We start from the raw sequence: 53,553 nt of genomic DNA on the forward strand, positions 1-53,553 counted from the left end.
GATTGCTCAGCTACGAACAGCCACAGGTCGCCGGCCAGGCGGCGCTGGAAGGCGCGGGCGGCAACCGCTTCGGCGCGCTGCCGAAGTGGCGCGGCATCACCTCGCTGGGCGTGAACCGCGGCGACTGGAACGCGCAGCTGTCGTGGCGCTACATCGGCGGCTATGCCCAGCAGGTGGTGGACGCGCGCAGCAACCCAGGCCTGCGCGGCAAGGTCGACGACAGCCACACCTTCGATCTGTACCTGGCTTACCAAGGCCTGCGCGACAGCACGCTGTACCTGTCGGTGCAGAACCTGACCGACCGCGATCCGCCGTTCGATCCGGCCGGCGGCGCGCTGCCCTACGACATCACCCAGTACGACGGGCTGGGCCGGTTCGTGACGGTGGGCTTCAAGCACCGGTTCTGAGGCGGCCGATGCAGGACCGGCGCTTGCGAGCCCGCGCTTCGCGGCGCGGGTCGGCAGCGGCTGCGATGCCTCGTTGCTAGCATGGGCCGGCGTCGCGCGTACCCGCCGGGGTGCGCGCGACGGACCGGTTTCCAGTCCGCGTGGACAGGAAACCCCACGGCAGTACCGACAAGGAGCAGGTCATGGCAGACCCGGTTGGCGGCATCATCCTCACCATCTTTCTTTCCGTTACCCACGTAGGCGAGAACCAGGGCTTTCCGCATACGCCGGACGCGGCTTACGTCTGCGGTTTCGACCGCGCCAGTTACGAGATCGACCAGGCCGGCACCATCGACGTGGTGTTCGTGCCCAGCACGGCGGCGCGCTTCAAAATGCGCTCGGTGCGCATCAGCAACGACAACAGGGCGGCGCCGGAGTACGCGACCCTGCGGATCCAGAACCGCTCGCTGCAGCTAGAGGCCCAGAACAAGACCGCGCAGGCGATCTACTTCGGCGTGACGGTCGAGGACGAGAAGACCGGACAGTCGTTCGAATGCGACCCGCAGGTCATCAACATTCCCCGGCCTCCGGCGTAATCGGGCCGAGCGACCGTCGCGACAGGGCCGGCTTGCGGCGCGCTGAACGTCGGGCGCCACCCCCGCTGGTGGCGCCCATCGCGGCGATGTCATAGTCGGCCCAGCCCACAGGGGGCTCGGGGAGAATCGCGATGCGCAGCGTTTGGACCACGGCCGCGTTGGCCTTGACCTTGGCGGCCGCGGCCGCTTGCAGCAAACATGCGCCGCAGGAAGAGGCGGCCGCCGCTTCGCCCGAAAGCACCGCCGCTTCGCCCGGCCGCGCGGCGGGTGGCGCCGCCGATCTGGGCGTGAAGCTGGCCTACGAGCACGAAGTCGACCTCAAGATCGAGGCGGCCGAGATACCCAAGCGCCTGCGCGCGGCCCAGGACGCCTGCAACGGCGGCAAGTTCGGTCCCTGCGCGGTGCTGGGCCTGCAGCAGCAGGGCGGCGACGTCCCCAGCGCCAGCCTGCAGGTGCGGGTGGTGCCCGCGGGCGTGGACCCGCTGATCGCGCTGGCCGGCAAGGGCGACGAGATCGCCAGCCGCAACACCCATGCCGAGGATCTGGCCGTGGTGATGCGCGACAACACCTTGCTGCAGGATCGCCTGCGCAAGGAACACGCGCGGCTGCTGGAGTTCCAGGGCCGCCACGATCTGAAGATCCAGGACATGATGGTGCTCTCGACCCAGATCGCCCAGATCGAGGCGCAGTTGCAGGGCGCGCAGCAGGAAGGCGCGCAGCAGCAGCGCCGGGTCGACACCCAGTTGCTCACGCTGCGCTTCAACGCGCCGCAATCGCAGGCCAACCGCAGCGAGATCGGCCAGCCGCAGCGAGATCGGCCAGGCCCTGGGCGATTTCGGCGCGATCGTGACCGGCGTGGTGGCCTGGATGATCCGCGCCTTCGCGGTGCTGCTGCCCTTGGGCGTGGTGGTGCTGGGCGCGCTGTGGTTGCTGCGTCTGTTGCGCCGACGCGGCCGCAAGGCGGCCTGAGTGCGCGCCGTCGCGTGCTGGCTGTTGCTGCTCGCCGCGCCGGGATACGCCGCTGCGTCGCCGTCCTTCGCTTGTCCCCCGCAGGGCTGGGACCGCGCGGCCTTGGAGACCTTGAAGCGCGAGGAATTCGCGCTCGCCGATCCGGTCCGCCTTGAGGCATTGGCGCAGGGGCTGGTGTTCTGTCTCGGCGATCCCGATCCGACCCTGCGCGACGGCATCGCCTATGAGGCCTTGTCGGCCTGGATGCGCAAGGGGGCCTTGCCGGCCCCGGCCCTGCGCCGATTGAGCGACCTTCTGTACTTCCGCCTGGACGGGCCGGAAGGCGAAGGCTATGTGCATCCGTTCGCGGCCCTGCTGCTGGCCGAGGTCGCGCGCACCGATCGCGTCGCGGCGTGGATGAGCGCGCAGGAGCGCGCCACGATGGTCGCGCGCGCGGTGCGTTACGAAACCTCGGTGCGCGACTATCGCGGTTACGACGCGCGCAACGGCTGGCGCCACGGCGTCGCCCATGGCGCCGACTGGCTGATGCAATTGAGCTTGAATCCGGCGCTGGACGACGCCCAACTGGCCGCGATCGTCGATGCGGTCGCGGCCCAGGCGGTGCCCGAAAGCGGGCATGCCTACGTCTTTGGCGAGCCCGAGCGTCTGGCGGCGCCGGTGCTGTACGCGGCGCGGCGCGGTTTTCGCGACGAGGCGCAATGGACGGCGTGGTTCGCCGGCCTGCCGGCACGCCTGGGCGATGCCAAGCTGGCCTACCGCGACCCGGCCTGGCTGGCGCGCCGCCACGACCTGCTCGCGTTCCTGCAGGCGATCTACGTCAGCGCCGACGTGTCCGACGATGCGCGCCTGCGCGTGCTGCTGCCGGGCGCGACCGCGGCGCTCAAAGCGATGCGCTGAGCGCGAGCGACAACCCCGTTTGTCTTCCCGCTTTGGAAAAGGGGGATTGAGGGGGATTGGCTTGTGAGTCGCGCGACCCCGCCGCTCATGTCTCGACAGCGCTCGCCAAGAACGGATCGCAAAGCTGCGCCAGCTGGGTCAGCGCTCCTCTTCGCTCTCGAACTCGACCAGCACATCCAGGTCGAAGGCCAGCGCCTCCACCGCCTCGCGCACTTTCTCCGCGCTGGCGCGGTTGGGGGCGTCGATTTCGAGCTCGTGGGTGCCCGGGCCGCGGTCGTCGGGCAGGCCGGCCGAGCTGGAATCGGAGTCGTCCATGCGCGGCATCAGGTCGGCGACTTCCTCGACGTGTTCGATGCCGTCCAGGCTCACCAGGAGGTTGCCGATGGCGCGGGCATCGTCTTCGCTACCGGTCACGCGCAGTCGCAGCAGGGGCATGGTTGGTTCCTATCGCGGGAGAGCAGAAACGAGGCTAGGCGCGGCCGGGCTAAGGCCATGTGACGGCGCGGAATCGGCTCCGCGCGCGCGTCATCCGGCGTCCACGGCGATGGAGTAGGGTGCGCGCATGAACACGAGCGAATCCGCCCCCGCGCCGTCGGTGACCCTGCGTCCGCTGGAGCGCAGCGACCTGCACTTCGTCCATCAGCTCAACAACAATCGCAGCGTGATGGGTTACTGGTTCGAGGAGCCCTACGAGTCCTTCGTCGAGCTGGAGGAACTGTTCCGCAAGCACATCCACGATCAGTCCGAGCGCCGCTTCATCGTCGAGGACGCGCACGGCGAACGCGTGGGCCTGGTCGAGCTGGTCGAGATCGACCACCTGCATCGGCGCGGCGAGTTCCTGATCATGATTTCGCCCGAGCAGCAGCGCCGCGGCTATGCGCGTGCGGCGACCCGGCTGGCGATCAGCTACGCGTTCCGGGTGCTGAACCTGTACAAGCTGTACTTGCTGGTCGACGTGGACAACCTGCGCGCGATCGCGATCTACGAGGGCGCGGGCTTCCAGCGCGAGGGCGTGCTGGTGGACGAATTCTTCAGCGACGGCCGCTACCGCAGCGTGGTGCGGATGTGCCTGTTCCAGCACCAGGTGCTGAACCACCGCCGCGACGGCTGAGCGTCGCGGCGGCGCGCGGCTTACTTGGCCTTGCCCTTGGCGGGTTTGGCGGGCTTGGCGGCCGGGGCCTTTTCGCTGACTTCGCGCGTGGGCAGCGGCACGTTGCACAGGTCGATGTGGCCGGCCGGCTGCTTGTACCACTCGTCGCGGCGGTTGCGGCGCGACTCGATGATCTCGTCGAAGGCGGCGCTGTCGGTGCGCAGCACTTCGATCCCGACCCGATCCTTCTTGGGCAGGTCGGCGGCCAGGCGGATCGAGGCGATCGGCACGCGTTGGGCCGGATTCTCGTAGAAGCCCAGCGCGCCGGTGCCGCGCGGCAGCACCGACAGCAGCTCCATGCCCTGGACCACGCGGCCGACCACGGTGATGTTGCGGTCGAGCTGGCGCGGCGACTGGCCGATCACCACGTACAGTTCGGTGCCGTTGCTGGAATCGGCGGCGACGTCGCGGCCGGCGCCGACCATGCCGTAGCAATGCGCGAGCCAGGCCGACTTGGCCGAGGTATCGCGCGCGGCCGGGAAACCGTCGGCGAAACCGACCTGCGGCGCCCAGCCGTCCGGATCGGGCAGGACATGGAAGGGCAGCTTGTCGCTGCTGCGCGCGAACTCCGCCGGCAGCTTGGCCTTGGTGCCCTTGCCCAGCGGCTTGCGGCTCTTGTCGTCCTCGGCCGGATCGCCCCATTGCACGACGAAGTTGTCCTGCGAGCGGTTGATGCTCAGCCCGTTCCAATAGCCATTGCGCGCGAGCGCACGGATGTTGGCGACGTGGGCGGGCGCGAAGTCGGGCGCCAGCTCGATCACCACGCGGCCGCGCGGCAGATTGAGGTAGAGGGTGTCGCGCGGATCCAGCGCCCGCCAGTCGGTGGGCTTGGTGGCGTCGAGGATCTCCTGCATCGAGCGCGGCTTGGCCGCGTCGGCGGCCGCGGCGGCCAGCGGCAGGGACAGGGTCGCGGCGATCAGCAGCGGCGACAGCCACGCCGAGGGCTTGGACGAGTACGGCTTCGAACGCATCGTAGGATCTCCCCTTCAGGTCGAGCGAGTGTAGTCGCCGCGCATGAATTCGGTGAACTCGTCCTGGCCCGGAAAGCGGTTCTCGATCACGAAGCGGTAGCGATCCTGGTCGAACTCGTAGCGGTAGCGCGCCTGGCCGCGCGCGGTGGTCTTCTCCAAGCGCAGCACCTCGCCGTCCCAGTCGCCGCGCGCGGGTTCGGGCGGGAAGCCCATGCTGTCGAACCACCACCACAGCACGGCCTGGCTGCCGGGTTCGATCAGGAACACGCCATGGCCGCGGAACACGACCTGGCCGTCGCGCTCCTCCTCGTAGTCCTGGATCAGGGCCATGCCGTCCAGCGAAGGCCGGCATTGGCTGCGTCCGATCGCGCGGCCGCCGGGGCCCCAGGGTGAGGGCGAAAGCTGCTCCTCGCCGCTCCAGCGGCCGGCCAGACGCATCAGCCGCGCATGCGCGGGACCGGGGCGGGGCAGGTCCATGGCGGACTCCGTATCGGCGGGACCGGCAGGGTAGCGCGGCGGCCGATCGGGAGCGGTAGTAAGGCCTAGTTACTAATGGCATGCGCGGTATAGCGAAGTTCGCACTACTGTGGACACCAAGCTAGTAGGACCGGGCCATGACCGACCTAGAACTCCATCTCCGCAAGTTCCAGAAAGAGCTCAGCGCCGGCACCGTGTCGCTGGCTTTGCTGGCCGTGCTCGGCGGCGCGCAGGAGCCGATGTACGGCTATCAGATCGCCAAGCGCCTGGAGCGCGAAGGCGAGGGCGTGCTCAGCGGCAAGCAGAGCGCGCTGTATCCGGTGCTGCGCAACCTGGGCGCCGCCGGCCTGCTCGACAGCCACGTCGAGCCCTCGGTGTCGGGACCGCCGCGCCGCTACTACCGCATTACCGACGCCGGTCGCGAGGTCCTGCACGAATGGACCGCGGCCTGGCGCGCCACCCGAGATTCCGTCGATTCCGTCCTTGAAGGACCGTCCGTATGAACGCCAGCCACGCTACTCCGCTTCCGACTTCGATCCCCGATTACCTGGAGCGCTTGCGCGCGGCGCTGGGCGGCGCCGACCCGGCCCTGGTCCAGGACGCGCTGTACGACGCCGAGGAATACCTGCGCTCGGAGATGGCCGAGAATCCCGGCAAGAGCGAGGCCGACGTGATCGCCTCGGTCGCCGGCAGCTACGGCGCGCCCGACGAGGTCGCCGAAATCTACCGCGACACCGAGGTCACGGTGCAGACCGCCTTGCGCACGCCGCGGCCGCAGCCGCGCAAGTCGGCGCTGGGCCAGTTCTTCGGCGTGATCGCCGAGCCGCGCACCTACGCGGCGCTGTTCTACATGCTGCTGTCGCTGGCCACCGGCATCTTCTACTTCACCTGGGTGGTCACCGGCGCGTCGCTGTCGGCGGGCCTGGCATTGCTGATCATCGGCATTCCGTTCGTGATCCTGTTCCTGGGCTCGGTGCGGGTGCTGTCGCTGGTCGAGGGGCGCCTGGTCGAGGTGATGCTGGGCGAGCGCATGCCGCGCAGGCCCTTGTACAGCGGACGCGGCAAGCCGCTGTTCGACCGCATCAAGGACATGTTCGTCGATCCGCGCACCTGGGGCACGCTGCTGTACATGCTGCTGATGATGCCGCTGGGCATCCTCTACTTCACCATCGCGGTGACCGGCCTGAGCGTGTCGCTGTCGCTGATCCTGGCGCCGATCGCGGTGCTGCTGGGCAGCCATCAGGCCGGTTTCTGGATCGACAGCGTCAACGTGATGCACTCGGCGCCGTGGACCTGGCCGCTGTCGGTGGCCCTGGGCGTGGTGCTGCTGTTCGTGACCCTGCACATCGCCCGCGGCGTCGCGATCTTCCACGGCGCGCTGGCCAAGCATCTGCTGGTGAAGTCTTCGCAGTACAACTGAGCGGAGCGTAGGTAAAACGCGAAGGTCTGACGGATCGTTCCGCCAGGCCTTCGTCGTTTTTGAGGTTAAGCGAGTCCCTCTTAACCCACCCAACAAAGGGTGAGGCCTCAGCGAAGGCTTTTCTGCCTTTGACTCCCTCCTTTATCAAAGGGTGAAGCCGTGCGGCTTACGAACCGCAGGTTCAAGCACGGCTGAATGCCGGCAGGCTCTTGCTTGTAGCTCCCTCCTTTGTAAAAGGGTGAGGCCGTGTGGCTTACGAACCGCAGGTTCGTGCACGGGTGAACGCCGGCAGGCTATGCCTGTTGGCCGGGCGGGTTGGGGAGCCTTGCGAGTTCGGTGCCTGCGCCGGGATTTTTCGAATGGACATCCCTGTCCATTCGAAAAACGGCGCGCGTCCTGCGCGCCGCCCTTCGGGTCTACGGTTGGTCGGGTGAGTGCGCTGCTTTTGGACTTCAATGCCGCGGCAACAGCAACAGCAACAGCAACAGCAACAGCAACAGCAACAGCAACAGCAACGGCAAGGAAGAGGCGGGAACAACCGATCCGCAATTGCCTGTCGTAGGATGCGGTGAGCGAAAGCGAACCGCATCGTCGCGGGGTAGCCAGCATGCGGATGATGCGGTTGTCGTGGCATGCGCATGGCGAAAAAGCGAAGGCCCGATGGATCGCTCCGCCGGGCCTTCGTTATGTCCACTCTCCCGCACAGCGGAAGAGAGGGGAGGGTCGCTAGCCCTTACGCCGCGTACTTGGCGATGAAGTCGCGTACCTGCGGATACACCTGCTCGCGCCAGCGGCGGCCGCTGAAGATGCCGTAGTGGCCCGCGCCCTTGACCTCGATGTGCTGATGGTCGGCCTCGGCGATGCCGGTGCACAGGCGGTGCGCGGCGCGGGTCTGGCCCTGGCCGGAGATGTCGTCGAGCTCGCCTTCGATGGTCAGCAGCGCGGTCTTGCCGATCGCGGCGGGGTTCACGCGCTCGCCGGCCACGTCCCACAGGCCGCGCGGCAGCAGGTGTTCCTGGAACACGACGCGGATGGTGTCGAGGTAGTACTCGGCCGGCATGTCGAGCACGGCGTTGTACTCGTCGTAGAAGCGCCGGTGCGAGGCCGCGTCCTCGAGGTCGCCCTTGAGCAGGTCCTGATAGAAATCCCAGTGCGACTGGAAGTGGCGCTCCGGATTCATGGCCACGAAGCCGCTGTGCTGGAGGAAGCCCGGATACACGCGACGGCCGCTGCCGGGATAGTTGGCCGGCACGTGATGGATCAGGTTGCCCTCGAACCACCACAGCGGCTTGTGCACGGCCAGGTCGTTGACCTGGGTCGGGCTTTCGCGGGTGTCGATCGGGCCGCCCATCATCACCAGCGAACGCGGCGTGGTTTCGCCGCGCGCGGCCATCAGCGACACCGCCGCCAGCACCGGCACGGTCGGCTGGCAGACGCTGATCACGTGCAGCTTCTCGGCGCCGATCAGGCGGATGAATTCCTGGATGTAGGCGACGTAGTCGTCGAGGGTGAAGGCGCCCTCGCTGGCCGGCACCATGCGCGCGTCGATCCAGTCGGTGATGTAGACCTTGTGGTCGCGCAGCAGGGTCTTGACGGTGTCGCGCAGCAGAGTGCTGTGGTGGCCCGACAGCGGCGCGACCACCAGCACCGGCGGATCGTCCTTGAGCTCGGCGATGTTGTCGGCGTCGTCGGCGTAGCGCTTGAAGCGCAGCAGGCGGCAGAACGGCTTGCGCTTCATCTCGCGCTCGATCACCGGGTAGGTGTCGCCGTCGATCTGCAGCGAGTGGATGCCGAACTCGGGCTTCTCGTAGTCCTTGCCGATCCGGTACAGCAGCTCGTAGCCCGCGGCCACGCGCGAGGCGCCGGGCACGGTGGACAGCCAGCTGCCGGGGGCGGCGAACATCTTGGAGCCGGCATCGGCCCAGTAGGTCATCGGCGCCAGCCAGGCGCGGCCGAGTTCGTGCATCTGGTAAAGCAGCATCGGGCGGATCCCCAGGAACGACGGTGAGCGAACGGCGGTTTGCTGCGGCGCAGCATAGCCGATAGCGAAGGGCCCGGGGTTAAGCCGGGGTGGGCGTTCAGCCCGCGGTTTCCAGGGCGGCCGCGCCCTCGCGCAGGGCGGGGGCCAGCCACAGATGCGAGCCCAGCGGGGCGAAGCCGACCGCCTGGAAGCGTTCGCGGTAATAGCGGGCCGGGCGGCGCTTGAAGCCGACCGTGTCGCCGTCGACGCCGTCCTCGCGGGTGAAGGTCTCCAGGAACGCGACCCCGCCGCAGAGCTCGGCCAGCCCGGGCAGGCCGCGTTCGAGTTCGCGCGGGGTCAGGTAGTGCAGCACGTCGCTGCACACCAGCAGGTCGACCGGCGGGCAGGGGCGCAGGGTCTCGAAATCGCCGAAATGCGCGTAGTGCAGGTTGCGGCGCGCGCCGTGGTGGGCGACCGCGTACTCGCTGCTGTCGAAGCCCAGGTAGCGCAGCTTCGGGCGCAACTTCAGCAGCGGCGCACGCCAGGCCGCCTCGCCGGCGCCGATGTCGAGCACGCTGCGGATCGGGCGCTCCAGATGGTATTCGGCGCTGGCCACGGCCAGGGCGACCTTGCGCTCCAGGCGCGCGCGGCCGCCGATCTCGGGGTCGCGGTACCAGCGTTGGAAGTAGTCGCGGTCGTACTGTTTGCTCATCGTGTCCTGCATGGGGGCGGTGGCGTCGTCCGCGGGCGGCGGCGTGGCATCCTAGCGCGGCCGCGCGCCCGGCCCGCAACCGCCACCCACAGGAAGCCTGCGATGAATGCGTATTTCTGGACCAAGACCGCCCATGTCGTGTTCGTGATGGCATGGATGGCCGGGGTGTTCTATCTGCCGCGGATCCTGGTCAATCTGGCCGAAGTCGGCGACGAGCCGGCGGTGCGGGCGCGCCTGGTGTTGATGGGCCGGCGCCTGTATCGCTTCGGCCACATCATGTTCGGGCTGGCGGCGCTGCTGGGGCTGACCTTATGGCTGCATTTCGGCATCACCGGGGAGTGGCTGCATGCCAAGTTGACGCTGGTGGTGTTGATGCTGGGGCACTACATCGTGTCCGGGCGCTGGCTCAAGGGGGTCGATAAGGGGCGGGCGCTGCCCAGCTCTAGGACGCTGCGTTTGTTCAATGAGCTGCCGGTGTTGTTGCTGGTCGGCGTGGTGTATCTGGTGTTGGCCAAGCCGTTCTAGGCGCGCGCGTACGAACCGCAGGTTCGTGTGCGACCGAACGCCGACCGCTTGCTCTTAGCTCCTCGCTCTTAGCCTTTGGCTCTTAGCTCCCTCCTTTGTAAAAGGATCCGCCTGCTGCGCATGCGGGTCACTTTCTCTTGCTAGCCCAAGAGAAAGTAACCAAAGAGAAGGGCTAGCGTGACCAACCCTCCCCTGCGGGTTCGGGGCTGGCGCGGGGATTTTTCGAATGGACATCCCTGTCCATTCGAAAAACGGCGCGCGTCCTGCGCGCCGCCCTTCGGGTCTACGGTTGGTCGTGTGAGTGCGTTGCTTTTGGATTCAAATGCAACGGCAACGGCAACGGCAACGGCAACGGCAACGGCAACGGCAACGGCACCTGCAACGGCTAGCGTGGCTGCGGCGGTTGGCACGGCTAGGCTTTGCTTTTGCCGGCATTCCCGCGAAAGGAGCCGTGCCTCTAGGGAGGAGCCGCAGGTGCGCCTGTAATGGCCATCGAAGTTAGTGGCGCTTCAGCAGTTATTACCGCTAACGCAGGCGGCGTGCGTTTGTGGGTCATCGCCGCGCGCTGCAGCGAACGCCCCGACCGTTGTGTGGTCGGGGCGGGTGGGTTGGAGTGAGGCTCGATGCGTCGCGATAACTTCAGCGACTCTTGAAATCTTCCGGCTTGGGCAGCGTCACCGGCACCTGCTGCGCATCGCAGTCGCCCTTGGCGCACAGCGCCGCGCGCAGTTTCGGCATGGCTTGCAGCATGAAGTGGAAGATCGTGTTCTGTTCGACGCTGCCGCGGACCGCGTCGCTGCCGGGGCCGCGGGCCCAGATGCCGACGTCGTCGCCGCCGTGGGATTCGTTGCTGGTCGGTACCAGCGACTCCTGCAGGTAGTCGGGCTGCTCGGTGTCCACGTGGGTCAAGTCGGGGCGGCCGTGCTCGGCCTGCTGGGTGCCGCTGGCGGTGTGCAGGAAGCGCTTGGGTCCTTCGGGCTGCTGCGCGCTGGCGCCAACGTAGCCGGGGCCGTTGCTGTAGTTGAGGGTGGTGTAGGGCATGCCCAGTGAATCGCGCGCGTAGTCGGCGGCGTCGCCGTCTTCGCCGCTGGTGCCGCGCACCTTGCCCAGGATCGGATTGCCGCGCACCGGATAGCCGACGAAGCTGAGGGTGTGCGAATGGTCGGCGGTGACCAGGATCAGGGTGTCGTCGGCGGAGGTCGCTTCGCTGGCCGCGCGCACCGCGTCGCTGAGGGCGACGGTTTCGGTGAGCGCGCGGTAGGCGTTGCCGTAGTGGTGGGCGTGGTCGATGCGGCCGCCCTCGACCAGCAGCACCCAGCCGCTGTCGCCCTTGTCGGCGCTGAGGCGGTTGAGGCGCGCGATCGCGGCGCGGGTCATCTCGGCCAGGCTGGGTTCGCCGGCGCCGTCCTTGGGGCGGTCGTGATCGAACTGCATGTGGTCGGGTTCGAACAGGCCCAGCAGCGGCTTGCCGGCCGGCGCGGCCGCGAACTGCTTGGCGTTCCAGACGTAGCTGCCGTCCGGGTGGCGCTGCTTCCAGCTCGCGATCAGGTCGCGGCCGTCGAGGCGCTGGCCGACCTTGTCGTCGTACTCGGGATCGCGCTGCTCGACGGTCATGAAGTTGGTGCGGCCGCCGCCCATCAGCACGTCCGGGCCGTTGCCATAGGGCGATTCGATCATCTGCCGGGCGATGTCGTGGCAGCCGGCGGTCTTGGCGTCTTCGGGCAGGTCGGCGTCGTTCTCCCAGTTGCGGTCGGCCGAATGGCTGAAGGTCGCGCCCGGGGTGGCGTGGGTGACACGGGTGGTGGTGACCACGCCGGTGGCCAGGCCGCTGCCGGCGGCGAGCTCCCACAGGCTCAGGATCGGCGCGGCCAGGGCACCGGTGCAGCTGCCGCGCGCGGCCTGCTGGCCGATGCTGAGCACGCCCGCGCGCGTCTTCACGCCGGTGGCCATGGCGCTCATGGTGCCGGCCGAGTCCGGGGTCTGCGAGTCGGTGTTGTAGGTCTTGCTGAGCGCGGTGGAGGGGAAGCGCTCCCAGCTCAGGCGGTTCTCCTCGCCCGGGCCGCCCTTCTTCTGTCCTTCGTAGATGCGCGCGGCGGCCACCGTGGTCAGGCTCATGCCGTCGCCGACGAACAGGATCACGTTCTTGGCCTTGCCGCCCATCGCGCCGCGTGCGGCGGCCTGGCTGGCGCCGTCGCGGAACCACCACTGCGGGGTTTCGTCCTGGGGATGGCGGATGGTGGGCACGTCGACCGCGAGCGTCGCGGCGCCCACGGCGGCGGCGCCGCTGGCGGCGCGCGGTGGCGCCGAGGCGCAGGCGCTGAGGGACAGGGTGACGGCGAGGGCGAGGCAGGCGGTGCGCGTACGGGACATCTCGGGGACCGGTGGCGGACGAAACCGCGATTATGACCTGCGGTTGTTGCTGGAATGGGATACCGGTGTTGCACCGGCGGGGGTCGCCGCGGTCGGGCGCCTCGGCTAAGGTGCTGGTTCGTCGCGGCGAGGTATGCGCATGACCCTGGTGTCGGCCTGGTTCAAGATCCCGTTCTGGCAACGGGTGCTGGGCGGTTTCGTGCTCGGCGCGCTCGCCGGCTGGCTGATGGGCCCCGCGGCCGAGACCTGGTTCGGGCCGCTGGGCAAGCTCTACGTGACCCTGATCAAGATGATCGCGGTGCCGCTGGTGCTGTTCGCGGTGATCAACGCGGTCGCCTCCCTGCATGGACAGAAATCGGTGGCCGCGCTGGGCGGGCGCACCTTCGCCTGGTTCGCGCTCACCGCGGTGCTCGCGGTCGGCGTCGGCCTGACGGTCGCGCATCTGGTGGCGCCGGGCGAGGGCGTGGGCACGCTGCAGATCGCCGAAGACTACAAGCGCAAGGACGTGCCGCCGGCGATCGACGTGCTGCTGGGCGTGGTGCCGTCCAATCCCTTCCAGGCCATGGCCGAGGGCAAGGTCCTGCAGGTGATCTTCTTCGCCGGGCTGATCGGCTTCGCCCTGGTCAAGCTGGGCGATCGCGTGGCCGGGCTGCGCAAGCTCGCCGGCGAAGCCAGCGACACCATGATCCAGATCACCCGCTTCGTGCTGGAGTTCACGCCGCTGGGCACCTTCGGCCTGATCGCGGCGCTGATCGGCGGCTACGGTTTCGAGAAGCTGCTGCCGCTGGGCAAGTTCGTGATCGCGCTGTACCTGGCCTGCGGCCTGCACATCGCGGTGGTGTACAGCGCGCTGCTGCTCGCGCACGGTCTGAACCCGTTGAAGTTCTTCCGCGGCGCGTTCCCGGGCATGCAGGTCGCGTTCGTGGCCTCGTCGAGTTTTGCCGCGCTGCCGGTCTCGCTGCGCAGCGTCACCCACAACCTGGGCGTGGACAAGAACTACGCCGCGTTCGCGGTGCCGCTGGGCGCGACCATCAAGATGGACGGCTGCGGCGCGATCTATCCGGCGATGGCGGCGGTGTTCATCGCCCAGTACGCGGACCTGGACCTGTCGCTGTCGCAGTACCTGGTGATCATGCTGGCCTCGGTGCTGGGCAGCTTCGGCACCGCCGGCGTGCCGGGCACGGCGGTGGTGATGGCGACGGTGGTGCTCAGCGCCGCCGGCCTGCCGCTGGAGACCATCGGCTATCTGTACGCGATCGACCGCGTGCTCGACATGATGCGCACCATGACCAACGTGACCGGGCAGATGCTGGTGCCGGTGCTGGTGGCCAAGGAAACCGGCCTGCTCGACCGTGCGGTCTATGAGGCGGCGTCGACCAACGTCGGCCTGGAGTCGGCCGAGGCGGCCGGCAAGGACAGCGCCTGATCCCGTGCCGCGCGACGATCGCGCGGCGCGTCACTTCCCGGAGCCCCTGCGATGCCCGACACCGCCAATCTGATCGCCTTCGCCCTGATCGCGCTGGGCATGGTGCTCACACCCGGGCCGAACATGGTCTATCTGATTTCGCGCTCGATCTGCCAGGGGCCCAAGGCGGGCCTGATCTCGCTGGGCGGCGTCGCGCTGGGCTTCGTGTTCTACATGCTGTGCGCGGCGCTGGGCATCACCGCGCTGGTGATGGCGGTGCCTTACGCCTACGACGCGCTGCGCATGGCCGGCGCGGTCTATCTGGGCTACCTGGCCTGGCAGGCGCTGAAGCCGGGTGGGCGCTCGCCGTTCCAGGTGCGCGAGTTGCCGCAGGACAGCCCGCGGCGGCTGTTCGCGATGGGCCTGATGACCAACCTGCTCAATCCCAAGGCGGCGGTGTTGTATCTGTCGTTGCTGCCGCAGTTCATCGATCCGGCCAAGGGCAGCGTGCTGGCGCAGTCGGTGGCCCTGGGCAGCCTGCAGATCGCGATCAGCGTGACCGTCAACGCAGCGATCGCGATCAGTGCCGGCACCATGGCCGCGTTTCTCGGCCGTCACCCGACCTGGTTGTCGGTGCAGCGCTGGCTGATGGGCACGGTGCTGGCCGCGCTGGCGCTGCGCATGGCGACCGAAGCGCGACGCTGAGGTTTCAGGCGCGCCGGCTTCAAGCGCGCCGGCTTCAAGCGCGAGAGTAGCGCCAGGACTGCATGCGGCCGTCGCGGTACGGCATCACGCCGTGGAAGGCGCGCGGGTCGGCGTCGAACACCAGCGGCAGGAATTCGCGGTCGCCTTCCCACATCGGCAGGTCGTGCAGGCGCTCCAGCGGCACCCATTCCAGCGTGCCCTCGGGATTGCTCGCGAACGGCGTGCCGGTATAGCGGGTGATGGTGAAGATGAAACCCAGCCAGTCCTCGCCGTGCTTGCCGAAGCCGGGCCAGCTGATGGTGCCGCGCAGGTGCAGCTCGTCGCAGACGATGCCGGCCTCTTCGAAGATCTCGCGGCGCATGCCCGCCACCACGTCCTCGTCGCGCTCGAGCTTGCCGCCCAGGCCGTTGTACTTGCCCAGCTGGTGGTCGTCGGGACGCGCGTTGCGATGGACCATCAGCACCTCGCGCCCGTCCGGCGACAGCACATAGCCCAGGGTGGCGACGATCGGGGTGTAGGGCATCAGCGGGCTTCCTTGGCCTTGGCGGTTTGTTCGGCCAGGGTCTTGTCGAACGCGCGCTCGGCCTTGTCGGCGTAGGCGCGGCAGCTCATCGGGGTTTTGTGCGGGGCGGCGGTGTCGGCCGGGTCCCAGCCGCTGGCGTCCGGGTGCGGCGTCAGCAGCAGGTCGCAGGGCAGGGCGCGCACGGCGGCGAAACCGCGCCGGTAGTCGTCGGCGATGCGCGGATAGCGCGGGTTGTCGACCAACTGGTAGCCGGGCGCGCTCAGACTGTCGGCGTAGGCGATGTGGGCGGGCTTGCCGTCGATGCGGTCGTCCCAGGTCCAGCTGATGCTGCCGGGCGTGTGCGCCGGGGTGAAATGGGCGGTGAAGCGCAGGCCGCCGAGCTCGACGGTTTCGCCGTCCATGACGATGCGCTGTACCTGCACCGGTGGGAACAGCATGCCCTCGCCGAAGTGGATGTCGTCGCTGCCGCCGCGCGCCAGCAGCACCGCGGCCTCGGCGTTGCCGACCACCTGGGCGCCGGTCGCGCGCTGGATCTGCGCCAGGGCGCCGATGTGGTCGATATGGGCGTGGCTGTGCAGGATCAGTTTGAGCTGCGAAGGTTCGACGCCGAGTGCGCGCATGTGCTTCAGCAGCATGTCGCCGGCCTGCGGCAGGCCGGTGTCGATCAGCACGGCGCCGGCGTCGGTCTTGATCAGGACCGCGCTCAAGCCGGCGGTGCCGATGTACCAGCTGCGCTCGGCGATGCGGAACGGCGCCACCGGCTGGCGCCAGCTGTCCCGACTGGAATAGGCGCTGGCCTCGGGGAGCAGGGGTTCGGCGGCGGTGCTGCCGGCGGCGGCATTTCCTGTGGCGACCAGGGACAGGGCGAGAGCGAGTGCGGCGTGGCGCAGCGATGGCATCGGGCGGGTTCGGGGCATGCGAGGGGGCGCACAGTGTCGGCGATTCGCGCAGGCGCAGCCAGCATCGGCGCGCGATTTTGCAGCTTATTCCCGCATCGCGCCGGGTCCGCGTTAAGCGCCGCGTCTTCACGTGACTTCTGGCCCGGTATGCCGGTGCCGGGCAAGGTTAGGGTGGGCGTCTTCTGGGGAAAACGGAGACTTCCATGCGCCTGCGCCATCTCGCGCTGCTGCTGGCCGGCCTGACGACGACTTCGGCCGCATTTGCGGCCGACGCCGATCGCTGGACCTTGCCGGTCGCGGTCAAGAAACTCGACAACGGTCTGACTGTGGTCGTGTCCGAGGATCACACCTCGCCCACGGTCGGCGTCAGCGTGGTCTACCACGTCGGCATGCGCCTGGAGCCCAAGAACCGCACCGGCTTCGCCCACTTGTTCGAGCACCTGATGTTCGAAGGCACGCCGAACGCGAAGGAAGGCGTGTTCGACCGGGTGATCACCGGCGGCGGCGGCCGCAACAACGGCTCCACCCGCGCCGACTTCACCAACTACATCGAAGTCGCGCCGGCCTCGGCCCTGGAGCCGATCCTGTGGCTCGAAGCCGACCGCATGAAGACCCTGGACTTCAACCCGACCACGCTCAAGAACCAGCAGGACGTGGTCAAGGAAGAGATCCGGGTCAACGTGAAGAACCAGCCCTACGGCGGCTTCATGTGGATCGACATCGGCCAGCAGGCGTTCCAGAAGTGGGAGAACAACCACGACGGCTACGGCAGCTTCCAGGACCTGGAGAACGCCAGCCTCGAGGACGTGGCCGCGTTCCACCGCGACTATTACGGCCCCAACAACGCCGTGCTCGGCCTGGCCGGCGACATCACGCCGGAGCAGGGCTTCGCGCTGGCGCAGAAGTACTTCGGCGAGATCCCGGCGCGCAAGACGCCGGCCGCGCCGGACTATCGCGAAGGCCTCAACACCCAGGAGAAGCGCATCGTCCAATCCGACGCGCTGGCCCAGGTGCCGGCGATCGCGGTGGGCTGGAAGATGCCCGACCGCGGCAGCAAGGACCAGGCGCCGATGGCGGTGCTGGGCGCGCTGCTCGCCGACGGCGACGCTTCGCGCTTCTATCAGGGCACGGTCAAGGGCCGCGAGCTCGCGCTCAACATGGAGCTGCTGTACGGCCTGACCAGCGAGTGGGAATACGACGGCCCGACCCTGTTCGTGGTCAACGCGCTGTACAAGCCCACCTCCAGCGCCGACGCGCTGCTCAAGGCGTTCGACGAAGAGATCGCCAAGGTCGCCGATCAGGGTGTGGACGATGCCGCGCTGAAGCGGGTCAAGACCCAGCTGCTGGCCAATTGGTACAACGGCCTGGAGACCTTCATCGACCGCGCCGACGCGCTGGCCAAGCTGCAGACCCTGTGGGGCGATGCCAGGGTGGTCAACCAGATTCCGGGCTGGATCGAAGGCGTGACCTCGGCCGACGTACAGCGCGTGGCCAAGACCTATCTGACCCCGGCCAACCGCACCGTGATCGACCGCAAGCCCGCGGCGATGCTGGCCCCGGCCGCTGCGCCCGCCGCCGCCAAGAAGAACTGAGGAGACGACGATGAAGACCCATCCGAACCTGATCGCCGTCGCGATCTCCTTGAGCCTGGCTTTCGCCGGCGCCGCGCAGGCCGGCCCCAAGGCCGCGCTGCCCGCGCAGTTGCCCGCATACGCGCCCGACCGCCCGCTGCCCGTGCCCAACATCGTCAAGAAGACGCTGTCCAACGGCCTGGAGGTGTGGGTGCTGCCGCGCGACGGCATGCCGCGCGTCGACTACGTGCTGGCGATCCGCAACGCCGGCTACGCCGCCGATGCGGCCGACGCGTCCGGCTTTGCCGCGCAGCTCGCGGGCCTGCTCAACGAAGGCACCGCGCAGCGCAATTCCAAGGCCATCGCCGAAGCGGCGCAAGGCTACGGCGGCAGCGTTGGCGCTTCGGCCAACAACGACGGCATCAACCTTTACGGCGATGCGCTGGTGTCCAACGCCGCGCCGATGCTGGCTCTGTTGGCCGAGATCGCGCGCACGCCGGCGTTCCCGGACGGCGAGGTCAAGCTGGCCCAGGCCAACGCCCTGCAGGCGCTGAAGGCGGCCGAAGCGCAGCCCTCGTTCAAGGCTTCGCGCGCACTGCTGACGGCTACTTACGGCGACCATCCCTACGCGCGCACGCAGCCTACCGAGAGCATGATCTCGGCGATCACGCCGCAGCAGCTGCGCGCCGAGCACGCGCGCCGTTTCCGTCCCGATCGCGCCTTGCTGGTGATCACCGGCCGGGTCACGCCCGAGGACGGCTTCAAGTTCGCGCAGGCCTCCTTCGGCGACTGGAAAGCCAGCGGCGAGGCGATCGCCGACACGGCGCCCGCGCGTCGCGAGGCCAAGCCCAGCTTCGTGCTGATCCAGCGCGACGGCAGCGTGCAGTCGACGCTGCGCCTGGGGCGCCCGGCGATTCCGGTCACCGATCCCGACTACGTGCCGATGCAGTTGGCCAGCACGGTGCTGGGCGGCGGCTTCAGCAGCCGCGTCAATCAGAACCTGCGCGAGGACAAGGGCTACACCTACGGCGCCAGCGCGGGCCTGCAGGCCGCGCGCGCCGGCGGGCGCGTGCAGGGCGGCGCGGACGTGCGCAACGAGGTCACCGGTGCGGCGCTGAAGGAGTTCTTCCACGAGTTCGAGCGTCTGGGCCAGGAAGCGGTGCCGGCGCAGGAGCTGGAGGACACCAAGCGTTACATCGCGGGCGGTTACATGATCAGCAACCAGCAGCAGGGTTCGGTCGCGGCGACCTTGGCCAATCAGTGGCTGATGGGGCTGCCGTCGGATTTCCTGGGGCAGTATGTGCCGCGCATTCGAGCGGTGGATGCTGGGCAGGTGCAGGCCTTGGCCAAGAAGTATTTCGTGCCGGCCGATCAGTCGATCGTGGTGGTCGGTGATGGCAAGGCGGTGGCTGAGCAGCTCAAGGCCTATGGAGAGTTCGTCGCGCCGGCGAAGTGAGTTGGCAGGCGGCCTGCTTCGCGTCTACGCCACGCTCTAGCATTGAGCCCCCTCTCCCGCTTGCGGGAGAGGGTTGGGGTGAGGGTAGTGCAGCGCTGCAGGCGCAAATGCCGTTGCTCCTGCGACCATCATCTCCGCGAGAGCCCAAGCACCATTTGCCTGGGCCGGAAGAAGTGACTTCAGAGCGCGGTCGGAGCGTCGACGACAGCCCGTAGGATGCGGTGAGCCAAAGGCGAACCGCATCGTCGCGCGTCGCTGCCAGCCTTAGCCCGCATCCAACGCATGCTTCAACAAAACCCTAGCCGCCACCGCGCCCAGCACCACTCCGACCGCGCCGTACAGCAACGCGCTCAAAAAGAAGCCGAGGCCGCCGCTGACGAAGCCGATGCCGGCGCCGGTCAGCAGCGCGAACAAGGCGTAGGAGGGAACGAACAGCAGATAGGCGATCCAGTCGTGGCGGTCGCCGTCCTGGCGCGGGTCCAGCGGTTTGCCGGTGACCGCCCAGCGCGCGGCCATCTTGGCCAGCCAGAAGGGCGCGGCCAGCAGCGCCGCGGCTTCCAATACTTTCAGACCGACCACCAGACCGACCGCGAGCAATGCGCCGCTGATCCACCACGCGGCTTCGTGGCCGGGCGCGGCGTAGCCAGCCAGCCAGGCGCCGATCGCGAACGCGGCCGCGAACAGGCCGACGGTGTAGAGGATCGCCTTGCCGGCGTTGCGCACCTCGCCGCGACTCATGCGGCGTCCTTGCGTCGGCCGCCGACCAGGCGCGAGGCCAGCCAGGCCGCCGGGATCGGCAGCAGCAGGCCGGCGACGGTCATCCACAGCGGGTGCGGGATCATCAGGCTGTTGGCGATCACGCCCAGCACCACCAGCACGCCGATGCTCAGGGCCGCGCCGCGCTTGTGCAGGCGCGAGATCAGTGCCGCGACCAGGCCGCCGTCGAAGGCGCCCGCGACCCAGCCCAACAGCACCAGCGCCATCGCGGCCGGCGGCGCGCCGGCGATGTGCGCGGCCAGCGCGTCGGGGTCGGCCAGGTTCGTGCCCGGCGCAGGCGGATGCAGGATCACCCCGCCGAACTCGCACAGCGTGATCGTGATCCAGGCCACCACCAGCCCTGCCAGCACCGCCAGTATCGTGCGTCCCATGTCCTGTCTCCCCGAGCGATCGCGGCGAGCATCGCCGGTCGCGCGTATCGCCGCAAGCACGGCGGCTGTGCGCATAATCGGCGCCCCGACTCACGGAGCCAGCGCATGTCCGCCAGCCTCTCCGATCCGCGCTCGCCCGACGCCGACCGCACTATCGCCACCCCGCCGCCGCGTCCGCGCCTGCTCGCCTTCGCCGGCAGCCTGCGTCAGGCTTCCTACAACCGCCGCCTGATCCCGATCCTGGCCGAAGGCGCGCGCGCCGCCGGCGCGGACGTCGAGCTGATCGATCTGCGCGACTACTCGCTGCCGGTCTACGACGGCGACCTCGAGGCCGCCGGCATGCCCGACAACGTGCACCGCTTGCAGGCGCTGATGGCCGGCTGCGACGGCCTGCTCATCAGCACGCCCGAGTACAACGGCTCGATGCCGGCGCTGGTCAAGAACACCCTGGACTGGATGTCGCGCGCCACCGCCGACGGCCGCTCCGGCACCCTGCTGTTCCAGGACAAGATGGCCGGCATCGTCTCGGCCTCGCCGGGGCCGCTGGGCGGGATCCGTTCTCTGCTGGTGCTGCGCGACGCGCTGTCCAAGCTCGGCCTGCTGGTGGTGCCGCAGCAGGTCGCGGTGGGCGCGGCCGCCGAGCGCCTGCCCGAGACCGGGGTGCTTACCGACGAACGCCTGCGCGGCGCCGTGCTCGGCGTCGGCGCGGCCGTGGTCCGTCATCTGTGCAAGGGAGTGTCGGCATGAAAGGCCAACAGCGCGAATTGAACCTGCGATTCCTCGCCCAGCCCACCGACGTCAATTACGGCGGCAAGGTCCACGGCGGCATGGTGATGAAGTGGATCGACCAGGCCGGCTATGCCGCCGCGGTCGGCTGGAGCGGCAAGTACAGCGTGACCGTCGCGGTGGGCGGGATTCGCTTCGTCGCCCCGATCCGGATCAGCGATCTGGTCACCGTGCACACCAAGCTGATCCACACCGGCACCACCAGCATGCATTTCGCGGTCGACGTGAAAGCGCGCGACCCGGGCCTGGACGACGGCGAGCCCGAGGAGCGGCTGTGCACCCACTGCGTGATCGTGTTCGTGGCCATGGACCAGGTCGAAGGCAAGCCGACCCCGGTACCGCCCTGGACCCCGACCAGCGAGGACGACAAGCGCCTGGCCGAGTACGCGCTCAAGGTGATGGAGCTGAGCAAGGGCATCGAGGCGACGGTGGAGCGCTACCTCAGCCAGAGTTCCGACCCGCTGTGAGCCCTTAGGCGGCTCCCCCGTTGAAAAGGCGGAGGTGGGTAGGGGCGAGGCAGGAACAAAAAAGGCCGCCCTGAGGCGGCCTTCTTATTGGAGATTTAGCGGCTTAGCGCTTCAGATCCCTTCGACCCGGCGCGCTTCCATGAACTTGCCGCTCCAGTAGCCGGTGTCCAGGCTGGACACGGTCACGTCCTTGCCGGTGCGCGGGGCGTGCACGAAGCGGCCTTCGCCCAGGTAGATGCCGACGTGGTCGACCCGGCCCTTGCGGCCGAAGAACACCAGATCGCCTTCGCTGAGGTCGTCGCGGTCGCTGATCAGCTCGCCGGTCTTGGCCATCTCGCGCGAAACGCGCGGCAGCTCGATGCCCAGGGCGTTGCGGAACACGTAGCCGACCAGGCCGCTGCAATCGAAACCCTTGTCCGGAGAGTTGCCGCCCCAGCGGTAGGGCGTGCCGAGCAGGGCCAGGGCGCGCTGCAGCATGCCCTTGATGCGGCCTTCGCCGGCCGGAGCGGCGCTGGCGTTGGTCTTGTTGAGGTTCGCGGCGCCGGGCGCCAGCAGACGGTTGAGATCGGTGGCCAGCAGCAGGGCGCGATCCGGCAGGGTCATCGCGTCGGGCAGCAGGTGGCGGGTGGCCGGGGCCGGGGTGTCGGCGGAGTCGCCGCTCATGGCCGAACCGCCGGCCAACGAGGCCACGGCGGAGGGCTGCTCCTGCGCCAGCGCCGGCAGCGCCAGGGCGGCCAGGCAGAGGGCAAATGCAATGCGGAATGCGGCCCGCGCAAGGCGGGGGGCGGTGGTGGCTGCTGGGCGGCCTTGGCGGAGAAGCTGGGTCGTCACGCGGTCATCACTGAATCAACACCGAGCGATCATGCCTGCCGAAAGGGAGCAGAAGGTTCAAATTTCGTTAGCAGTCCGTTAACAAGCCTGTGATTTTGCTCACATTTTGGCCGCCGACTACTTCAGAACCCGTTTCGCCCCGCTGTAATGGTCGCGCCAGTAAGGCCCGTCCAGACGGTCCAGGCGGACCGTGCCGCCGGTGCTGGGGGCGTGCACGAAGCGGCCCTCGCCGACGTAGATGCCGACGTGGCTGACGTTGCCGGAACTGCCGAAAAACACCAGGTCGGCGGCCGCCAGGCGCTCGGGCGCGATCTTCGGGCCCTGGAAGCCGGCCAGGTCGCGGGAGGTCCGCGGCAGAGTCAGCGCCAGCATGTCGCGGTAGACGTAGTTGACCAGGCCGGAGCAGTCGAAGCCGCCCTTGGGAGTATTGCCGCCGTAGCGGTAGGGCGTGCCGACCAGGCTGATCGCGCGCATCAGCACCGCATTGGCCGAGGCCGGGTCGGCCGGCTCGACCACCGGCCAGACCCGCGGGCTGATGGTCGGAGCGGGGCGGCGCACGGTTTCGCGACCGCCGCCGCAGGCCGCGAGCAGGGCGCAGGCCAGGCCGATCGCCAGCCAGCGCGGAGCCGCGACCGGCCACGGGCTCGTGCCGCGCGCTGGCGCGGGGGCGGTGTTGCCGGGATAATGCGCGGCCTTCGTCACGGCCGTTAGCTTGGCGGCTGGCGCCGGCGACGACAAGCCTTCGCCGCGCCGGCCTACCGCCGTCGCCGCTTTCTTACCCATCCGCGCCGCTGTGTCGGCCGCCAGTCGAGTCCCGCAATGAAAATCGAGAAAGATCGCGTCGTCCGTTTCCACTACACCGTCTCCGAGCGCGCTGCCCACGAGCTGGGCCAGGAGCCGCTGGAGAGCTCGGAAGGCCGCGATCCGCTGGCGATCCTGATCGGCCACGGCAACATCATCCCGGGCCTGGAGACCGCCATGGACGGTCGCGAGGCCGGCGAGAAGTTCGAAGTCGACGTGGCCGCGGCCGATGCCTACGGCGTGCGTCAGGAAGGCCTGACCCAGCGCGTGCCGAAGAAGTATTTCAAGGACGCGCGCCTGGAGCCGGGCATGCAGGCCGTGCTGCCGACCAACTTCGGCCCGCGCGCGGTGACGATCCAGAAGGTCGGCATGAGCGTGGTCGACGTCGACCTCAACCACCCGATGGCCGGCAAGGACCTGCATTTCGCGGTCGAGATCGTGGAAGTGCGCGAGGCCAGCGCCGAGGAAGTCGAGCACGGCCACGTGCACGGCGACGGCGGTCACCAGCACTAAGCTGCGCCGCGCATCGACAAGAAAACGGCCCGCGCTGCGGGCCGTTTTCGTTGCTGGCACACTCATTGCCCCCAACTTCCAGCCGATCCGCCGCGCTGGGTACGGCGCGTAGAGTGCCGGCATGAATTCCCAAGCTCCGGCCGCCCTGGGCCCGCTCGCGTCCAGCCAGCGCATCCTCAGCCTCGATGCGCTGCGCGGCATCGCCCTGCTCGGCGTGCTGCTGATGAACGTCGAATCCTTCACCGGCTCCCTGTTCGACGTCGGCACCGGCATCGCGCCCGCGCAGGCCTGGCCGGACCGGCTGGCCGACGGCTTCGTCTATATCTTCGTGCAGGGCAAGTTCTGGACCCTGTTCGCGCTGCTGTTCGGCATGGGCTTCGCCAGCATGAGCGAACGCGCGCGTGCGGCCGGCGTCGATTTCCTGCCGCTGTACCTGCGCCGCAGCGTGGGCCTGCTGGCGATCGGCCTGATCCATGCGCTCGCGATCTGGTCCGGCGACATCCTGGTCTCTTACGCGCTGGCGGCGTTCGCGCTGCTGCTCCTGCGCAACGCGCCGCAGGGCGCGCTGTGGCCGATCGGCGCCTTGTTGAACCTGATGCTGGTGGCGATGCTGCTGCTGAGCTCGCTGGCGATCGCGCTGGTCGGCCAGGACGCGGCGGACCTGGGCGACTTCGCGGTCGATCAGGCCCTGCGCGCACGCGAGATCGCGGCTTATGCGCAGGGCAGCTACGTGCAGGCCAGCGCCTTGCGCTGGGACTACTTCGTGGCGGCGACCCTGCCCAGCTACTGGATGTTCGTGCCGATGGCGCTGGGCCTGTTCGCGATCGGCGCCTGGTTCGTGCGCAGCGGCGCCATCGTCGCGCCCGCGCGCTATCCGCGCTTCTACGCCGCCTTGCGCTGGGGCGCGGGGCCGCTGGGCCTGGCGATCACCCTGATCGGGCTGGCGGTGGACAGCGAGCCGGTGCTGACCGGCAGGACCTTGAGCGCCTCGGACATGTTCGCCACCACCTTGCAGATGCTGGCCGCGCCGCTGATGTCGCTGGCCTACCTGGCCTGGATCGTGCGCGCGCTCGAGCGCGGCGCGCGCTGGCCGCTGGCGTTCGCGCCGGCCGGACGCATGGCGCTGACCCTGTACCTGATGCAGTCGGTGATCGGCACCGTGGTGTTCTACGGCTACGGCCTGGGCCTGTGGGGCGAGGCCTCGCGCGTGGCGCAGGTGCTGGGCGCCTGCGTGCTGTTCGGCTTGCAACTGGCGTTCGCGCGTCTGTGGTTCGCGCGCTTGCGTTACGGCCCGATGGAATGGCTGTGGCGCTGGTTCACCTACGCGCGTCGGCCCGCGTTGCGCCAGCCGGTCCTGCCCGCGCTGCCCTGAACGCGAACGGCCCGCGGGTGCGGGCCGTTCGGGTGGAGCCTGCGATCCGGATCAGTTCACCGCCGCCGCCGACCAGGCGCGCGCCACGGCCTGGTACTCGGCCGAACCGTTGCCGTACAGATCCGCCGCCGCCTGCAGGGTGCCGGTGCGCGCCTGCGGATAGGTGGTGCTGGACACGAAGTAACGGGTCAGCGCGCGGTACCAGATCGCGCCGGCCTTGGCGCGACCGATGCCGACGAGGCTGGTGTCGCCGTTGCAGACCATCTGCGCATTGGTATAGCCGAAGCCGCTGGGCGCCACGGCGCCCTGGCTGAGCAGATAGAACTGGCGGTTGCCGACGCCGGAAGTGTTGTGCGGATCGTGCGGTCCGCGCTGATAGGCCAGCGAGGCGCTGAAACCGCCGGACGGATAGCAGGCGAAGGACTTGCCGTCGGCGTCCTGCTTGAACATCAGGCGCAGCCCCTTCTTATCGCCGGGATTGCTGATGAAGATCTCCTCGCCGATCACGAAGTCGCCCGGGTCGTTGACGTTGTTGACGGTGAACTCCACCAGGGTGCCGAAGATGTCCGACACCGCCTCGTTGAGGCCGCCGGCGTCCTTGACGTTGTAGTAGCCCAGGCGCGCGGTGGCGCCGGTCACGCCATGGGTCATCTCGTGGCCGGCCACGTCCAGCGCCACCAGCGGACGGTAGGTCACGCCGTCGCCGTCGCCGTAGACCATCACGCCGTTCCAGCCGGCGTTGACGTAGTTGGTTCCGTAGTGGACGTAGCTCTTGGCGCCCACGCCGTTGTTGGAAATGCCGTTGCGGGCGTGGGTGTTCTTGTAATAGTCCCAGGTCGCGGCCACGCCGTAGTGGGCGTCGGCGGCGACGGTGGCGCGGTCGGAGACGGTGTTGTTGCCCCAGCTGTTGTCGCTGTCGCTGAACAGCGTGGCGCCGGAGGTGCTCTGACGGTTGTTCGCGTCCCAGGTCGAGCCGCTGCCGCGGGTGACGTCGGTCATCTGGAAACCGCCGCTGACCGAGTTGGTGCCGATGCCGACGTTGCCCAGGGTCAGGGTCTTGCCGGTGCCGGTGGCCGCGGCGGAGTGGAAGCGGTCGTCTTCCAGCAGCACCTTGCCGTTGGCGGCGTCGAGGTAATAGGTCATGTTGCCCGGCGCCTGATCGTTGCGGCGATCGCCGAGCAGGTCGACCTGATAGGCCAGGGTCGGCTGCCCGCCGCGCGCGAACACCACCAGGCGCGTCGATTCGATTTCGGTCACCGAGCCGTCGAAGGCCGCACCGGCTTCGATCTCGGCCTGGGTCGCGCTCAGCGTGGGCTTGATGCCTGGGCGCGCGAAGGTCTTCATCTCGTCGCCCTGGGTGATCGAGAGCAGCTTGCCGTTGCGCGTATGCACGACCATGTCGCCGCCGATCACCGGCAGGCCCTGATAGCTGCGGTCCATGCGCACGTGCTCGGTGCCGTCGCGGTCGACGATCACGTCGCGGGCGACGAAGCCGTCGGCGGCGACGCGGTGCGCTTCGCGCGCGGCCGGGCCTTCGAGCAGGCCGCGCGCGCGGTCCGCGGCCGGCGAGGCGTCGGCTTCGGCGGGCGAGGTCGAGGCGAACATCTGCTCGCTGCCGGGGCGCGCGCCGTCGGCGGCCCGCGCCAGCAGGGGCTGCAGGCCGCTGCCGGCGGGATGCGAGTGGGCGGTGCGGCCGACGTCGGCGGTCGCGGCCTGGCCCAAACCCGGCGCGTGGCGTTGAACGGCGTTGGAGAGCGTTTCGGACTGGCTGGCCAGCAGGGTGAGCGCGCCGACGATGGCGGCGCTAAGCAGGGCGGTCTTCGCTTGCATGTGCGTGATTCCCCAAAGTGTCGAAAGATGGTTGGTGGATGGAGTCCACATCCGTTACTGTTTATTCCGTTACTCACGCGGGCCGGCGCATCGCTGCGGGGTCGGCTCGCCGAGTCTTTGAACCGTAAGTGCCCGGGCGACGCGTTTTTCGTTGGCGCAAGCCGCGAATGACACCCGCCGCTGGATTGCGGTCACACTTCCGGATCTTCGATCGACCCGAGCACTGCCTTGTCGAGTGAATCCCTGCAAAACGCGCGTGCGGACGCGGTGCGCGACACGGACATCGCCGTCGTCGGCGGCGGCGTCATCGGCCTGGCCTCGGCGCTGGCCTTGCTGAACGACGGGCGGCGGGTCTGCGTGCTCGAAGCCAACACCCTGGGCAGCGGCAGTTCGCACGGAAACTGTGGAACGATCACGCCTAGTCACGCCACGCCCCTGGCCGCGCCCGGCGTGATCGCGCAGGCGCTGCGCTGGATGCTCACCCCGGATGCGCCGCTGTACGTGCACCCGCGCCTGGACCCGCGCCTGTGGGGCTGGCTGCTGCGTTTCGCGCTGCGCTGCAATGCGCGCGACTGGCGCCAGAGCGCGCTGGCCAAATCGGCGCTGCTCAACGACTCGCGCGCGCGGCTGCAGGACTGGGTGCGCGATTACGGCCTGCAGTGCGAGTTCGAACAAAGCGGCGTCGACTACGTGTTCCGCGACGAGCGCACGTTCGCCGCCGGTCAGATCGAACTCGACCTGCTGCGCGAACTCGGCATCCGCATCGAACTGATCGACGGCCGCCGCTACGAGGCTGAAGATCCCGCCTTCAAGCCCGGCCTGGCCGGCGCGATCCGCTTCGACCACGATGCGGTGCTGCGCCCGGATCGCTACGTCGATGCGTTGGCGCAGGCGGTGCGCGCGCGTGGCGGCGTGATCGTCGAGGGCTGCCGCCTGCAGACGCTGGACACCGACGGCGCGGGCGTCGCGCTGGGCACCAGCCAGGGGGCGCTGCATGCGCGCGAGGTCGTGCTCGCGCTGGGTGCCTGGTCGCCGCAGCTGTCCGATGCGATCGGTCTGGCCGGACTCAAGCGTGCGATCCAGCCCGGCAAAGGCTATTCGATCACCTACGACCGGCCGGCGCGCGTGCCGCGCCGGCCGGTGGTGCTGCGCGAGCGCAAGGTCTGCGTGACCACCTGGGGCAGCGGCTACCGCCTGGGCAGCACCATGGAATTCTCCGGCTACGACGACAGCCTCAATCCGCGTCGCCTGGCCGCGCTGGAGCGCGGCGCGGCCGAGTATCTGCACGAGCCGGTCGGCCCGGTCGAACGCGAGCGCTGGTACGGCTGGCGTCCGATGAGCAGCGACGACATTCCGCTGATCGGCCGCGTGCCCGGCCGCGATGGCCTGTGGCTGGCCACCGGACACGGCATGATGGGCGTGAGCATGAGCGCCGGCACCGGCCAACTCGTCGCCGACCTGATCGGCGGGCGCGCGCCCGCGATCGATCCCACGCCCTATCGACCGGAGCGATTCGCATGAGCGACGTACTACGCGACTTCGACCTGATCGTGATCGGCGGCGGCTCGGGCGGCCTGGCCGGCGCCTTCCGCGCCGCCGAACACGGCGCCCGCGTCGCCCTGCTGGAACCGCATCTGCTGGGCGGCACCTGCGTCAACGTCGGCTGCGTGCCGAAGAAGGCGATGTGGCTGGCCGCCGATGTCGCCGGCCGCCTGCGCATGGCGCGCGATCTGGGTTTCGACGTCGGCGAAGCGCCGGCGCTGGACTGGCCGACCTTCATCGCCCATCGCCAGCGCTACATCGCCAACATCCACGACAGCTACCGCCGCCGCCTGGACGCGGCCGGTATCGTGGTCGCGCCGATGCGCGCGCGCTTCATCGATGCGCGCACCGTCGAATGCATGGACGGCGTGCGTCTGAGCGCGGGCAACATCCTGATCGCCACCGGCGGGCATCCGCTGCGGCCGTCGCTGCCGGGCGCCGACCTGGGCGGCGTGTCCGACGATTTCTTCCAATGGACCGCCGCGCCCGAGCGCGTGGCCATCGTCGGCGGCGGCTACATCGCGGTCGAACTGGCCGGCCTGCTGCAGGCGCTGGGCAGCCACGTCGATCTGCTAGTGCGCGGCAGGCTGCTGGACGGTTTCGATGGCGAACTGGTCGATCAGTTGGCCGAGGATTACCGCCACGCCGGCGTGCATCTGCAGTTGGGCTACCACCTGTCCGCGGTCGAGCGCGACGGCGAGGGCGTGCGCCTGCGCGATACCGGCGGTGCGCTGAGCGAGCGCTACGACCGCCTGCTGTTCGCGACCGGGCGCAGGGCCAACACCGCGTCGCTGGACCTGGAGGCGGCCGGCGTGCTCGTCGATGCGGACGGCTATGTCCAGGTCGACGTGCGCCATTCCACCAACGTCGAAGGCATTCACGCGGTCGGCGACGTCACCGCCGATCCCGCCCTGACCCCGGTCGCGATCGCGGCCGCGCGCCGGCTCATGGACCGCCTCTACGGCGGCGCCAGCGCGCTGCTGGACCAGCGCGACATTCCCACCGTGGTGTTCTCGCATCCGCCGATCGGCCAGGTCGGCCTGACCGAAGCGCAGGCGCGCGAGCGCCACGGCGACCAGGTGCACGTGTACCGCGCCGGCTTCCGGCCGATGTTGCACGCTTTGGCCAATTCTCCGCAGCGCAGTTTGTTCAAACTGATCTGCATCGGCGACGAGCGCCACGTGGTCGGCATCCACCTGATGGGCGAGGCCGCCGACGAAATCCTGCAGGGCTTCGCGGTCGCGCTCAAACGCGGCATTTCCCTCGAGGATCTGCGCGACACCATTGCGATCCATCCCACCAGCGCCGAGGAAGTGGTGCTGATGCGTTGAGTCGCGGTAGCGGCCGTACCGAACACTCTATCCAACAATCACGGAGCGAAACGCATGAGGCAGCGGTGGCAGGGTTGGATGCTGGTGGGCGCGCTGGTCGGCGCGCCTTCGGCGCAGGGCATGGAGATCGCCGACCTGCTGTCCGCACCGCAGCCGGAAGCGCCGGTGGCCGCGGCCAAGGCGCCGGTCATCGCCTGGGTCGCCAACGAGCGCGGCGCGCGCAACCTCTGGGTCGCGCGCGCGCCGGAGTTCGCGCCGCGCAAGCTTACCGATTACAGCGAAGACGACGGCCAGTTGCTGAGCTCGCTCGCGCTCAGCGCGGACGGCCGCACCCTGGCTTATGTGCGCGGCGGCGGTCCGGACGCGGCCGGCAACGCCAGCAACCCCACCGGCGATCCCGACGGCGCCGAACAGGCGGTATGGGCGGTGCCTACCGACGGCGCGATCGCGCCCAAGCGCGTGGCCGCGGGCCGTAGCGTGAGTTTCGCGCCCGGCGGCGACGCGCTGATCGTGCAGGGCAAGGGCGTGGGTTGCCATGCGCATGCGTTCGCCAAGGCGCCGGCCTGGTGCGTGGAAGCGCTGCTGAAGACGCGCGGCGCCAACAGTGCGGCGGGCTTCTCGCCGGACGGCGGCCGTCTGCTGTTCGTCAGCAACCGCGGCGATCACAGCTTCATCGGCGTGCTCGATCTGGCTGCGCGCTCGGTGCGCTGGATCGCCCCGGACTACAACAACGACAGCGCGCCGGTGTGGTCGCCGGACGGCAAGCGCATCGCCTTCCTGCGCACGGCCGGCACGCGTCCGGGCCAGGCCTTCGATCTGACCGCGGCCAATCCTTTCGAGGTCTGGGTCGCCGATGCCGACAGCGGCGTGGCGCGTCGCTTGTTCCGCTCGGGCGACACAGCCGGCGGCTACGCCCAGTTCGCGGTGCCCGAGCCACTGCGCTGGGGCCGCGATGGCCGCCTGCTGTTCAGTTCGGAAGAAAACGGCTGGCTGCACTGGTACGCGCTGTCGCCCGACGGCGGCGCGCCGGTCGCGGTGAGTCGCGGCGACTGCGAAGTCGAAACCGCGGGCCTCAGCGACACCGGCACCCTGGTCTACAGCGCCAACTGCGACGACATCGAGCGCCGCCAGTTGTACACGGCCTCCGAGGGCGCCGCGCCCAAGCGCCTGAGCGGCGACGGCCAGATCGCCACCGACCCGTTGCCGCTGTCCGGCGCGCAATGGATCGCGTTCCGTCACGCCGACGCGCGCCGTCCGACCGCGATCGCGGTGATGCCCGCCGCAGGCGGCAAGCCGCGCCGTATCTTCCCCGCGCAGCTGCCGGCGGCGTTCCCAGCGCAGGCGCTGGTCGAGCCCAAGACGCTGACCTTGCGCGCCGCCGATGGCGTGGTCTCGCATGCGACCGTGTTCCTGCCGCCGGCCAGCTTCAAGGGCAAGCGCCCCGCGCTGATCTACGTGCACGGCGGGCCGATCCGGCAGATGCTGCCGGGCTGGCACTACAGCAGCTATTACTACAACGACTACGCCAGCAATCAGTGGCTAGCCAGCCGCGGCTTCGTGGTGCTGGCGCTGAACTTCCGCGCCGGCACCGGTTACGGCCAGGCGTTCCGGCGCGCGGCCAAGCAAGGCCCGCGCGGCGCCAGCGAATACCAGGACGTGCTGGCCGCACGCGCGCACCTGGCCGGCCTGGCCGAGGTCGACGCGCGCCGTATCGGCATCTACGGCGGCTCCTACGGCGGCTATCTGACCGCGCAAGCCCTGTCGCGCAATTCCGATCTGTTCGCCGCCGGCGTCGACCGCCACGGCGTGCACGACTGGCGCGAGAGCGCCAAGGGCGGCGACAACAGCGGCCTGTGGGGCCTCAAGCCCGACGAACTGGAACTGGCGGGGCAGTCCTCGCCGGTCGCGCAGGTCGAGAACTGGCGCTCGCCGGTGCTGTTCGTGCACGGCGACGACGACCGCGCGGTCAAGTTCAACCAGAGCGTGGACCTGGTCGAGCGCCTGCGTGCGCGCGGCGTGCCCATGGAAAGCCTGGTGATTCCCGACGAAGACCACTTCTTCCTGCGCTACGCGACCTGGATGCAGGTGCACCGCAGTACCATGGCCTTCTTCGAGCGCCAGCTGAAACCCTGAACCGCCATGAGCACCGTCCCCGCGCCGACCGAACCGGTCTTCGAACTCCACCACGGCAGTGCGCCGCTGCTGATCAGCCTGCCGCACGACGGCAGCGCGATCCCGCCGGCGCTGGCCGAGCGCATGCAGCCCTCGGCGCGGCGCGCGCCCGATACCGACTGGCATGTGTCGGTGCTGTACGCGTTCGCGCGCGAGCTGGGCGCTTCGATCCTGGTGCCGCGCTATTCGCGCTACGTGGTCGACCTCAACCGCCCGCCCGACGACACCTCGTTGTACCCCGGCCAGAACACCACCGGCCTGTGCCCGGCGGTGCAGTTCACCGGCGAGCCGGTGTATCTGGACGGCCAGGCGCCGTCGCCTGAGGAAGTCGCCGAGCGCGTCGAGAAATATTGGCGGCCGTATCACGAGAATCTAGACGCCGAACTCGCGCGCCTGCGCGGCGAACACGGCCGCGTGGTGCTGTGGGAAGGCCACTCGATCAAAGGCAGCGACCTGCCGTTCCTGTTCGAGGGCCGCCTGCCGGATCTCAACCTGGGCACTTCCGGCGGCGCCAGCTGCTCGCCGCAGTTGCAGGCGCGCCTGGAAGCGGTGTTGGTCGGGCAGGGCGGCTACGACTGGATCGTCAACGGCCGCTTCAAGGGCGGTTACATCACCCGTCACTACGCCTCGCCCGAGACCGGCGTGCAGGCGGTGCAGTTGGAGCTGAGCCAGCGCAACTACATGGACGAAGCCAGCTTCGCCTACGACGAAGCCAAGGCCGCGAAGCTGCAGCCGCTGCTGGCCGAACTGCTGCGGACCTGCCTGGCCGGATGAAGACCGCGGTCGCGGCGCCCGTCCTGACGCTCGCGCAGGCACGCGCGCTGCACTTGAGCGCGCAAGGCCTGCTCGCGCGTCCGCGCCGGCGCGCGCGCAAGCCCGATCTGCTGGCCGCGATCGCGCGCATGCAACTGCTGCAGATCGACACCATCCACATCGTCGCGCGCAGCCCGTATCTGGTGCTGTACTCGCGCCTGGGCGCCTACCCGCAGACCTGGTTGGAGGAATTGCTGGCCCAGCGCGAGATCTTCGAGGTCTGGGCCCACGAAGCCTGCTTCGCGCCGATGAGCGACTACCTGCTGCATCGCAACGCCATGCCGCAGCGCGCCCATCACTGGGCGATCCGCAACGCCCAGGCCCATCGCAGCAGCAGCGGCGCCAAGATCGAGCGCCTGCTCGAGCACATACGCGGCCTGGGCCCGGTCAAATCCTCCGACTTCGAGCGCGAGCAGGCGGGCGGCGGCTGGTGGGGCTGGAAGGACGAGAAGCGCTGGCTGGAAGCCGCGTTCGCGCTGGGCGAGCTGATGGTCGCGCGGCGCGAGAACTTTCACCGCGTCTACGACCTCACCGAGCGCGTGGCCGGCAGCGTCGTGCCCGACTGGAACACCGCGCGCCTGGATATCGCCACGGTACGGCGCGAGACCCTGCTCAAGTCCGTGCGCGCGCTGGGCCTGACCCAGGCGCGCTGGATCGCCGACTACTACCGCACCAAACCGCGCCTGCGCGACGCCGACCTGGACCCGCTGGTGGAGCAGGGCGCCCTGCTGCGGGTGGCGGTGAAGGGCTGGGACGCGCCGGCTTACGTGCATCCCGACCACGCCGCCGCGCTCGCGCTGGCTGCGACGGGACGCCTGCGCGCAAGCCACGCCACCTTGCTGTCGCCTTTCGATCCGGTGGTCTGGGATCGCGAACGCGCCAGCGAATTCTTCGGCTTCGACTACACCCTGGAGTGCTATACCCCCGAGCCCAAGCGCCGCTACGGCTACTTCGTGCTGCCCATCCTCGCGCGCGGTCGTCTGGTCGGCCGCCTCGACGCCAAGGCCCACCGCCGCGAGGGCGTGTTCGAGGTCAAGGCGCTGTTCCTGGAAGAGGACGTCGTCGCCGACGAGGCCCTGATCGCCGATATCGCCCGCGCGATCGACGACTGTGCGCGCTGGCATGCGACCCCCAAGGTCGACCTGCAACGCTGCCGCCCCGCAACCCTGCGCACGCCGCTGCGCGCGGCCCTGCGCGCGCTTCAATCCGCCTAGGCAAGCTGCTCCAGGGTAGGCGCCGCGTGCAAATGCGCGGTACCGCCGCCAGCATCCTGTAGGAGCGGCGCAAGCCGCGACCACGCCACAACACATACGACGCGCCTGGCGCAGGGCTCGTGACCATCTTGCGCAAGCGTGCCTGTCTCCCCGATCGCTGCTCACGCCGCTCCTACCCCAAAGCGCGACGCGCTGTGCGGCATGTCGTCGCGCAGCGTTTCGACCTAGCCCTGGGTCAACGTCGCCGTGATAAACAGCACGGCCACCGGCACGACCAAGGCCACCGGCACCAGCGCCACCAGCCAACGCGGCCGCTCGCCGCGCGCCCAGCCGACCAGCGCCAATACCACGCCGCCGAAGCCCGACATCAGCCACAGGAAGATCGCTTCCCAGAACCCGCACAAGCCATCGCCGCAGGGCCCGCCGAAGGTGCGCATCAACCAGACCAAGGGCGCATGCGCGACTGCCGCGGCGATCGCCAGCCAGAACAGAAGAGGGCGCGGTGTGGGTTGCTCGTTGCTGTTCATCGCAGATCTCGGTCCGATGAGCGTGCGCGGCGACCGAGCGGAGGCGGCGCCGCAAGCGGGGCGACGCGCTTAAGGCAGCGCGGCGCTGCCTCAGCTATACACCAAGCCTAGCGCCGCCGCGAGGCGCGCGCCGGTCCCACTGTCTTCAGATACGCAACATGTGCGCCTTTTCCGTGGATATGCGCCGCATCGATCGGCAAGCGACCGGCGTCGTCCGTGGCCGCCGTGTCCGCACCCGCGAGCGCCAGAACTTCGAGCGTGGCCAGATTGCCGTGGCTGGCGGCCCAGTGCAGCGGCGTGTAGCCGCTGCGTTCGCGTAGGTCGTGGCGGGCGCCGGCCTCCAGCAAGCAACGCACGATGTCCGTACGGCCGCAGGCTGCGGCGCCGAACAGCGCCGTTTCCCCGATGGAATCCTGCCAGTTCACGTCGGCCCCGGCCGCGATCAGCGCCCGCACCTCATCCAGATCGCCGGACCATGCCGCGTAGTGCAGCGCGGATTCCGCGCGGCTGTCCGCGGCGGTCAAGGGTGTGTCGTCTTCCACGGCGGCTCCTGAAAACGCGGCGACGCTCAAACCTCCAGCGTCGCCAGATCGCCCTTGGTCTCCAACCACTGCTTGCGGTCGCCGGACCGCTTCTTGGCCAGCAGCATGTCCATCAGCGAATGGGTTTCGGTGCCGTCGTCGACGGTCAGCTGAACCAGGCGGCGGGTGTCGGGGTGGATGGTCGACTCGCGCAGCTGCGAGGCGTTCATCTCGCCCAGGCCCTTGAAGCGGGTGACGTTGATCGCGCCGCGGATCTTCTCGCGTTCGATCTTCTCCAGCAGGATGCGCTTCTCTTCCTCGTCCAGGGCATAGAACACCTGCTTGCCCACGTCGACGCGGAACAGCGGCGGCATCGCCACGAAGATGTGGCCGGCCGCGACCAGCGCCGGGAAATGGCGCAGGAACAGCGCGCTCAGCAGGGTCGCGATGTGCAGGCCGTCGGAGTCGGCGTCGGCCAGGATGATGACCTTGCCGTAACGCAGGCCGGTGATGTCGTCCTTGCCCGGATCGCAGCCGATCGCGACCGCCAGATCGTGCACTTCCTGCGAGGCCAGCACGCTGCCGGACGCGACTTCCCAGGTGTTGAGGATCTTGCCGCGCAGCGGCAGGATCGCCTGGAAATCCTTGTCGCGCGCCTGGCGCGCGCTGCCGCCGGCCGAGTCGCCTTCGACCAGGAACAGCTCGGTGCGCGACAGATCCTGCGAGGTGCAGTCGGCGAGCTTGCCGGGCAGGGCCGGGCCTTGGGTGATCTTCTTGCGGACGATTTGCTTCTCGGTCTTCAAACGCGCCGCGGCGCGCTCGATCGCGAGCTGGGCGATCTTCTCGCCCAGTTCGGTGTGCTGGTTCAGCCACAACGAGAACGCATCGTGGGCGGCGCCCTCGACGAAGCCGGCGGCCTGGCGCGAGGACAGACGCTCCTTGGTTTGGCCGCTGAACTGCGGGTCGGTCATCTTGATGCTGAGCACGAACGCGACCCGGTCCCACACGTCTTCCGGCGCCAGCTTGACGCCGCGCGGCAGCAGATTGCGGAAGTCGCAGAACTCGCGCAGCGCGTCGGTGAAGCCGGTACGCAGGCCATTGACGTGGGTGCCGTGCTGCGCGGTCGGGATCAGATTGACGTAGCTTTCCTGCACCAGCTCGCCGTCCGGCACCCAGGCCACCGCCCAGTCGGCCACTTCGGTGTCCTTCTTGAGCTGGCCGACGAACAGGTCCGGCGGCAGCAGCTCGCCGCGGCCCTCGAGCTCGCCGCGCAGGTAGTCGCGCAGGCCGTCCTCGTAGTACCACTCGGCGGTTTCGCCGCTAGCGACGTCGTGCAGCTTCACGCTCAGGCCAGGGCAGAGCACGGCCTTGGCGCGCAGCAGGTGCTTGAGCGAGCGCAGGTTGAACTTGGGCGTGTCGAAGTACTTGGCGTCGGGCCAGAAGCGCACGCGGGTGCCGGTGTTCTTCTTGCCGACCGTGCCGACCACCTCCAGCGGGGTGGCGCGGTCGCCGTCCTTGAAGGTCATGCGGTATTCGTTGCCGTCGCGCTTGATGTGCACTTCGACCAGAGTCGACAGCGCATTGACCACGCTGACGCCGACGCCGTGCAGGCCGCCGGAGAAGGTGTAGTTCTTGTTGCTGAACTTACCGCCCGCGTGCAGGCGGGTCAGGATCAGCTCCACGCCGGGGATCTTCTCCTCCGGGTGGATGTCGACCGGCATGCCGCGGCCGTCATCGGACACCTCGGCGCTGCCGTCGGCGTGCAGGATCACCTCGATGCTGCGCGCATGCCCGGCCAGGGCTTCGTCGACGGCGTTGTCGATCACTTCCTGGGCCAGGTGGTTGGGCCGGGTGGTGTCGGTGTACATGCCCGGACGGCGTTTGACGGGGTCCAGGCCGGAAAGGACTTCGATATCGGCGGCGTTGTAACGACTGCTCATGAAACCTGCATGGGGTAGTGAAGCAAAGGGGGAATCGGTTAGCGCCCGGCGCCGACGGCCTGCAATTCGGCGCCGGTGTAGGGGTTGTAGCGGTAGCCGCCCGGGAACAGCTCGCCATTGGCGGGGTCGCGCCGCGCCGGCAACAGGCCGCCCAGGGGCAGGCGGAAGCTGAACTCGCTACGGTCCAGCCGGACCAGCATCTTGCCATCCCCGAGCGGGTCGGCGACGGGTTTGTCGTCGGCGGTACGGCCCGGGAACACATAGAACTGCATATTCTCGCCCGCCGGACCGATCATGCTGGTCAGCAGCGGCCTCATCGTGTTCAGCAGCCCCTTCAGGGCCGGGTCGACCTTGTCGGCCGCGATCGGCCGGTGCACCCCGCCATGCATGTCGACCAGCTTCAGCTGGCTGCGCAGATCGGCCTCGCTGGTGAAGCTGATGTCCCGGGTCTCATTGTTGATCCGCAGGGCCGCGATCACCGTATGCCGGGAAAACAGGTCCAGGAACTGCGCAGACGCCTCCTGGGTCGCCTGCTTGGTCGCGCCCTTGGCGCCCGCACTCTGCTGGTCCAGCACATAGGCCCACAGCTGCGGCGGCAGCCACCAGATCATTTCGCTGCTGCCGATCCCGCCGCCGGTCTTCTGGGTATCGCCCATCAGCTCGTCGATCCGGATCTGCCCCACCGGCACCCCGGTATGGCCAGCCCAAACCGGCGCGACGGCCGCAAGGCCCAGACACAACATGAACGAAATAGCCAGACGGCGCATGGAAGGTCCCCTGAGTGAGCGCAGCGAGCATGGCGACGGGGTGGGGCGGGGTCAAGCTGGGGGTGGTGCGCGCCCATCCGGTCGATGGGGTCGTCCAGCCGGTGCCGTCGGCTCCTCGCAACACCGTAAAGTGAATGGCATGGGCCTCGCGCGGCGCGCTTGGCGGCGTGCAGGGTTGCGGGGGCCGGTCGATGACCAAGCAAGACAAGTTCATAGCTGTATTTCTCATCTTTCAAGGTCTTGCCGGCATCGCCACGACACTGTGGCTCGCGGCCTTAGGCGGGCTCTCGACGGGCGTCTTGCTGGTTCTGGCCCCCGCCATCGTGGCGGCGCTCATCGCGGGCGTCGGCTCTTTCCGCAATCTGTCTTGGGCCAGAGCGCTAGGTATCGCGGTCTTTGCCGCTCAAGTGCCTTCATTTCAGACCCCTTGGTTCTTCTACTCGGTCTGGCTTGGCGTGCATCTGAACATCACGCTGGGCTGGATAGACGCCGGGAAGGTGGGCGTCAATTTACTGGCGCTCGCCATGTTGATATGGGCCTTGCTGCGATGGCGCGCGCTTGCGAAGCCAGCCGCATCCGATCCTGTTCGGGGTCCCGCATTGGGTGCATGGCAGCCGATCACGGTCGCGGAGCTGGAGCTGCTGGTTGTGGAGCAACTTGAAGCGTGTTCGCCCTCAGAGCGGGAGGCATTCGCTACTCGGCGCGTACCGTTCTACGCCGTCCCGATACGCAGGTACGGCGCCATGGGGTCCGTTCTGGTGGTAGCAGAGCTTCCCGAGGGGCTGCTCTACTACGAGGATGTCGAAGGAGGTTTCGAGATGGGGATTCTCGAGGACGGGGCACTGCTGGAGGCGCCCTGCCAGCAATTCGAGCTGACTCACTTGCTTCACCGATTGGGGTTCTGAATGTCAACCGGACCGAAACCGACGGTCTCAGGCTGCGGGCAAATGCCGGGCGCTTCTGCGCAGCTCGATCCTTGTGGCCCAGCTTGGGCCATATGAAACAGCTCGCGGCAACTGTGGTGTTTTCGCTTGTGACAGGCTCGGTATCTGCCCACCAAAACCGGATACTGCCCATTAAGGCAGATGGCACTCTGAGCGCGATTCCCGCGACCTATGGGCCGGTTAAGGTGCACATTCCCGTGATCCGGCCAGTTCGCAGGCTTGGACGCAAGTTCGGATAACGTCACCGCGCTTCAGTATCAATCTCAATCGATGCATTCTCGTTAAGCTGAAGAACGTTTCACAAGTTCAAGCCAGTGGTTCGTGGCACCACATGCGCAGTTCGACCAACGACTACTACTCGCTTACCTTTTCGCTACTCGACGGGCGCATTTTGATGGACCAAAGAGCTTGGGATCCTCTGACCGGCGCTTGGCGTGCGCAACTCATAGACCCGGCTGAAAAATGTTCGGACTGGAAGAGCGTGGGCATGTGGCCTGGCAACTCACTCAAGCCGAACCCCCTTATGGGCAGGGCTTAGTTCAGACATCAGGCGTATCAACGGCTCCTTCGAATGCTCAAATATTTGATCGCCGGAATTGCGCTCGGACTCCTTTCAGCTCTCCTGTCGCTCATGGCGGCCGGCGGTGGACACGGCTGGAACTCCGCATTGCCGTTCGGGCTTATGTCCCTGGTCCTTTACCCTTGCGTCTCGGTTGTGTATACCAACCGAGGCCCTGGGCTCGGCTTGGTATTGCTTGCCGTGCTCGCGGTCTTTCTGGATGGGGCGCTGGTTGCAAGGACACTGCGAGAGGGTGTCCATTACATGTACGCGGTTTGGCCCTTCGCCGTTGCTTGGCTTGCGCTTTGGCTGTTCTGGCAAGTGGCGGTTATTGCGGCTCTTGTTCGGCGCCGTCGTCATGGTGTCGCCTAACATTCATGCACGCCGAAGCCGTTTCGCGATTCGGCCTAATTCAGGCGCTAGATCGCGCCGGCACCACGCATGAACCTTGAAACATGCCCAGGTTGCGGCGCTGCGTTCCCTCGGCGCGCTGGCCCGATGCATCCCTATATGGTGTCGTCGCCGGCCTGCTGGGCGGCCTTCGGCGAGGTCTTGGCGCGCGAATACAGCGAACCCGCATTGCTATCGATCCACAGATTGAGCGTGGATGCCTATGCGGTGCAGCATCCAGGCAGCCCCTGCCGACAAAGCATCCAGTCCGTCGGGGTCCACTTGATCCGGCTCTGCCTGTTCCTGGAGCATGGCTTGGCGCCCGACAGGGCCAATGAGGCCATGCTCGCCGCGGGACGGATCAAGCATACGTTTAGTTGGCTCGAGCCACCTTCGGCGCTGGGTGCCGTCACGGTACATGACGTTCTGCAGGCGACGGAAACGTCGGCGCATGCGGCAATGGTGAGGCGCTGGGCGCAGTCGGCTTGGGATGCATGGGGCCCGCATCACGAGAGAGTTAGGCAGTGGCTCGTGCAGTCAAACAATTCGTTCAAGCAGAATCCGCCTCCCGGGCCGGCTTGACTCAGGCGTAGAGCATTCCCAGTGAATTCAACCCCATCGGCATCCAGTCAAAATTTCTTCGCTCGCTGTTGGTCAGGCTCCGCGCGCCTCTGGCAAGCCTACTGGCTGGTAGGCGTCCTCGGGCAATTCGTGGCTTTGGCGGCCTTTGGCGCGGTTGCCTTTGTGCTTGCGCCACTCCGCCAATACTCCGCCCTGTCGAGCCTGTCGGTTAGCCTGCTATTAGTCGCAATGCTCTTGTTCTATATGGTTTTTGCCTTGGTGAGCATTTGGCGTTGCGCCCACAATGCGAACAGTCCCGTGTGGGGTGGGCTGGCTCGTGTGTCTGTGGCGCTATCGGTAGCGTGGGGCGTGTATGCCGTCTGGCGTGCGTTCTGAGAATTCATCCGGGCTCGCTCGCTGTCGTGAGCTGGCCAAGTTCAGCGCTTGATCCGTAGATGGAAATGTCGTTTCTATCCAAAGAAGAGCTTGATTCGGCCTTTCGGTGGGTCGTAGGAAGTTCCCTGGAGCCAAAAGGCTTCGTGGAGGTAACTCCTAGGAAATGGGTGTGCGACAGGTTCGCTCCGATAAGACACTTATTCACGGTCCAACGACCCATTGCCCGTGCCCGGCGGGTCTGTAGCGTACGATTGTCGAGTTGAATTCAAGACGGCTGGTGGACGTTCTTACTGTGTCGAGCTTTCACAGCTCAATACACCGTAGGCACTACTACGCTTCACTCTGTCCAAACCGCTTCGCGAGTGGGCTGGACTCAGGCGTCGGATGGGTCTCGCGCGGCGATGTTCAGGTGTTGTAAGGCTGGGCTTCGTAGCGACGCTGTCGCCGAACATGTGGCGCTTGTAATAGGTGCTTAGGAATTCAGAGAAGCAGTTCGAGAATCGGTGAGTCCAGCCGTTCATTAGAGGCGGGGCTGCGCATGGTCCTATAGTGGGGATATATGAGACGACGTCGAGGCTTTGTCATGCTTGTCTTCTTACTGCTGGCGAGCGTCGCTACCGCAGCGAATGAGCTACCTGGTGCGGCGGCGAGGAGTTTGTCCGAGCAATCGGTTGCAGGACTAAGGCTTGCCGTCAAGAACGACCCCGGCGCGGGGCGAAAATTCAGCGATTGCGTTATGAGTATTGATGGCGGCTCGATGGCGCCGGCGTATGAGGCATATCTACGCTCCACGCTGACTCAAGAGGAGCTTGATGAAATGAACGCGTTCAGCGGGTCGGATCCAGGGGCTCGCTACAGTTTGTACGCTCGAGAACTGTTCTATAGAAGCAAAGGGGCGGTCATCGATGGTCCGATCCAGTTCAGTCGAGCTGAGATCACGGCAATTAATCGATTTGTAAGCTCTTCCACGGGCCAGAAGTACCTGTGGATAACAGATGTGGCCAACAAGGAAGCGAGCGAGGTCACCCGGAGGGCGACGCAGGATGCGATTGAGTCCTGCCGAAATGGTGGCTGATGGCGCATAGGGCGAGAGTCCGCCGCTTCTTACGAGGTCTGTACGATCTATTGGGATTGAGGGCTCGCCCTCCAACTATTCAATCAAGTCGGGCACGGACGATGGGACACGATCACGGCTTTGGTGAGGCAGACTGGCCTTTCGACGTTCCAGTCAACAGCGCGTCGTTCACGACCAGGCATGTCATCGAAGGAACGCTTCCTATTTTGGAGGTGTATCACGACCACGACGGCGAATGGCAATTCATGTGCGGCACGACGAGCGCGTCAGCGGACTGTAAGTTGGTGTGCTTGGGCTGCATGATCGGCCGCGATCCAAGCCTGCTTGATCTGGCCGGTATGCCGCCAGGGTGGTGCGCCTACAGGGCCAGCCCGCAAGACGCTTGGTCTAGGGAACCGTACGAAGGCAGCGACGACCCGGAATGAGTGGTCCGTACGGGTTAACATTTGGCCGTTCAGTCGCGAGCAGGGAAGCAGCCGCTACGGTCGCGCCGTCGCTGAGGGGAGCGGCCTAGGCGTCCCGCCTTTCCTGTGAGCCCCACGACATCGGAGGACCGCACCATGACCACCCGCAAGTATTGGATTCCCAGCCTGATCGCCGCCGCCCTGGTGGCGCCGTTGGCGATGGCGCAGGACGCCGCCCAGAACCCGACGGCCGAGCAGGCCGCCGCGCAGGCCCAGAAGAAGGCCGAAGACGCCGAGAAGGCCAAGGCCGAGCAAGCCGCCAAGGACAAGAAGAAAGACAAGAAGAAGGACAAGGCCGCCGATCCCACCGTCGAGCCCGAGGAAGAGGACGGCAAGCGCTGAGTTCCAGACGGTCGGGCGCGTCCGCCAGGGCGCGCCCGACTCGTTAAGGCGACACTGCCGTCGCGCGCGCCGGCGCGCTACCGGCAAACGGAGATGCCGACATGCGGCCTTCGACCGAGCACATCCTCGCCGCGCTGGACGCCACGGTCATGTGGCGCTTCCACGTGCCGGTGCTGGCCGCGATCGCGGCCCTGCTGATTTTCCCTCCCCGAGTTCCGGACGATGCCTTGGCCGCCGCCGTGTCGGTGCTGATCGTGCTGGCTGGCGTCGGCGTGGGCCTGGCCTGGCAATGGAGCGCGATTCGGCGCAAGCGCAAGGTCTGAGCGCCGCCACGGTGGCGCACGCTTGCGGCTTGCCGCTACATTCCGCAGCTGGCACCCACGCCAGCGACGGCATGCGTATGAATCCAGAGCCCACTCCCTTCCATCAGGTGCTGAGTGCCTACCAAGCCGCCGTGCGCGCCAAGGACGTCGAAGCCTTCCTGACGATGTACGCCGACGACCTGCAGGTGTTCGATATGTGGGGCGGCTGGTCGCTGCGCGGCCTCGAGGCCTGGCGCGAAATGGCGACGGAGTGGTTCGGGTCGCTGGGCAGCGACTATGTCGTGGTCGGCTTCGACGAGGTCGAGGCCAGCGTGGACGGTGCGCTGGCCGTGGGCCACGCCCTGCTCAGTTACACGGCTTACTCCGCAGACGGCCAGCGGCTGCGGTCGCTAGACAACCGGATCACCGTGGCGATGCGTTGGACCGGTGAGACCTGGAAGGTCTTCCACGAGCATACTTCGGCGCCGATCGATCACGAGACCACGAAGGCAGTGTTGCGGCGCGACGGCGGCGGGTAGATCGGGATTCCGTCGCCACGGATCCCGTTGGGGGTTGAACGGAGAATGGACGATGCTGGGCTTGTTGGATCTGATTCTCGCCATCGGCGACCTGCTGATGTCCTGGAGGATGTACGTCGGCCTGGCTGTGACTGCTGGGCTGTGCTGGCTGACCGTATCGGTAGTGCCTAATGAGACCGCGCAGTGGGCGATCTGCGTTCCGGTCGGCGTGGTCGGCTTGATCGCAAGCTTTCTCTGGCAGATTCGTGCCGATCATGGCTAGCGATCGGGCGAATCCAGTCGTGTGCTCGGACGACGTCGATGCACAAATAGGTTAAGCATCGGTCTTTGAGGATGGTTCTGATGCTTCGCGTGGGGGCGAAATGAAACGGCGTGAGTTCTATCTGCAGGACGATCAGTCGAACAAGTACTGGACCGTCGAGGTTCAAGGCAAGGAAGTGGTCACCACCAATGGCCGTATCGGTGCCAAGCCGCGCGAGACGCGCGCCAGCTTCGACGACGCCGGCGCGGCGCTGCGAGAGGCCGAGAAGGAGGTCCTGGCGAAACGGCGCAAGGGCTATCTGGAAGGCGATTTGAGCGCGGTTCCCGAGTACGTCCCGGGCTTGCCGCCGCGCTTCGTTCGGATCAATCACGACGACTATCACGCTCAATACGTCGGCAAGACCGCCGGCGGCGATCAGTTCTTCCTGACCTTCCCGTTCGTGCCGCGGCTGGGCTCCGAAACGGGCGGCGAGTACATCGCGCTGTATCTTTTCGATGAGTTCGGCTTGCTGAAGGAAGCCAAGGTCTACAGCGAGCACGAGCAGGGGCTTACCACCAAGACCGCGATCCAGGAATTCACGGCGCAGCTGCTGGCGGGCCTGGGCAAGTACAAATTCGCCGACATCAAGGTCGCGCCGTTCAGCGTGGAGCGTTTCGGTCGTCCGTTCGGTCTGATCTTCGATCCGGGCGACGAGGACGACGGCAACGACGAGCCCTACATCACCGTGACGGTGGAGCCCGGCAACTACATGGCCTTCAATCCGCCCTGGGATGGGGATTACGACACCTAGGGAAGGGCGCTACTTCGGATTATTCGGCGTCGCTATGGCCTTCGCCCATGCGCGCTTGGGGTGGCCCCAGCGAGCCGTCCGGCTGGATCGGACGAAACCCCTGTGGCGTTGGCATCCACCGTTGCGGCGCAGGTTTGGCCATCTCATCCGGGACGAAGCCGATGGCGCAGGCTTGGCAGTAGAGGCCAGACACGAATTGCTGCAGGGGTGCCTCGGCTACGGCATGCGGCTTCAGGCCGTCGACGCTGAGTTGCCCATGGCATTCGCAGCCAAACCGGGTGTCGGGAGCCTGCTCGAAATGCGCGGAGTCGAACGGCTCGATCAGCAACAGCTTGGGGCGCGTATGCGCGGCGCTTGCGCATTTCGGACAGGCTGGAGTGGAGGCGGGATCTGTCATGTACCTGGTTCCCGAGGTCTGGACCGGTCCGACGGCGCGATCGCGTGCGGCGCCTGGCTTCGCGTCTGGCTTTCGATCTTCTTTCGCAGCTTATTCAAATCCGTAGCCTGCAGACGCAAACCGCCCTGCACGGCTATCAGGTCCTTGCGCAAATCCTCCGGGTCGACGATCGAGCCGTTCAATCGCAGGTCCGGATGCACGAAGGGGCTGGCCGAGCGCTGGATCAGCTCGTCGGTGTACGCCTCCAGCCACGTACCCAGTTCGATGGCATCGACGTCGGCCTCGCCCGGAAACGCGGCACGGTTGGCCTTGAGGCTTTCCTCCGCGCTACTCCGGGTCGGCCACAGCAGAAACAAGGCGCTGCGGCGGCCGGAGGGATCGTCCGCCGTAGCCCAGGTTTCACCGCGCCAGATCCCCCATAGGCGCCCGGACGACACCACCGTCTCCAGAAAGGTCCGGTAGCGCTCGTGGTCGTCAGCGTTCGTGTCTGTGTTGGTCATCCGGCGACTCCCTGAAACCTGGATCGATCGGGTCCGGATATCATGCGCCTGTTGACGGCCGTCGCGAGTAGCGCGCCCCGGCGGAAGCGACGCAGCCCTTCGATCCGCGCGGTGGCTCGGCTTCGGTATCGACGGGCTAAACTAACGTGGCAACGCAGGTCGGGTTCGGACAATTCGCGATCGGGAGTCGTGCTCAGTGATAGCCGTCCTTTTGTTGGTCGTGAGCGCGGCGGTGCTGCTCACGCTCGGTACCATCCACCTGGTCATCACCTTCGTCGGCCCCAAGCTGCGCCCGCGCGATCCGGCGCTGGAGGCGCGGATGCGCGAGGTGTCGCCGGGCATCACCCGGCAGGCCAGCATGTGGGGTTTCTGGGTCGGCTTCAATGTCAGTCACAGCCTGGCAGCGATACTGTATGGTCTGATCTACGGATATCTCGCCATCGCGCATCCCGAAGTGCTCTTCTCCTCGGCTTATCTGCTCACGGTCGGCGCGTTGATGTTGGGCACCTTGTTCGTGGTGGCCAAGATCTACTGGTTCAGGGCGCCGCTGATCGGTATCGCGATTTCGCTGCTGTGTTACCTCGCAGGCGTGGCGGTCGCGCTGTCTTAGTTGCGACCTGCGCGGTTGGGACGGAGAGCGCTGGAACCCTCGGCCGATACTTGCCGTTTCGGCGCTGCTAGCCCGATAGTTGGCTCAGGCCGGGCGTCTCGCCCGCAGCTGGATGGGAGACTGGGCGCGTGAAACTTCTTCGGTGCGGGTTCGTCCTCGCGATGCTTGCTGCGCCCATCGCCGTGATGGCCGGTCAGCGCCCCGCCCAAGTGGCGGCGGATTTCTATCGACTGGCGATCCATCCCGACCGACCCGAGCCCGTACAGGGGCGGTTCGCGACGATGGCTCCGCTGTTGGGCGAGGATCTTTACCGGGCTTTGGCCGCATACGACGTGTACGAGAACGCCTGCGCACGCATCACCCCGCGCGGCATCAAGCCCTACATGCTCGATCAGAACCCCTTTTTTTGGGGTGCGGACGAAGCCGACGCGATGGTGGCGGCGACTGAGCGGGTCGACCGCGATGTCGCAAGGGTCTGGGTCGCTTTAGTCGACGATGAGGTGCGCTGGACCGATGCAGTGCTGCTGGGCAAGCAGCGCGGGCGCTGGGTGATACTCGACATCCGGTGGCAGGAGGGTGGCTCGCTGACCGAAAGGTTGATGGAATTCGCGAGCCATCGTTGCACCCCCTGACCATGCAACCCGAGGAGAACGGCATGTCATCCTTCCGCTGCGTCAAATGTAACGGCGAGTCCTGCACCGTAGGCGAGCTGCGCGCCGCCGGCGGTTTGGTCTCCTCGGTGCTGGATGTATCGACCAACAAGTTCAAGTACGTGAGCTGCGAGACCTGCGGCTACACCGAGTTCTACCGCGCCGATCTTTCCTCGGGCGCCCAGATCTTCGACCTCCTGGTGGGATGAGCGCGATGTCGAGCCCCCTATCGGCTGCATCCTCGCTGGCCGGTGGCTGCCACTGCGGTTCGGTGCGGCTTGTCTACACCAGCGCGCCGGTGCCGGCGGACACTCATCCGCGCGCCTGTGACTGCAGCTTCTGCCGCATGCATGGCGCGGCCTATGTCTCCGACCCGGCCGGCGCGCTGCGCATCGCCGTGGCCGACGCGCAGGCCTTGTTGTCGTACCGCCAAGGCTCCGAGGCCGCCCTGTTCCGCTTGTGCGGGCGTTGCGGCGTGCTGGTGGCGGTGACTTACGAGCAGGACGGCCGCATGTACGCGGCGGTCAACGCTGGCTGCCTGGACGAGCGCGACGCTTTCGCCCCGGCGGTCGGTGCTTCGCCGCAGCTTTTGAGCCGGGAGCAGAAAATCGGCCGCTGGACCCGGCTGTGGGTGCCTGAGGTCGAGTGGGCGTGAGCGGGCGACTCGCGGGCCCGTCCCGTCGGGCGAAGATCCGCCGGAAGTGAATTAGGATGCGCGGTATGTCAAGAATCGACCGCCTGTCGGACCTGCTTGCGTCGCCGCGTTCGCGTTCGTGGTTGTATTTCGCGACCGCGTTTGCGACGCCGCTGCTGGCCTATGCGGTGCTATGGGCGCTGGACACGGGCTCGTCGGATGCCGTCGGCGGCGTGCGTTGCGGCTTGCTGGGCCTGCTGTGGTTGATCGTGTCGGTGGTGGTGTCCATAACGCTGTTCTCGGCGGCGTTCTTCGCCGCGCTCTTGGCGTACCTCGATTCGTCCAGTCGGTCGCTCGCTCGCGCCATGGAATTCCTGGGTATCGGCCTGCCGTTCATTGCAATGTGCGCAGGCTTGATCGGGGTGGTGGTGCTGAAATTGACGATCTGATCGAAGCGGCGCGGACGTCCATGTCGGATGCGCGGAGTATTTCGGTCGGCTGACGCGGCCCGATTCGGCGCATGGCCTGCCAGCCGCCTTGAGGTGGATCCCCGCGCCGGCGGAGAATGCCGGCAACAGGGGGCACGATGAAACTTGAACCGGCATGGCTGCTCGGCCTGCTTTTGATCGCCGGGCGAGCGCCCGCCGAGACCGCTCAGGCGCCTACGGACGACCAAATGCTGCGCGCCTGCGCCGAAGAGGCGCAAAGGAGCGACGATCCGGTTGGCCGCAGCATGCGCTGCCTGCGCGAAGCCCGTGAGCGCGTCCAGCACCAGCTGGACGACACCTATTGCCGCTTGAGCCGGAGCTTGCCACCGGCGCAGCGCGAGAAGCTGGTGGCCAGCCAGGTGGCCTGGTCCCGCTACTACGATGCCCAGACCGAGTTGACCATGGCGCGCGGGCTCGAGTTGGACAACGTGATCGAGTATCTGCGGATTCGGATGATGTGGTTCCGTCTCGAGGAGCTGAATGCGCAGAACCGGATAACGTCGGCCATTTCGGAGCGTGGGGAGTAAGCCACGGCTCTGGATTTTCGCAGGCGTGCGGCCGCTGCATCAGCGCGGATCGATGCACCGCCGCGTCCTTGGTGCTCGACGCGGCACGGGCGATCGTGTTGAGGACGCCAGGGCTGGAGACCGCCGATGACCCACAAGCTCGCCGATATCGTCTTGGGTGCCGCCGCGACGATCGCCTGGCGGCGATCCGGCGTTAGGATGGGCCTCATGAAAGCAGGGTTCTTGTTCGCATTCGCGGCGTTCTTCGGCCTGGCGCACGCGCGCGAGCCGCGCTACACCGTGATGCGCGTGGACACCCGCAGCGAGGATCTGCGCCTGTTCCTGCACGACGAGCAGGGCGCGCCGCTGCATCGGCTCAAGCGTCTGGATACTTGGTTGAAGTCGCAAGGCAAGCGTCTGCGTTTCGCCATGAACGCCGGCATGTACGAGCCCGACTACGCGCCGGTCGGGCTGTACGTGGCCGATGGCCGCCAGCTTGCGCCGCTGAACCTGGCCGAGGGCGAGGGCAACTTCTACCTCAAGCCCAACGGGGTGTTCCTGCTCGGCGCCGACGGCCCCAAGGTCGTGGAATCCTCGCGCTATCCGGCGCTGGCCTCGGGCGTGCGTCTGGCCACGCAGTCCGGGCCGCTGCTGTTGCAGCAAGGCGCGATCCACCCGCGTTTCGACCCAGGCTCGAAGTCGCGTCAGATCCGCAACGGCGTCGGGGTCGACGGCGAGATCGCCTATTTCGTGATCAGCGACGATCCGGTCACCTTCTACGAATTCGCGCAGTACTTCCGCGACACCTTGAAGTGTTCGGACGCGCTCTACCTGGATGGCGCGATCTCCGGCCTGTACGCGCCGGCGCTGCACCGCTACGACTCCGGTCCCAAGCTGGGGCCGATGGTGGGCGTGGTGGAGTAGGGCGGACCGCGCGTTTTCGCGCGGCCCCGCCGTGGACGCCGCGCCGCGCGCGGTTTCGGGTAGCGCCCGAGGGGGCCGCGGGTACACGCACGCGCTACCTGGTCGATCGCTGCCGGCAAGTACGCCGCGCGCCGTGGCTGCGGGCATAGATTGGTCCGCGACCTGGGACATCGGCGAACGCCGGGAGGATGTATGAAGCGGATCTTGATCGCGCTGGCGCGGGTCGTCGCCGGCTTGTGCGTCCAGCTGGGCGGCATGTATCTGGCGGTGTTGATCAGCTTCGACCTCGACGGCAGCGGCCCGGATTGGCTCTGGCTGGTCGGACTGGGCTTCCTGGGCCTGGCCGGGATGGTCGCTGGCTGGATCGCCGGGCGCTATCTGATGGTCCCGGCGCTGATCCTGTTCGTGCTGGTGTGGACGGAACTGTGCGAGTACGACCAGTTGGTCTATATGACGCCGAGTGAAGCGCTCGATGCGTATCTGGGCGACATGATCTTTATGGCCTTGTGCTGCGCGGTCCTGGCTGGCGGTATCGCCCTGGGCTATCGTGATGCGCGACGCACCTGGCCCGGCCTGTCCGCGCGAGCGCCGGGACGCGTTGGGACTGGATCCGCCTAGGAGGCCGCCATGGCCGTACGCATCGTCAGACTCGGCAGCCCGCGCGCGCCCGGCGAGGGCCTGCGCATCGGCACGGTGCGGCGGCCGCCACGCGGCGTACCCAAGAGCGAGTTCGCCCGTCAGGACTGGTACGACGTCTGGTTCCCGAATCTCGCGCCCAGCCTGGACACCATGAAGCAGGCCCAGGCCGCGCAGACGCCGGCGCAATGGACCGCCTTCGTACGCAGGTACAAGGCCGAAATGGCCGCGCCGGACGCCAGCCATGCGCTGCAGTTGCTGGCGACGCTATCTCTACACACCGACTTCTCGGTCGGCTGCTACTGCGAGGACGAGGCGCATTGCCACCGGTCGGTGCTGCGGGCGCTGTTGGTGGAGCGCGGCGCGAAGTTGGCCTAGGGCGCCGGGACCGCCGCCTTGGGGTAGGAGCGGGCTCGCGGCGGGGGCTGGCAGCTCGGCCCCGAGCGCGGAAAGCCAGTCAGGACGGGCTTTGCGCCCGATTCGGCCGGTCGGTTCCGCTGTCAAGCAGTCGCGGGCCGGCCGCCTTGCCGGTAAACTACGGCTTTCCAGCGGCAGTAAAACCATGACTCCCCTGATTTTCGTCACCGGCGGCGTGGTGTCCTCGCTAGGCAAGGGCATTGCGGCAGCCTCGCTGGCGGCCATCCTCGAATCGCGCGGCCTGCGCGTGACGATGATGAAGCTCGACCCCTATATCAACGTCGATCCGGGCACGATGAGCCCGTTCCAGCACGGCGAGGTCTACGTCACCGACGACGGCGCCGAGACCGACCTGGACCTGGGCCACTACGAGCGCTATCTGCGCACGCGGCTCAGCCGCAAGAACTCGATCACCACCGGCCGTATATACGAGAACGTGATCCGCAAGGAGCGCCGCGGCGACTACCTGGGCGGCACCGTGCAGGTGATCCCGCACATCACCGACGAGATCAAGCGCTGCATCGTCGAGGCCACCGAAGGCTACGACGTGGCCCTGGTCGAGGTCGGCGGCACGGTCGGCGACATCGAGTCGCTGCCGTTCCTGGAAGCGATCCGCCAGTTGCGTACCGAGCGCGGCCCCGAATACGCCTTGTTCATGCACCTGACCCTGGTGCCGTTCATCGCCGCCGCCGGCGAGCTCAAGACCAAGCCGACCCAGCACTCGGTCAAGGAACTGCGTTCGATCGGTATCCAGCCCGATGTGCTGCTGTGCCGCAGCGAACAGCCGCTGCCCGACAGCGACCGCCGCAAGATCGCGCTGTTCACCAACGTGCCCGAGCGCGCGGTGATCTCGGCGGTCGATCTGGACAACATCTACAAGCTGCCGGAGTGGTTCCACGAGCAGGGCCTGGACGCGATCGTGCTCGAACGCCTGCGCGTCAACGCCGGTCCGGCCGACCTGCGCGAGTGGCACGAAGTGGTCGACGCCACCGAACACCCGGTGGACGAAGTTTCGATCGCGGTGGTCGGCAAGTACATCGACCATCAGGACGCCTACAAGTCGCTGGCCGAGGCGCTCAAGCACGGCGGCCTGCGCCAGCGCACCAAGGTCAAGCTGAAGTGGCTGGAGTCCAGCGAAATCGAGCGCGACGGCGTCGAGTCGCTGAAGGGCGTGGACGGCATCCTTGTGCCGGGTGGTTTCGGAGACCGCGGCTTCGAGGGCAAGGTCGCGACCGCTAAGTTCGCGCGCGAAAACGGCATCCCCTACTTCGGCATCTGTTACGGCATGCAGGCGGCGGTGGTCGATTACGCGCGCCATGTCGCCGGCCTGGACGGCGCCAACAGCACCGAGAACGACAAGGCCTGCGCGCATCCGGTGATCGGCCTGATCACCGAGTGGCGCACCGCCACCGGCGAGGTCGAGCGCCGCAGCGAGGACAGCGACCTGGGCGGCACCATGCGCCTGGGCCTGCAGGATCAGCGCATCAAGCCCGGCACCCTGGCGCGCGAGCTGTACGGCAAGGACGTGGTCGGCGAGCGTCACCGCCACCGCTACGAGTTCAACAACCGCTATCGCACTCAGCTCGAGGACGCCGGCCTGGTGATCGCGGCCAAGTCCATGGACGATCTGCTGGTGGAGATGGTCGAACTGCCAAGGTCGCAGCACCCGTGGTTCCTGGCCTGCCAGGCGCATCCGGAATTCCTGTCGACCCCGCGCGACGGCCACCCGCTGTTCATCGGCTTCGTGCGCGCCGCGCGCGAGGCCAAAGCCGGCGGCCGCCTGCTCAAGGAAGCCAGCGCATGAAGCCGGTCCTCAATCGTTCGATCCCTGACGGAGCTGCCCGATGAATTTGTGCGGATTCGAAGTCGGCCTGGACCGGCCGTTCTTCCTGATCGCCGGCCCTTGCGTGATCGAATCGATGCAGTTGCAGCTCGATGTCGCCGGCCAGCTCAAGGAGATGACCGGCGAGCTCGGCATCCCCTTCATCTTCAAGTCCAGCTTCGACAAGGCCAACCGCACCTCGGCGACGAGTTTCCGCGGCCCGGGCATGGAGGAAGGCCTGAAGGTGCTGGCCGAGGTCAAGCGCCAGCTCGATCTGCCGGTGCTGACCGATGTGCACGAGTACACGCCCATGAACGAGGTCGCCTCGGTCGTGGACGTGCTGCAGACCCCTGCCTTCCTGTGCCGGCAGACCGATTTCATCCAGAACGTGGCGCGCGCCGGCAAGCCGGTCAACATCAAGAAGGGCCAGTTCCTCTCGCCCTGGGAGATGAAGCACGTCACCGCCAAGGCCAAGGCCGTCGGCAACGAGCAGATCATGGCCTGCGAACGCGGCGCCAGCTTCGGCTACAACAACCTGGTCAGCGACATGCGCTCGCTGTCGGTGATGCGAGACACCGGTTGCCCGGTGGTGTTCGACGCCACCCATTCGGTGCAGCTGCCCGGCGGCATGGACGGCAAGTCCGGCGGCCAGCGCGAGTTCGTGCCGGTGCTGGCGCGCGCGGCGATGGCGGTGGGCATTTCCGGCATCTTCATGGAAACCCATCCGCGCCCCGAGGAAGCCCTGTCCGACGGTCCCAACGCGGTGCCGCTGCCGAAGATGCGCGCGCTGCTGGAAACGCTGGTGGAGCTGGACCGCATCACCAAGAAGAACGGCTTCCTCGAGAGTTCGTTCTGATGGGCCCCGGCGGCGACAGACGACGCGGCAGGCGGATCACCGCGTTCGCGGCCGCGCCCTTGGCGCTCGCCTTCGCGGCAAGCGCCGCGCCCGCGCCGCCACCCGCCGCGCCCGTTCCGGCCGAGACCGCCGACGAGACACTTTATATGTCGCTGGCCGACCTGACCGGCGAGCTCTACAAGTGCGTCGGGCCCTACATGCAGGAAGTCGGCGGCCCCAAGGTCGCGGCCAAGGTCTACGCCGCCGGTCGCTATCCGGCCCTGGTGGTGAGCGCGTCCAGCGTGCTGGGTTCCGGCCATCTGACCGTGCTGTCGGCGCGCGACAACCCCGCCGGCAGCGTCGGCCAGACCCAGTCGTTGATCGTCGCGATGGGCACGCTGGGCAGCAGCGATGCGAACTCGATTCGCCAGAACCTGCTCAGCGCCAAGGCCGTGGCCATCGTTGCGACCGAGATCGCGGGCGTCAGCGATGGCCGCTGCAAGGTGTCGCCCGAGCTGACCGCCGCGATCGCGCGCGTGCCGCCCGAGCCCTGAGCCCGAACTTGCGTCGCCGCCGCGAATTTCATTCCATACCCCTCAATCTCCGGTCCCATTCCCGCCCATGACCACGATCACCAAGATCCACGCCCGCGAAATCCTCGACAGCCGCGGCAATCCCACGCTGGAGGCCGAGGTCACCCTGGCCGACGGCAGCTTCGGCCGCGCGATGGTGCCCTCGGGCGCGTCCACCGGCAGCAAGGAGGCCGTGGAGCTGCGCGACGGCGACAAGACCCGTTACCTGGGCAAGGGCGTGCGCAAGGCGGTGGAGAACGTGAACACCGCGATCGCGCAGGCGCTGACCGGCTTCGACGCCGCCGACCAGACCGGTCTGGACCGTCGCCTGATCGACCTGGACGGCACCGAGAACAAGGGCCGCCTGGGCG

At 67.7% G+C, this 53,553-nt stretch carries 62 protein-coding genes (2 of these 62 cut by a window edge); 43 read left to right on the forward strand and 19 right to left on the reverse strand.

Translation table 11 applies throughout. The annotated features are described in order from the left end of the window. The 4 genes from ASD69_RS00820 to ASD69_RS00835 all read left to right on the forward strand — a co-directional run. On the forward strand, positions 1-407 hold the 3' portion of the coding sequence (locus ASD69_RS00820) for a TonB-dependent receptor (protein ID WP_056172700.1). It extends 2,227 nt beyond the left edge of the window; 407 of the gene's 2,634 nt are visible here — the last part of the coding sequence; the start codon falls outside the window, past its left edge; the stop codon is at positions 405-407. A 182-nt stretch (positions 408-589) separates the two neighbouring features. Beyond that, entirely contained in the window at positions 590-982 is a 393-nt protein-coding gene (locus ASD69_RS00825; RefSeq protein WP_056172706.1) for a hypothetical protein, read from the forward strand. A gap of 164 nt (positions 983-1,146) precedes the next feature. Next, positions 1,147-2,106, forward strand: a complete 960-nt coding sequence (locus ASD69_RS20985; protein WP_162250593.1) for a DUF4349 domain-containing protein — start codon at positions 1,147-1,149, stop codon at positions 2,104-2,106. Next, the gene (locus tag ASD69_RS00835) at positions 2,054-2,848 is read left to right on the forward strand and encodes a DUF2785 domain-containing protein (protein ID WP_200943921.1); all 795 of its coding nucleotides are present in this window, start codon (positions 2,054-2,056) and stop codon (positions 2,846-2,848) included. The genes ASD69_RS20985 and ASD69_RS00835 overlap by 53 nt, the downstream gene beginning before the upstream one ends. 138 nt (positions 2,849-2,986) lie before the next feature. On the opposite strand, the gene ASD69_RS00840 is transcribed toward ASD69_RS00835, so the two are convergent. Continuing rightward, entirely contained in the window at positions 2,987-3,283 is a 297-nt protein-coding gene (locus ASD69_RS00840) for a hypothetical protein (protein WP_056172712.1), read from the reverse strand. A gap of 127 nt (positions 3,284-3,410) precedes the next feature. Between ASD69_RS00840 and speG the strand changes: the two genes are divergently transcribed. After that, a complete protein-coding gene (speG, locus tag ASD69_RS00845) occupies positions 3,411-3,959 on the forward strand; it encodes a spermidine N1-acetyltransferase (RefSeq protein ID WP_056172715.1) in 549 nt (182 codons plus the stop codon). 20 nt (positions 3,960-3,979) lie between these two features. On the opposite strand, the gene ASD69_RS00850 is transcribed toward speG, so the two are convergent. Continuing rightward, positions 3,980-4,852 carry a peptidylprolyl isomerase gene (locus ASD69_RS00850; protein WP_235567164.1) on the reverse strand — a complete coding sequence of 291 codons (873 nt, stop codon included), beginning with the start codon at positions 4,850-4,852 and terminating at the stop codon, positions 3,980-3,982. Between the two features lie 132 nt (positions 4,853-4,984). Next, on the reverse strand, positions 4,985-5,446 hold the full coding sequence (locus ASD69_RS00855) for a DUF1579 family protein (RefSeq protein WP_056172720.1): 462 nt from the start codon (positions 5,444-5,446) through the stop codon (positions 4,985-4,987). Positions 5,447-5,583: 137 nt separating this feature from the next. Between ASD69_RS00855 and ASD69_RS00860 the strand changes: the two genes are divergently transcribed. Both ASD69_RS00860 and ASD69_RS00865 read left to right on the forward strand, forming a co-directional pair. Then, entirely contained in the window at positions 5,584-5,949 is a 366-nt protein-coding gene (locus ASD69_RS00860) for a PadR family transcriptional regulator (RefSeq protein WP_056172722.1), read from the forward strand. Next, the gene (locus ASD69_RS00865) at positions 5,946-6,866 is read left to right on the forward strand and encodes a sensor domain-containing protein (RefSeq protein ID WP_056172725.1); all 921 of its coding nucleotides are present in this window, start codon (positions 5,946-5,948) and stop codon (positions 6,864-6,866) included. Before ASD69_RS00860 ends, ASD69_RS00865 begins: the two co-directional genes overlap by 4 nt. A 733-nt stretch (positions 6,867-7,599) precedes the next feature. Here the strand turns inward: ASD69_RS00865 and phaZ are convergent. Then, positions 7,600-8,844, reverse strand: coding sequence for a polyhydroxyalkanoate depolymerase (gene phaZ / locus ASD69_RS00870; RefSeq protein ID WP_056176353.1), 1,245 nt, complete (start codon positions 8,842-8,844; stop codon positions 7,600-7,602). Between the two features lie 100 nt (positions 8,845-8,944). Beyond that, positions 8,945-9,538 (reverse strand): class I SAM-dependent methyltransferase, encoded by a 594-nt coding sequence (locus ASD69_RS00875; RefSeq protein WP_056176356.1) that lies wholly within the window; start codon positions 9,536-9,538, stop codon positions 8,945-8,947. Between the two features lie 102 nt (positions 9,539-9,640). On the opposite strand from ASD69_RS00875, the gene ASD69_RS00880 reads away from it, so the two are divergent. Then, a complete protein-coding gene (locus ASD69_RS00880; protein ID WP_056172728.1) occupies positions 9,641-10,063 on the forward strand; it encodes a CopD family protein in 423 nt (140 codons plus the stop codon). Positions 10,064-10,702: 639 nt separating this feature from the next. Here the strand turns inward: ASD69_RS00880 and ASD69_RS00885 are convergent. Then, positions 10,703-12,433: an alkaline phosphatase gene (locus tag ASD69_RS00885; protein ID WP_056172731.1), complete on the reverse strand. Its 1,731-nt coding sequence runs from the start codon at positions 12,431-12,433 to the stop codon at positions 10,703-10,705. 139 nt (positions 12,434-12,572) lie between these two features. Here ASD69_RS00885 and ASD69_RS00890 point away from each other — a divergent pair, with 139 nt between their 5' ends. Both ASD69_RS00890 and ASD69_RS00895 read left to right on the forward strand, forming a co-directional pair. Next, positions 12,573-13,859: a dicarboxylate/amino acid:cation symporter gene (locus tag ASD69_RS00890; protein WP_056176359.1), complete on the forward strand. Its 1,287-nt coding sequence runs from the start codon at positions 12,573-12,575 to the stop codon at positions 13,857-13,859. Positions 13,860-13,910: 51 nt separating this feature from the next. Then, entirely contained in the window at positions 13,911-14,543 is a 633-nt protein-coding gene (locus ASD69_RS00895) for a LysE family translocator (protein ID WP_056172734.1), read from the forward strand. A 34-nt stretch (positions 14,544-14,577) separates the two neighbouring features. On the opposite strand, the gene ASD69_RS00900 is transcribed toward ASD69_RS00895, so the two are convergent. Then, positions 14,578-15,066, reverse strand: a complete 489-nt coding sequence (locus ASD69_RS00900) for an 8-oxo-dGTP diphosphatase (protein ID WP_056172736.1) — start codon at positions 15,064-15,066, stop codon at positions 14,578-14,580. Then, positions 15,066-15,965, reverse strand: a complete 900-nt coding sequence (gene bla / locus ASD69_RS00905) for a subclass B3 metallo-beta-lactamase (protein ID WP_082576199.1) — start codon at positions 15,963-15,965, stop codon at positions 15,066-15,068. Before bla ends, ASD69_RS00900 begins: the two co-directional genes overlap by 1 nt. 203 nt (positions 15,966-16,168) lie before the next feature. On the opposite strand from bla, the gene ASD69_RS00910 reads away from it, so the two are divergent. Both ASD69_RS00910 and ASD69_RS00915 read left to right on the forward strand, forming a co-directional pair. After that, positions 16,169-17,557: a pitrilysin family protein gene (locus ASD69_RS00910; RefSeq protein ID WP_056172739.1), complete on the forward strand. Its 1,389-nt coding sequence runs from the start codon at positions 16,169-16,171 to the stop codon at positions 17,555-17,557. A 10-nt stretch (positions 17,558-17,567) separates the two neighbouring features. Beyond that, the gene (locus ASD69_RS00915) at positions 17,568-18,992 is read left to right on the forward strand and encodes a pitrilysin family protein (RefSeq protein ID WP_056172742.1); all 1,425 of its coding nucleotides are present in this window, start codon (positions 17,568-17,570) and stop codon (positions 18,990-18,992) included. Between the two features lie 264 nt (positions 18,993-19,256). On the opposite strand, the gene ASD69_RS00920 is transcribed toward ASD69_RS00915, so the two are convergent. Both ASD69_RS00920 and ASD69_RS00925 read right to left on the reverse strand, forming a co-directional pair. Beyond that, positions 19,257-19,730, reverse strand: a complete 474-nt coding sequence (locus tag ASD69_RS00920) for a hypothetical protein (RefSeq protein WP_056172745.1) — start codon at positions 19,728-19,730, stop codon at positions 19,257-19,259. After that, entirely contained in the window at positions 19,727-20,140 is a 414-nt protein-coding gene (locus ASD69_RS00925; protein WP_056172746.1) for a hypothetical protein, read from the reverse strand. Before ASD69_RS00925 ends, ASD69_RS00920 begins: the two co-directional genes overlap by 4 nt. Before the next feature lie 105 nt (positions 20,141-20,245). On the opposite strand from ASD69_RS00925, the gene ASD69_RS00930 reads away from it, so the two are divergent. Both ASD69_RS00930 and ASD69_RS00935 read left to right on the forward strand, forming a co-directional pair. After that, positions 20,246-20,887 carry an NAD(P)H-dependent oxidoreductase gene (locus ASD69_RS00930; RefSeq protein ID WP_082576200.1) on the forward strand — a complete coding sequence of 214 codons (642 nt, stop codon included), beginning with the start codon at positions 20,246-20,248 and terminating at the stop codon, positions 20,885-20,887. Next, positions 20,884-21,393, forward strand: coding sequence for a hotdog domain-containing protein (locus tag ASD69_RS00935; protein ID WP_056172749.1), 510 nt, complete (start codon positions 20,884-20,886; stop codon positions 21,391-21,393). The genes ASD69_RS00930 and ASD69_RS00935 overlap by 4 nt, the downstream gene beginning before the upstream one ends. Positions 21,394-21,504: 111 nt before the next feature. Here ASD69_RS00935 and ASD69_RS00940 read toward each other — a convergent pair whose 3' ends face one another. Together ASD69_RS00940 and ASD69_RS00945 are read right to left on the reverse strand one after the other, a co-directional pair. Further along, the gene (locus ASD69_RS00940) at positions 21,505-22,149 is read right to left on the reverse strand and encodes a C40 family peptidase (RefSeq protein ID WP_235567165.1); all 645 of its coding nucleotides are present in this window, start codon (positions 22,147-22,149) and stop codon (positions 21,505-21,507) included. A 192-nt stretch (positions 22,150-22,341) separates the two neighbouring features. Further along, positions 22,342-23,007 carry a C40 family peptidase gene (locus tag ASD69_RS00945; protein ID WP_082576202.1) on the reverse strand — a complete coding sequence of 222 codons (666 nt, stop codon included), beginning with the start codon at positions 23,005-23,007 and terminating at the stop codon, positions 22,342-22,344. A 36-nt stretch (positions 23,008-23,043) separates the two neighbouring features. Here ASD69_RS00945 and ASD69_RS00950 point away from each other — a divergent pair, with 36 nt between their 5' ends. After that, entirely contained in the window at positions 23,044-23,538 is a 495-nt protein-coding gene (locus ASD69_RS00950; RefSeq protein ID WP_056172755.1) for a peptidylprolyl isomerase, read from the forward strand. Between the two features lie 121 nt (positions 23,539-23,659). Beyond that, positions 23,660-24,910 carry a DUF418 domain-containing protein gene (locus ASD69_RS00955; RefSeq protein WP_056172758.1) on the forward strand — a complete coding sequence of 417 codons (1,251 nt, stop codon included), beginning with the start codon at positions 23,660-23,662 and terminating at the stop codon, positions 24,908-24,910. Positions 24,911-24,961: 51 nt separating this feature from the next. On the opposite strand, the gene ASD69_RS00960 is transcribed toward ASD69_RS00955, so the two are convergent. Then, a complete protein-coding gene (locus tag ASD69_RS00960) occupies positions 24,962-26,740 on the reverse strand; it encodes a M4 family metallopeptidase (protein WP_235567124.1) in 1,779 nt (592 codons plus the stop codon). A 228-nt stretch (positions 26,741-26,968) separates the two neighbouring features. On the opposite strand from ASD69_RS00960, the gene ASD69_RS00965 reads away from it, so the two are divergent. From ASD69_RS00965 to ASD69_RS00985, 5 genes are read left to right on the forward strand one after another with little or no spacing between them, the layout of a single operon-like run. Continuing rightward, positions 26,969-28,261, forward strand: coding sequence for an FAD-dependent oxidoreductase (locus tag ASD69_RS00965; protein WP_200943922.1), 1,293 nt, complete (start codon positions 26,969-26,971; stop codon positions 28,259-28,261). Continuing rightward, complete coding sequence (gene gorA / locus ASD69_RS00970) at positions 28,258-29,613, forward strand: glutathione-disulfide reductase (RefSeq protein WP_056172761.1); 1,356 nt, start codon at positions 28,258-28,260, stop codon at positions 29,611-29,613. The genes ASD69_RS00965 and gorA overlap by 4 nt, the downstream gene beginning before the upstream one ends. Positions 29,614-29,667: 54 nt before the next feature. Further along, positions 29,668-31,746 carry a prolyl oligopeptidase family serine peptidase gene (locus tag ASD69_RS00975; RefSeq protein WP_082576203.1) on the forward strand — a complete coding sequence of 693 codons (2,079 nt, stop codon included), beginning with the start codon at positions 29,668-29,670 and terminating at the stop codon, positions 31,744-31,746. A 6-nt stretch (positions 31,747-31,752) separates the two neighbouring features. Beyond that, positions 31,753-32,559: an N-formylglutamate deformylase gene (hutG, locus tag ASD69_RS00980; protein WP_056172769.1), complete on the forward strand. Its 807-nt coding sequence runs from the start codon at positions 31,753-31,755 to the stop codon at positions 32,557-32,559. Next, the gene (locus ASD69_RS00985) at positions 32,556-33,812 is read left to right on the forward strand and encodes a crosslink repair DNA glycosylase YcaQ family protein (protein ID WP_056172771.1); all 1,257 of its coding nucleotides are present in this window, start codon (positions 32,556-32,558) and stop codon (positions 33,810-33,812) included. The genes hutG and ASD69_RS00985 overlap by 4 nt, the downstream gene beginning before the upstream one ends. Before the next feature lie 224 nt (positions 33,813-34,036). Here the strand turns inward: ASD69_RS00985 and ASD69_RS00990 are convergent, their stop codons facing one another. From ASD69_RS00990 to ASD69_RS01005, 4 genes are all read right to left on the reverse strand, one after another. After that, entirely contained in the window at positions 34,037-34,339 is a 303-nt protein-coding gene (locus tag ASD69_RS00990; RefSeq protein ID WP_056172773.1) for a hypothetical protein, read from the reverse strand. 107 nt (positions 34,340-34,446) lie between these two features. Continuing rightward, entirely contained in the window at positions 34,447-34,881 is a 435-nt protein-coding gene (locus ASD69_RS00995; RefSeq protein ID WP_162250594.1) for an ankyrin repeat domain-containing protein, read from the reverse strand. A 26-nt stretch (positions 34,882-34,907) separates the two neighbouring features. Beyond that, the gene (gene parE, locus ASD69_RS01000; protein WP_056172779.1) at positions 34,908-36,800 is read right to left on the reverse strand and encodes a DNA topoisomerase IV subunit B; all 1,893 of its coding nucleotides are present in this window, start codon (positions 36,798-36,800) and stop codon (positions 34,908-34,910) included. A 38-nt stretch (positions 36,801-36,838) separates the two neighbouring features. Continuing rightward, entirely contained in the window at positions 36,839-37,567 is a 729-nt protein-coding gene (locus ASD69_RS01005) for a hypothetical protein (protein WP_157498872.1), read from the reverse strand. Between the two features lie 191 nt (positions 37,568-37,758). On the opposite strand from ASD69_RS01005, the gene ASD69_RS22570 reads away from it, so the two are divergent. From ASD69_RS22570 to ASD69_RS01055, 9 genes are all read left to right on the forward strand, one after another. Further along, a complete protein-coding gene (locus tag ASD69_RS22570) occupies positions 37,759-38,472 on the forward strand; it encodes a hypothetical protein (protein WP_235567125.1) in 714 nt (237 codons plus the stop codon). A gap of 610 nt (positions 38,473-39,082) precedes the next feature. Beyond that, on the forward strand, positions 39,083-39,442 hold the full coding sequence (locus ASD69_RS01015) for a hypothetical protein (protein ID WP_056172786.1): 360 nt from the start codon (positions 39,083-39,085) through the stop codon (positions 39,440-39,442). Positions 39,443-39,511: 69 nt separating this feature from the next. Beyond that, positions 39,512-40,042, forward strand: a complete 531-nt coding sequence (locus ASD69_RS01020) for a DUF5946 family protein (protein WP_255357203.1) — start codon at positions 39,512-39,514, stop codon at positions 40,040-40,042. A 958-nt stretch (positions 40,043-41,000) separates the two neighbouring features. Next, positions 41,001-41,492, forward strand: a complete 492-nt coding sequence (locus ASD69_RS01025; protein WP_157498876.1) for a hypothetical protein — start codon at positions 41,001-41,003, stop codon at positions 41,490-41,492. 560 nt (positions 41,493-42,052) lie between these two features. Then, positions 42,053-42,298 carry a hypothetical protein gene (locus ASD69_RS01035; protein ID WP_056172795.1) on the forward strand — a complete coding sequence of 82 codons (246 nt, stop codon included), beginning with the start codon at positions 42,053-42,055 and terminating at the stop codon, positions 42,296-42,298. 101 nt (positions 42,299-42,399) lie between these two features. Then, positions 42,400-42,621 (forward strand): hypothetical protein, encoded by a 222-nt coding sequence (locus tag ASD69_RS01040; protein ID WP_056172797.1) that lies wholly within the window; start codon positions 42,400-42,402, stop codon positions 42,619-42,621. Between the two features lie 77 nt (positions 42,622-42,698). Beyond that, on the forward strand, positions 42,699-43,139 hold the full coding sequence (locus tag ASD69_RS01045) for a nuclear transport factor 2 family protein (RefSeq protein ID WP_157498878.1): 441 nt from the start codon (positions 42,699-42,701) through the stop codon (positions 43,137-43,139). Between the two features lie 52 nt (positions 43,140-43,191). Next, a complete protein-coding gene (locus tag ASD69_RS01050; protein WP_056172800.1) occupies positions 43,192-43,401 on the forward strand; it encodes a hypothetical protein in 210 nt (69 codons plus the stop codon). Between the two features lie 100 nt (positions 43,402-43,501). After that, the gene (locus ASD69_RS01055) at positions 43,502-44,191 is read left to right on the forward strand and encodes a WGR domain-containing protein (protein ID WP_056172802.1); all 690 of its coding nucleotides are present in this window, start codon (positions 43,502-43,504) and stop codon (positions 44,189-44,191) included. A 19-nt stretch (positions 44,192-44,210) separates the two neighbouring features. Here ASD69_RS01055 and ASD69_RS01060 read toward each other — a convergent pair whose 3' ends face one another. Together ASD69_RS01060 and ASD69_RS01065 are read right to left on the reverse strand one after the other, a co-directional pair. After that, positions 44,211-44,588, reverse strand: a complete 378-nt coding sequence (locus tag ASD69_RS01060; protein WP_157498880.1) for a hypothetical protein — start codon at positions 44,586-44,588, stop codon at positions 44,211-44,213. Then, positions 44,585-45,088, reverse strand: a complete 504-nt coding sequence (locus ASD69_RS01065; protein WP_056172807.1) for a DUF2750 domain-containing protein — start codon at positions 45,086-45,088, stop codon at positions 44,585-44,587. The genes ASD69_RS01060 and ASD69_RS01065 overlap by 4 nt, the downstream gene beginning before the upstream one ends. A gap of 196 nt (positions 45,089-45,284) precedes the next feature. Here ASD69_RS01065 and ASD69_RS01070 point away from each other — a divergent pair, with 196 nt between their 5' ends. From ASD69_RS01070 to eno, 13 genes are all read left to right on the forward strand, one after another. Next, the gene (locus ASD69_RS01070) at positions 45,285-45,698 is read left to right on the forward strand and encodes a hypothetical protein (RefSeq protein WP_056172809.1); all 414 of its coding nucleotides are present in this window, start codon (positions 45,285-45,287) and stop codon (positions 45,696-45,698) included. A 128-nt stretch (positions 45,699-45,826) separates the two neighbouring features. After that, positions 45,827-46,330 carry a hypothetical protein gene (locus tag ASD69_RS01075; RefSeq protein WP_157489205.1) on the forward strand — a complete coding sequence of 168 codons (504 nt, stop codon included), beginning with the start codon at positions 45,827-45,829 and terminating at the stop codon, positions 46,328-46,330. Between the two features lie 23 nt (positions 46,331-46,353). Further along, complete coding sequence (locus ASD69_RS01080) at positions 46,354-46,557, forward strand: zinc ribbon domain-containing protein (RefSeq protein ID WP_162250595.1); 204 nt, start codon at positions 46,354-46,356, stop codon at positions 46,555-46,557. A 5-nt stretch (positions 46,558-46,562) separates the two neighbouring features. Continuing rightward, positions 46,563-47,003: a GFA family protein gene (locus ASD69_RS01085; protein ID WP_056176382.1), complete on the forward strand. Its 441-nt coding sequence runs from the start codon at positions 46,563-46,565 to the stop codon at positions 47,001-47,003. 65 nt (positions 47,004-47,068) lie between these two features. Next, a complete protein-coding gene (locus tag ASD69_RS01090; protein WP_056172818.1) occupies positions 47,069-47,431 on the forward strand; it encodes a hypothetical protein in 363 nt (120 codons plus the stop codon). Positions 47,432-47,568: 137 nt separating this feature from the next. Further along, a complete protein-coding gene (locus ASD69_RS01095; RefSeq protein WP_162250596.1) occupies positions 47,569-47,997 on the forward strand; it encodes a lysozyme inhibitor LprI family protein in 429 nt (142 codons plus the stop codon). Between the two features lie 207 nt (positions 47,998-48,204). Beyond that, a complete protein-coding gene (locus ASD69_RS01100; RefSeq protein WP_056172824.1) occupies positions 48,205-48,900 on the forward strand; it encodes a phosphodiester glycosidase family protein in 696 nt (231 codons plus the stop codon). A 192-nt stretch (positions 48,901-49,092) separates the two neighbouring features. After that, positions 49,093-49,518 carry a hypothetical protein gene (locus ASD69_RS01105; protein ID WP_056172825.1) on the forward strand — a complete coding sequence of 142 codons (426 nt, stop codon included), beginning with the start codon at positions 49,093-49,095 and terminating at the stop codon, positions 49,516-49,518. Between the two features lie 9 nt (positions 49,519-49,527). Next, positions 49,528-49,914, forward strand: a complete 387-nt coding sequence (locus ASD69_RS01110) for a DUF488 family protein (protein WP_056172826.1) — start codon at positions 49,528-49,530, stop codon at positions 49,912-49,914. A gap of 184 nt (positions 49,915-50,098) precedes the next feature. Continuing rightward, positions 50,099-51,757, forward strand: coding sequence for a CTP synthase (locus tag ASD69_RS01115; RefSeq protein ID WP_056172829.1), 1,659 nt, complete (start codon positions 50,099-50,101; stop codon positions 51,755-51,757). Positions 51,758-51,797: 40 nt separating this feature from the next. Beyond that, on the forward strand, positions 51,798-52,631 hold the full coding sequence (kdsA, locus tag ASD69_RS01120) for a 3-deoxy-8-phosphooctulonate synthase (protein ID WP_056172832.1): 834 nt from the start codon (positions 51,798-51,800) through the stop codon (positions 52,629-52,631). After that, complete coding sequence (locus ASD69_RS01125; RefSeq protein WP_056172836.1) at positions 52,631-53,164, forward strand: hypothetical protein; 534 nt, start codon at positions 52,631-52,633, stop codon at positions 53,162-53,164. Before kdsA ends, ASD69_RS01125 begins: the two co-directional genes overlap by 1 nt. A gap of 67 nt (positions 53,165-53,231) precedes the next feature. Beyond that, a protein-coding gene (gene eno, locus ASD69_RS01130; protein ID WP_056172839.1) for a phosphopyruvate hydratase crosses the window boundary here: on the forward strand, positions 53,232-53,553 show its beginning. 965 nt of this gene lie beyond the right edge of the window; the window shows 322 of its 1,287 coding nt (coding positions 1-322); its start codon is at positions 53,232-53,234; its stop codon lies beyond the right edge, outside the window.

The sequence above is a fragment of the Lysobacter sp. Root604 genome, from assembly GCF_001427505.1.
In the GTDB taxonomy this organism is placed as follows: domain Bacteria; phylum Pseudomonadota; class Gammaproteobacteria; order Xanthomonadales; family Xanthomonadaceae; genus Lysobacter.

Bases quoted from the DNA above. Each gene is read 5' to 3' on its own strand.
- ASD69_RS00825 (WP_056172706.1), top strand. From the start codon at position 590: ATGGCAGACCCGGTTGGCGGCATCATCCTCACCATCTTTCTTTCCGTT.
- ASD69_RS00840 (WP_056172712.1), bottom strand. From the start codon at position 3,283: ATGCCCCTGCTGCGACTGCGCGTGACCGGTAGCGAAGACGATGCCCGC.
- speG (WP_056172715.1), top strand. From the start codon at position 3,411: ATGAACACGAGCGAATCCGCCCCCGCGCCGTCGGTGACCCTGCGTCCG.
- ASD69_RS00850 (WP_235567164.1), bottom strand. From the start codon at position 4,852: ATGCAGGAGATCCTCGACGCCACCAAGCCCACCGACTGGCGGGCGCTG.
- ASD69_RS00855 (WP_056172720.1), bottom strand. From the start codon at position 5,446: ATGGACCTGCCCCGCCCCGGTCCCGCGCATGCGCGGCTGATGCGTCTG.
- ASD69_RS00860 (WP_056172722.1), top strand. From the start codon at position 5,584: ATGACCGACCTAGAACTCCATCTCCGCAAGTTCCAGAAAGAGCTCAGC.
- ASD69_RS00865 (WP_056172725.1), top strand. From the start codon at position 5,946: ATGAACGCCAGCCACGCTACTCCGCTTCCGACTTCGATCCCCGATTAC.
- ASD69_RS00875 (WP_056176356.1), bottom strand. From the start codon at position 9,538: ATGAGCAAACAGTACGACCGCGACTACTTCCAACGCTGGTACCGCGAC.
- ASD69_RS00880 (WP_056172728.1), top strand. From the start codon at position 9,641: ATGAATGCGTATTTCTGGACCAAGACCGCCCATGTCGTGTTCGTGATG.
- ASD69_RS00885 (WP_056172731.1), bottom strand. From the start codon at position 12,433: ATGTCCCGTACGCGCACCGCCTGCCTCGCCCTCGCCGTCACCCTGTCC.
- ASD69_RS00890 (WP_056176359.1), top strand. From the start codon at position 12,573: ATGACCCTGGTGTCGGCCTGGTTCAAGATCCCGTTCTGGCAACGGGTG.
- ASD69_RS00895 (WP_056172734.1), top strand. From the start codon at position 13,911: ATGCCCGACACCGCCAATCTGATCGCCTTCGCCCTGATCGCGCTGGGC.
- ASD69_RS00900 (WP_056172736.1), bottom strand. From the start codon at position 15,066: ATGCCCTACACCCCGATCGTCGCCACCCTGGGCTATGTGCTGTCGCCG.
- bla (WP_082576199.1), bottom strand. From the start codon at position 15,965: ATGCCATCGCTGCGCCACGCCGCACTCGCTCTCGCCCTGTCCCTGGTC.
- ASD69_RS00910 (WP_056172739.1), top strand. From the start codon at position 16,169: ATGCGCCTGCGCCATCTCGCGCTGCTGCTGGCCGGCCTGACGACGACT.
- ASD69_RS00915 (WP_056172742.1), top strand. From the start codon at position 17,568: ATGAAGACCCATCCGAACCTGATCGCCGTCGCGATCTCCTTGAGCCTG.
- ASD69_RS00920 (WP_056172745.1), bottom strand. From the start codon at position 19,730: ATGAGTCGCGGCGAGGTGCGCAACGCCGGCAAGGCGATCCTCTACACC.
- ASD69_RS00925 (WP_056172746.1), bottom strand. From the start codon at position 20,140: ATGGGACGCACGATACTGGCGGTGCTGGCAGGGCTGGTGGTGGCCTGG.
- ASD69_RS00930 (WP_082576200.1), top strand. From the start codon at position 20,246: ATGTCCGCCAGCCTCTCCGATCCGCGCTCGCCCGACGCCGACCGCACT.
- ASD69_RS00935 (WP_056172749.1), top strand. From the start codon at position 20,884: ATGAAAGGCCAACAGCGCGAATTGAACCTGCGATTCCTCGCCCAGCCC.
- ASD69_RS00945 (WP_082576202.1), bottom strand. From the start codon at position 23,007: ATGGGTAAGAAAGCGGCGACGGCGGTAGGCCGGCGCGGCGAAGGCTTG.
- ASD69_RS00950 (WP_056172755.1), top strand. From the start codon at position 23,044: ATGAAAATCGAGAAAGATCGCGTCGTCCGTTTCCACTACACCGTCTCC.
- ASD69_RS00955 (WP_056172758.1), top strand. From the start codon at position 23,660: ATGAATTCCCAAGCTCCGGCCGCCCTGGGCCCGCTCGCGTCCAGCCAG.
- ASD69_RS00960 (WP_235567124.1), bottom strand. From the start codon at position 26,740: ATGCAAGCGAAGACCGCCCTGCTTAGCGCCGCCATCGTCGGCGCGCTC.
- gorA (WP_056172761.1), top strand. From the start codon at position 28,258: ATGAGCGACGTACTACGCGACTTCGACCTGATCGTGATCGGCGGCGGC.
- ASD69_RS00975 (WP_082576203.1), top strand. From the start codon at position 29,668: ATGAGGCAGCGGTGGCAGGGTTGGATGCTGGTGGGCGCGCTGGTCGGC.
- hutG (WP_056172769.1), top strand. From the start codon at position 31,753: ATGAGCACCGTCCCCGCGCCGACCGAACCGGTCTTCGAACTCCACCAC.
- ASD69_RS00985 (WP_056172771.1), top strand. From the start codon at position 32,556: ATGAAGACCGCGGTCGCGGCGCCCGTCCTGACGCTCGCGCAGGCACGC.
- ASD69_RS00990 (WP_056172773.1), bottom strand. From the start codon at position 34,339: ATGAACAGCAACGAGCAACCCACACCGCGCCCTCTTCTGTTCTGGCTG.
- parE (WP_056172779.1), bottom strand. From the start codon at position 36,800: ATGAGCAGTCGTTACAACGCCGCCGATATCGAAGTCCTTTCCGGCCTG.
- ASD69_RS01005 (WP_157498872.1), bottom strand. From the start codon at position 37,567: ATGCGCCGTCTGGCTATTTCGTTCATGTTGTGTCTGGGCCTTGCGGCC.
- ASD69_RS22570 (WP_235567125.1), top strand. From the start codon at position 37,759: ATGACCAAGCAAGACAAGTTCATAGCTGTATTTCTCATCTTTCAAGGT.
- ASD69_RS01015 (WP_056172786.1), top strand. From the start codon at position 39,083: ATGCTCAAATATTTGATCGCCGGAATTGCGCTCGGACTCCTTTCAGCT.
- ASD69_RS01020 (WP_255357203.1), top strand. From the start codon at position 39,512: ATGAACCTTGAAACATGCCCAGGTTGCGGCGCTGCGTTCCCTCGGCGC.
- ASD69_RS01025 (WP_157498876.1), top strand. From the start codon at position 41,001: ATGCTTGTCTTCTTACTGCTGGCGAGCGTCGCTACCGCAGCGAATGAG.
- ASD69_RS01035 (WP_056172795.1), top strand. From the start codon at position 42,053: ATGACCACCCGCAAGTATTGGATTCCCAGCCTGATCGCCGCCGCCCTG.
- ASD69_RS01040 (WP_056172797.1), top strand. From the start codon at position 42,400: ATGCGGCCTTCGACCGAGCACATCCTCGCCGCGCTGGACGCCACGGTC.
- ASD69_RS01045 (WP_157498878.1), top strand. From the start codon at position 42,699: ATGAATCCAGAGCCCACTCCCTTCCATCAGGTGCTGAGTGCCTACCAA.
- ASD69_RS01050 (WP_056172800.1), top strand. From the start codon at position 43,192: ATGCTGGGCTTGTTGGATCTGATTCTCGCCATCGGCGACCTGCTGATG.
- ASD69_RS01055 (WP_056172802.1), top strand. From the start codon at position 43,502: ATGAAACGGCGTGAGTTCTATCTGCAGGACGATCAGTCGAACAAGTAC.
- ASD69_RS01060 (WP_157498880.1), bottom strand. From the start codon at position 44,588: ATGACAGATCCCGCCTCCACTCCAGCCTGTCCGAAATGCGCAAGCGCC.
- ASD69_RS01065 (WP_056172807.1), bottom strand. From the start codon at position 45,088: ATGACCAACACAGACACGAACGCTGACGACCACGAGCGCTACCGGACC.
- ASD69_RS01080 (WP_162250595.1), top strand. From the start codon at position 46,354: ATGTCATCCTTCCGCTGCGTCAAATGTAACGGCGAGTCCTGCACCGTA.
- ASD69_RS01085 (WP_056176382.1), top strand. From the start codon at position 46,563: ATGTCGAGCCCCCTATCGGCTGCATCCTCGCTGGCCGGTGGCTGCCAC.
- ASD69_RS01090 (WP_056172818.1), top strand. From the start codon at position 47,069: ATGTCAAGAATCGACCGCCTGTCGGACCTGCTTGCGTCGCCGCGTTCG.
- ASD69_RS01095 (WP_162250596.1), top strand. From the start codon at position 47,569: ATGAAACTTGAACCGGCATGGCTGCTCGGCCTGCTTTTGATCGCCGGG.
- ASD69_RS01100 (WP_056172824.1), top strand. From the start codon at position 48,205: ATGAAAGCAGGGTTCTTGTTCGCATTCGCGGCGTTCTTCGGCCTGGCG.
- ASD69_RS01105 (WP_056172825.1), top strand. From the start codon at position 49,093: ATGAAGCGGATCTTGATCGCGCTGGCGCGGGTCGTCGCCGGCTTGTGC.
- ASD69_RS01110 (WP_056172826.1), top strand. From the start codon at position 49,528: ATGGCCGTACGCATCGTCAGACTCGGCAGCCCGCGCGCGCCCGGCGAG.
- ASD69_RS01115 (WP_056172829.1), top strand. From the start codon at position 50,099: ATGACTCCCCTGATTTTCGTCACCGGCGGCGTGGTGTCCTCGCTAGGC.
- kdsA (WP_056172832.1), top strand. From the start codon at position 51,798: ATGAATTTGTGCGGATTCGAAGTCGGCCTGGACCGGCCGTTCTTCCTG.
- ASD69_RS01125 (WP_056172836.1), top strand. From the start codon at position 52,631: ATGGGCCCCGGCGGCGACAGACGACGCGGCAGGCGGATCACCGCGTTC.